40 protein-coding genes and 2 pseudogenes (1 of these 42 running past the window's edge) are annotated in these 57671 nt (G+C 75.6%); 24 read left to right on the forward strand and 18 right to left on the reverse strand.

The features are described 5' to 3' along the window. Window positions 1–6: 6 nt before the first annotated feature. The 4 genes and pseudogenes from ACLWS4_RS09275 to gndA all read left to right on the forward strand — a co-directional run. A pseudogene (locus ACLWS4_RS09275) lies at window positions 7–111 on the forward strand (phosphopantetheine-binding protein); the annotation flags it as partial. A gap of 69 nt (window positions 112–180) precedes the next feature. After that, window positions 181–9132: an amino acid adenylation domain-containing protein gene (locus ACLWS4_RS09280; RefSeq protein ID WP_416873959.1), complete on the forward strand. Its 8952-nt coding sequence runs from the start codon at window positions 181–183 to the stop codon at window positions 9130–9132. A 156-nt stretch (window positions 9133–9288) separates the two neighbouring features. Next, the gene (locus tag ACLWS4_RS09285; RefSeq protein ID WP_074004955.1) at window positions 9289–10590 is read left to right on the forward strand and encodes an MFS transporter; all 1302 of its coding nucleotides are present in this window, start codon (window positions 9289–9291) and stop codon (window positions 10588–10590) included. A 219-nt stretch (window positions 10591–10809) separates the two neighbouring features. After that, window positions 10810–12264 (forward strand): NADP-dependent phosphogluconate dehydrogenase, encoded by a 1455-nt coding sequence (gndA, locus tag ACLWS4_RS09290; protein WP_388046416.1) that lies wholly within the window; start codon window positions 10810–10812, stop codon window positions 12262–12264. Between the two features lie 55 nt (window positions 12265–12319). On the opposite strand, the gene ACLWS4_RS09295 is transcribed toward gndA, so the two are convergent. From ACLWS4_RS09295 to ACLWS4_RS09320, 6 genes are all read right to left on the reverse strand, one after another. Then, a complete protein-coding gene (locus ACLWS4_RS09295; RefSeq protein WP_416873758.1) occupies window positions 12320–13675 on the reverse strand; it encodes an MFS transporter in 1356 nt (451 codons plus the stop codon). A gap of 3 nt (window positions 13676–13678) precedes the next feature. Continuing rightward, window positions 13679–14029, reverse strand: a complete 351-nt coding sequence (locus ACLWS4_RS09300; protein WP_416873759.1) for a DUF5825 family protein — start codon at window positions 14027–14029, stop codon at window positions 13679–13681. A gap of 148 nt (window positions 14030–14177) precedes the next feature. Beyond that, a complete protein-coding gene (locus ACLWS4_RS09305) occupies window positions 14178–14915 on the reverse strand; it encodes a class I SAM-dependent methyltransferase (protein ID WP_416873760.1) in 738 nt (245 codons plus the stop codon). 164 nt (window positions 14916–15079) lie between these two features. Continuing rightward, window positions 15080–16282: an MFS transporter gene (locus tag ACLWS4_RS09310; RefSeq protein ID WP_416873761.1), complete on the reverse strand. Its 1203-nt coding sequence runs from the start codon at window positions 16280–16282 to the stop codon at window positions 15080–15082. 110 nt (window positions 16283–16392) lie between these two features. Next, entirely contained in the window at window positions 16393–16638 is a 246-nt protein-coding gene (locus ACLWS4_RS09315; RefSeq protein WP_416873762.1) for a hypothetical protein, read from the reverse strand. Window positions 16639–16848: 210 nt separating this feature from the next. After that, window positions 16849–17532: a DUF6308 family protein gene (locus ACLWS4_RS09320; RefSeq protein WP_049657380.1), complete on the reverse strand. Its 684-nt coding sequence runs from the start codon at window positions 17530–17532 to the stop codon at window positions 16849–16851. Window positions 17533–17706: 174 nt separating this feature from the next. On the opposite strand from ACLWS4_RS09320, the gene ACLWS4_RS09325 reads away from it, so the two are divergent. From ACLWS4_RS09325 to ACLWS4_RS09350, 6 genes are all read left to right on the forward strand, one after another. Continuing rightward, a complete protein-coding gene (locus tag ACLWS4_RS09325) occupies window positions 17707–17856 on the forward strand; it encodes a hypothetical protein (protein WP_158077761.1) in 150 nt (49 codons plus the stop codon). Continuing rightward, window positions 17856–20384 carry a hypothetical protein gene (locus ACLWS4_RS09330; RefSeq protein WP_416873763.1) on the forward strand — a complete coding sequence of 843 codons (2529 nt, stop codon included), beginning with the start codon at window positions 17856–17858 and terminating at the stop codon, window positions 20382–20384. Before ACLWS4_RS09325 ends, ACLWS4_RS09330 begins: the two co-directional genes overlap by 1 nt. A 53-nt stretch (window positions 20385–20437) precedes the next feature. Further along, entirely contained in the window at window positions 20438–21055 is a 618-nt protein-coding gene (locus tag ACLWS4_RS09335) for a hypothetical protein (RefSeq protein WP_198959472.1), read from the forward strand. Window positions 21056–22166: 1111 nt separating this feature from the next. Continuing rightward, window positions 22167–23216, forward strand: a complete 1050-nt coding sequence (locus ACLWS4_RS09340) for a hypothetical protein (protein ID WP_416873764.1) — start codon at window positions 22167–22169, stop codon at window positions 23214–23216. Window positions 23217–23322: 106 nt separating this feature from the next. Beyond that, window positions 23323–26655 (forward strand): right-handed parallel beta-helix repeat-containing protein, encoded by a 3333-nt coding sequence (locus tag ACLWS4_RS09345; protein ID WP_416873765.1) that lies wholly within the window; start codon window positions 23323–23325, stop codon window positions 26653–26655. Further along, a complete protein-coding gene (locus ACLWS4_RS09350) occupies window positions 26652–27053 on the forward strand; it encodes a hypothetical protein (RefSeq protein WP_416873766.1) in 402 nt (133 codons plus the stop codon). Before ACLWS4_RS09345 ends, ACLWS4_RS09350 begins: the two co-directional genes overlap by 4 nt. 254 nt (window positions 27054–27307) lie before the next feature. Here the strand turns inward: ACLWS4_RS09350 and ACLWS4_RS09355 are convergent, their stop codons facing one another. Beyond that, window positions 27308–28258 carry a hypothetical protein gene (locus ACLWS4_RS09355; protein WP_416873767.1) on the reverse strand — a complete coding sequence of 317 codons (951 nt, stop codon included), beginning with the start codon at window positions 28256–28258 and terminating at the stop codon, window positions 27308–27310. A 283-nt stretch (window positions 28259–28541) separates the two neighbouring features. On the opposite strand from ACLWS4_RS09355, the gene ACLWS4_RS09360 reads away from it, so the two are divergent. Together ACLWS4_RS09360 and ACLWS4_RS09365 are read left to right on the forward strand one after the other, a co-directional pair. Further along, window positions 28542–28913, forward strand: coding sequence for a hypothetical protein (locus ACLWS4_RS09360; RefSeq protein WP_074004943.1), 372 nt, complete (start codon window positions 28542–28544; stop codon window positions 28911–28913). Between the two features lie 304 nt (window positions 28914–29217). Further along, entirely contained in the window at window positions 29218–29856 is a 639-nt protein-coding gene (locus tag ACLWS4_RS09365; protein WP_074004942.1) for a sigma-70 family RNA polymerase sigma factor, read from the forward strand. A 72-nt stretch (window positions 29857–29928) separates the two neighbouring features. Here ACLWS4_RS09365 and ACLWS4_RS09370 read toward each other — a convergent pair whose 3' ends face one another. Next, entirely contained in the window at window positions 29929–32757 is a 2829-nt protein-coding gene (locus ACLWS4_RS09370; protein WP_416873768.1) for a BTAD domain-containing putative transcriptional regulator, read from the reverse strand. Between the two features lie 428 nt (window positions 32758–33185). On the opposite strand from ACLWS4_RS09370, the gene ACLWS4_RS09375 reads away from it, so the two are divergent. Together ACLWS4_RS09375 and ACLWS4_RS09380 are read left to right on the forward strand one after the other, a co-directional pair. Continuing rightward, a complete protein-coding gene (locus tag ACLWS4_RS09375; RefSeq protein ID WP_416873769.1) occupies window positions 33186–35864 on the forward strand; it encodes a BTAD domain-containing putative transcriptional regulator in 2679 nt (892 codons plus the stop codon). Between the two features lie 328 nt (window positions 35865–36192). Beyond that, window positions 36193–38574 carry an ATP-binding protein gene (locus ACLWS4_RS09380; protein WP_416873770.1) on the forward strand — a complete coding sequence of 794 codons (2382 nt, stop codon included), beginning with the start codon at window positions 36193–36195 and terminating at the stop codon, window positions 38572–38574. Window positions 38575–38711: 137 nt separating this feature from the next. Here the strand turns inward: ACLWS4_RS09380 and ACLWS4_RS09385 are convergent, their stop codons facing one another. Further along, a complete protein-coding gene (locus ACLWS4_RS09385) occupies window positions 38712–39989 on the reverse strand; it encodes a serine hydrolase domain-containing protein (RefSeq protein WP_049658957.1) in 1278 nt (425 codons plus the stop codon). Window positions 39990–40359: 370 nt separating this feature from the next. Between ACLWS4_RS09385 and ACLWS4_RS09390 the strand changes: the two genes are divergently transcribed. Continuing rightward, window positions 40360–41256 carry an alkaline phosphatase family protein gene (locus ACLWS4_RS09390; protein WP_416873771.1) on the forward strand — a complete coding sequence of 299 codons (897 nt, stop codon included), beginning with the start codon at window positions 40360–40362 and terminating at the stop codon, window positions 41254–41256. Window positions 41257–41266: 10 nt separating this feature from the next. Here the strand turns inward: ACLWS4_RS09390 and ACLWS4_RS09395 are convergent, their stop codons facing one another. Continuing rightward, window positions 41267–42616, reverse strand: coding sequence for an MFS transporter (locus ACLWS4_RS09395; RefSeq protein ID WP_416873772.1), 1350 nt, complete (start codon window positions 42614–42616; stop codon window positions 41267–41269). Window positions 42617–42701: 85 nt separating this feature from the next. Here ACLWS4_RS09395 and ACLWS4_RS09400 point away from each other — a divergent pair, with 85 nt between their 5' ends. Beyond that, a complete protein-coding gene (locus ACLWS4_RS09400) occupies window positions 42702–43265 on the forward strand; it encodes a MarR family winged helix-turn-helix transcriptional regulator (RefSeq protein ID WP_079272614.1) in 564 nt (187 codons plus the stop codon). Between the two features lie 185 nt (window positions 43266–43450). Here the strand turns inward: ACLWS4_RS09400 and ACLWS4_RS09405 are convergent, their stop codons facing one another. From ACLWS4_RS09405 to ACLWS4_RS09415, 3 genes are all read right to left on the reverse strand, one after another. Next, window positions 43451–43654: a hypothetical protein gene (locus ACLWS4_RS09405; RefSeq protein WP_416873773.1), complete on the reverse strand. Its 204-nt coding sequence runs from the start codon at window positions 43652–43654 to the stop codon at window positions 43451–43453. A 372-nt stretch (window positions 43655–44026) separates the two neighbouring features. Continuing rightward, window positions 44027–45094, reverse strand: coding sequence for a trypsin-like serine peptidase (locus ACLWS4_RS09410; RefSeq protein ID WP_416873774.1), 1068 nt, complete (start codon window positions 45092–45094; stop codon window positions 44027–44029). 397 nt (window positions 45095–45491) lie between these two features. Next, a complete protein-coding gene (locus tag ACLWS4_RS09415; RefSeq protein ID WP_387967942.1) occupies window positions 45492–45974 on the reverse strand; it encodes a DUF1348 family protein in 483 nt (160 codons plus the stop codon). A 100-nt stretch (window positions 45975–46074) separates the two neighbouring features. On the opposite strand from ACLWS4_RS09415, the gene ACLWS4_RS09420 reads away from it, so the two are divergent. Both ACLWS4_RS09420 and ACLWS4_RS09425 read left to right on the forward strand, forming a co-directional pair. Beyond that, a complete protein-coding gene (locus ACLWS4_RS09420; RefSeq protein ID WP_416873775.1) occupies window positions 46075–46638 on the forward strand; it encodes a TetR/AcrR family transcriptional regulator in 564 nt (187 codons plus the stop codon). Window positions 46639–46847: 209 nt separating this feature from the next. Beyond that, window positions 46848–46991 carry a hypothetical protein gene (locus ACLWS4_RS09425; protein WP_158077759.1) on the forward strand — a complete coding sequence of 48 codons (144 nt, stop codon included), beginning with the start codon at window positions 46848–46850 and terminating at the stop codon, window positions 46989–46991. 245 nt (window positions 46992–47236) lie between these two features. Here the strand turns inward: ACLWS4_RS09425 and ACLWS4_RS09430 are convergent, their stop codons facing one another. Continuing rightward, complete coding sequence (locus ACLWS4_RS09430) at window positions 47237–48508, reverse strand: DUF5685 family protein (protein WP_416873776.1); 1272 nt, start codon at window positions 48506–48508, stop codon at window positions 47237–47239. Between the two features lie 294 nt (window positions 48509–48802). On the opposite strand from ACLWS4_RS09430, the gene ACLWS4_RS09435 reads away from it, so the two are divergent. The 3 genes from ACLWS4_RS09435 to ACLWS4_RS09445 are packed head-to-tail and all read left to right on the forward strand — an operon-like array spanning window position 48803 to window position 51622. Further along, the gene (locus ACLWS4_RS09435; RefSeq protein WP_375873719.1) at window positions 48803–49366 is read left to right on the forward strand and encodes a helix-turn-helix domain-containing protein; all 564 of its coding nucleotides are present in this window, start codon (window positions 48803–48805) and stop codon (window positions 49364–49366) included. After that, window positions 49363–50901, forward strand: a complete 1539-nt coding sequence (locus ACLWS4_RS09440) for an MFS transporter (RefSeq protein ID WP_416873777.1) — start codon at window positions 49363–49365, stop codon at window positions 50899–50901. The genes ACLWS4_RS09435 and ACLWS4_RS09440 overlap by 4 nt, the downstream gene beginning before the upstream one ends. Window positions 50902–50929: 28 nt before the next feature. Further along, on the forward strand, window positions 50930–51622 hold the full coding sequence (locus ACLWS4_RS09445; RefSeq protein ID WP_416873778.1) for an alpha/beta fold hydrolase: 693 nt from the start codon (window positions 50930–50932) through the stop codon (window positions 51620–51622). A gap of 62 nt (window positions 51623–51684) precedes the next feature. Here the strand turns inward: ACLWS4_RS09445 and ACLWS4_RS09450 are convergent. After that, window positions 51685–53115, reverse strand: a pseudogene (locus tag ACLWS4_RS09450) (DUF2252 domain-containing protein); the annotation flags it as partial. Between the two features lie 213 nt (window positions 53116–53328). Between ACLWS4_RS09450 and ACLWS4_RS09455 the strand changes: the two are divergent. Further along, window positions 53329–53757: a DUF2809 domain-containing protein gene (locus ACLWS4_RS09455; protein WP_416873779.1), complete on the forward strand. Its 429-nt coding sequence runs from the start codon at window positions 53329–53331 to the stop codon at window positions 53755–53757. Window positions 53758–53796: 39 nt separating this feature from the next. On the opposite strand, the gene ACLWS4_RS09460 is transcribed toward ACLWS4_RS09455, so the two are convergent. Continuing rightward, window positions 53797–54579 carry an SGNH/GDSL hydrolase family protein gene (locus tag ACLWS4_RS09460; protein ID WP_074004931.1) on the reverse strand — a complete coding sequence of 261 codons (783 nt, stop codon included), beginning with the start codon at window positions 54577–54579 and terminating at the stop codon, window positions 53797–53799. A 217-nt stretch (window positions 54580–54796) separates the two neighbouring features. Here ACLWS4_RS09460 and ACLWS4_RS09465 point away from each other — a divergent pair, with 217 nt between their 5' ends. Together ACLWS4_RS09465 and ddaH are read left to right on the forward strand one after the other, a co-directional pair. Further along, window positions 54797–55690 (forward strand): 4Fe-4S domain-containing protein, encoded by an 894-nt coding sequence (locus tag ACLWS4_RS09465; RefSeq protein ID WP_416873780.1) that lies wholly within the window; start codon window positions 54797–54799, stop codon window positions 55688–55690. Between the two features lie 249 nt (window positions 55691–55939). Next, window positions 55940–56767: a dimethylargininase gene (gene ddaH, locus ACLWS4_RS09470; RefSeq protein ID WP_416873781.1), complete on the forward strand. Its 828-nt coding sequence runs from the start codon at window positions 55940–55942 to the stop codon at window positions 56765–56767. Here the strand turns inward: ddaH and ACLWS4_RS09475 are convergent. Together ACLWS4_RS09475 and ACLWS4_RS09480 are read right to left on the reverse strand one after the other, a co-directional pair. After that, complete coding sequence (locus ACLWS4_RS09475) at window positions 56754–57488, reverse strand: LutC/YkgG family protein (RefSeq protein ID WP_416873782.1); 735 nt, start codon at window positions 57486–57488, stop codon at window positions 56754–56756. The genes ddaH and ACLWS4_RS09475 overlap by 14 nt on opposite strands. Then, window positions 57485–57671: the 3' portion of a lactate utilization protein B gene (locus ACLWS4_RS09480; protein ID WP_416873783.1), read on the reverse strand. 1229 nt of this gene lie beyond the right edge of the window; only the last 187 of its 1416 coding nucleotides appear in the window; its start codon lies beyond the right edge, outside the window; the stop codon is at window positions 57485–57487. Before ACLWS4_RS09480 ends, ACLWS4_RS09475 begins: the two co-directional genes overlap by 4 nt.

Consider the following 57671-nt stretch of genomic DNA (forward strand, 5'->3'; position numbering starts at 1 on the left):
TTCGCGCTGGGCGGGCACTCGCTCCTCGCGGCCCGGCTGATCAGCCGGATCCGCAGTACCTTCGGCGCCGAACTCGGGATCCGCGATCTGTTTGACGCCTCCACGGTCGTCGGCGTCGCCGAGAAGCTGAAGGAGGGGCGTCCGGCGCGTCCGGCGTTGGTGGCGGGTGAGCGTCCGGAGGTGCTGCCGCTGTCGTTCGCCCAGCAGCGGCTGTGGTTCCTGGACCAGCTCGAAGGTGCTTCCGCCACGTACAACAGCCCGTTCGCGTTCCGGCTGCACGGATCGGTGGACGTGGAGGCGCTGCGTGGGGCGATCGGCGATGTGGTCGGGCGGCATGAGGCGCTGCGGACGGTCTATCCGGCGGTCGACGGCCAGCCCCGTCAGCTGGTGCTGCCGGCCGGTGAGGTCGAGGTGCCGTTCAGGGTCGAGCCGTGCGCGGCTTCGGAGGTGGCGGGGCGGATCGAGGCCGAGGCCTTCGCCGTCTTCGACCTCTCCGTCGAACTTCCCTTGCGGGTCGTGCTGTTCGCGCTTGGCGAGGACGAGTCGGTCCTGGTGCTGACCCTGCACCACATCGCCAGCGACGGTTGGTCCTCCGGTCCGCTCTGGCAGGGGGTCACGTCGGCCTACCGGGCCCGGCTGGCCGGAGCCGCCCCGGAGTGGGAGCCGCTGGCCGTCCAGTACGCGGACTACACCCTCTGGCAGCACAACCAGCTCGGGGAGGCTCTCGACCAGCAACTCGCCTACTGGTCCGAGGCGTTGAGGGATGCGCCGCAGGAGGTGGCCCTGCCCTTCGACCGGCCCCGTCCTGCCGCCGCGTCGCATGAGGGTGAGCTGTTGGAGTTCCATGTCGGCCCCGAGCTGCACGCGGAGTTGGACGCGTTGGCGCGTCGGCACGGTGTGACGCTGTTCATGGTTCTGCACGCGGGCTTGGCGGCTCTGCTGTCGCGGATGGGTGCGGGGACGGACCTCCCGATCGGCACGGTCGTCGCCGGGCGTTCGGATGAGGCCTTGGACGAGCTGGTCGGGTTCTTCGTGAACACCCTGGTCCTGCGGACGGATGTGTCGGGTGAGCCGACCTTCGGTGAGCTGTTGGGCCGGGTCCGGGATGCGGACCTGGCGGCGTTCACGCACCAGGACCTGCCGTTCGAGCGCCTGGTGGAGGAGTTGAACCCGGTGCGTTCGCTGGGCCGGCACCCGCTGTTCCAGGTGATGCTGGTCCTGCAGAACAACGAGGAGGGCAGCCTCCAGCTCCCGGATGTCGTGGTGAGTACGGAGCCGTTCGGGACACCGCCCGCGAAGTTCGACCTCAACCTGACGTGCGTCGAGAACCGTGACGTCGCCAATGCGCCTGCCGGTATCACGGTGGTCCTGCAGTATGCGACCGATCTGTTCGACCAGGGGACCGCGGGTCTGGTGGCGGAGCGGTTGGTGCGGTTGCTCGGGGTGGCGGTCGGGGATCCGGAGGTTCCGGTGTCCGGCTGGGAGGTGTTCGACTCGCCGGAGCAGGAGCGGTACTTCCTCAGTCGGGCGGAGCGGGCCCGGGCCGGCGCGGTCGAGGCTGTGGAGGTGCAGGGGCATCGTGGTCCGAGGACGGCGCAGGAGGAGATCCTGTGCGCGTTCTTCGCCGAGGTCCTCGGGGTTCCGTCGGTGGGTATCGATGACAACTTCTTCGCTCTGGGCGGCCATTCGCTCCTGGCGACGCGCCTGATCAGCCGCATCCGTACCACGTTGAACGCAGAGCTGGGCATCCGCGACCTGTTCCGTAACCCGACCGTGGTCGGGGTGATGGAGAAGCTGAAGGAGGGCCGTCCGGCGCGTCCGGCGTTGGTGGCGGGTGAGCGTCCGGAGGTGCTGCCGCTGTCGTTCGCCCAGCAGCGGCTGTGGTTCCTCGACCAGCTGGAAGGCGCCTCCGCGACCTACAACAGCCCGTTCGCGTTCCGCCTGCGCGGCGCGGTGGACGTTGAGGCCCTGCGCGGGGCGATCGGCGACGTGGTCGGCCGCCACGAGGCGCTGCGGACGATCTACCCGGCGGTCGACGGCCAGCCCCGTCAGCTGGTGCTGCCGGCTAGTGAGGTCGAGGTGCCGTTCAGGGTCGAGCCGTGCACGGCCGACGAGGCCGCAGGGCGGATCGAGGCCGAGGCCTTCGCCACTTTCAGCCTCTCCGCTGAACTTCCGCTGCGGGTAGCCCTGTTCACCCTCGGCACGACCGAGTCCGTCCTCGTCCTGACCCTGCACCACATCGCCAGTGACGGGTGGTCCTCGGGCCCGCTCTGGTCGGGCATCGCCTCGGCTTACCGTGCCCGTCTGGCCGGCCTGGTCCCGCAGTGGGAGCCGCTGGCCGTCCAGTACGCGGACTACACCCTCTGGCAGCACAACCAGCTGGGCGAGATCCTAGACGAGCAGTTGAAGTACTGGCGTAACGCGCTGGGAGAGCTGCCGCAGGAGATGGCCCTGCCCTTCGACCGATCCCGTCCTGCCGCCGCGTCGCATGAGGGTGAGCTGCTGGAGTTCCATGTCGGCCCCGAGCTGCACGCGGAGTTGGACGCGTTGGCGCGTCGGCACGGCGTGACGCTGTTCATGGTCCTGCACGCGGGCCTGGCGGCTCTGCTGTCGCGCCTCGGTGCGGGGACGGACCTCCCGATCGGCACGGTGGTGGCCGGGCGTTCGGATGAGGCCTTGGACGAGCTGGTCGGGTTCTTCGTGAACACCCTGGTCCTGCGGACGGATGTGTCGGGTGAGCCGACCTTCGGTGAGCTGTTGGGCCGGGTCCGGGATGCGGACCTGGCGGCGTTCACGCACCAGGACCTGCCGTTCGAGCGCCTGGTGGAGGAGTTGAACCCGGTGCGTTCGCTGGGCCGGCACCCGCTGTTCCAGGTGATGCTGGTCCTGCAGAACAACGACGAGGGCACGCTCCAACTCCCGGGCCTCACCGCTCAGCCCGAGTCCTTCGGGACGCCGCCCGCGAAGTTCGACCTCAACCTCACCTGCGTCGAGAACCGTGACGCCGCCAACGCGCCTGCCGGTATCACTGCCGTTCTGCAGTACGCGACCGATCTGTTCGACCAGGAGACCGCGGGTCTGGTGGCGGAGCGGTTGGTGCGGTTGCTCGGGGTGGCGGTCGGGGATCCGGAGGTTCCGGTGTCCGGCTGGGAGGTGTTCGACTCGCCTGAGCAGGAGCGGTACTTCCTCAGTCGGGCGGAGCGTGCGCGGGCCGGCGCGGTCGAGGCTGTGGAGGTGCAGGGGCATCGTGGTCCGAGGACGGCGCAGGAGGAGATCCTGTGCGCGTTCTTCGCCGAGGTCCTCGGGGTTCCGTCGGTGGGTATCGATGACAACTTCTTCGCTCTGGGCGGCCATTCGCTTCTCGCGACACGCCTGATCAGCCGGATCCGCACGACCCTCAACGCTGAGCTCGGCATCCGCGACCTCTTCCGGAACCCGACGGTGGTCGGGGTGATGGAGAAGCTGAAGGAGGGCCGTCCGGCGCGTCCGGCGTTGGTGGCGGGTGAGCGGCCGGAGGTGCTGCCGCTGTCGTTCGCCCAGCAGCGGCTGTGGTTCCTCGACCAGCTCGAAGGCGCCACTGCCACCTACAACAGCCCGTTCGCGTTCCGGCTGCACGGGGCGGTGGACGTCGAGGCCCTGCGCGGGGCGATCGGCGACGTGGTCGGCCGGCACGAGGCGCTGCGGACGGTCTACCCGGCGGTCGACGGCCAGCCCCGCCAGCTGGTGCTGCCCGCCCAGGACGTCCAGGTGCCCTTCAGGGTCGAGCCGTGCACGGCCGACGAGCTGGCCGAGCGGATCGAGGCCGAGGCCTTCACCACCTTCAAGCTCTCGACCGAACTTCCCTTGCGGGTAGTGCTGTTCACTACCACTGAAGGGGAATCCGTCCTCGTCCTGACCCTGCACCACATCGCCAGTGACGGGTGGTCCTCGGGCCCGCTCTGGTCGGGCATCGCCTCGGCCTACCGTGCCCGTCTGGCCGGTCTCGTCCCGCAGTGGGAGCCGTTGGCCGTCCAGTACGCGGACTACACGCTGTGGCAGCACAACGAGCTCGGCGACACCATGGACCAGCAACTCGCCTACTGGTCCGAAGCACTGAGGGATTCGCCGCAGGAGGTCGCTCTGCCCTTCGACCGGCCCCGCCCCGCCACCGCGTCGCACGAGGGTGAGCTGCTGGAGTTCCACGTCGACCCCGGCCTGCACGCCGAACTGGACGCTTTGGCGCGTCGGCACGGCGTGACGCTGTTCATGGTCCTGCACGCGGCTCTGGCGGCTCTGCTGTCCCGCTTGGGCGCCGGCACGGACATCCCCATCGGTACGGTCGTCGCCGGACGTTCGGACGAGGCCCTGGACGACCTGGTCGGGTTCTTCGTGAACACCCTGGTGCTGCGGACCGATGTTTCGGCGGAGCCGACCTTCGGCGAACTGCTGGACCGGGTCCGGGATGCGGACCTGGCGGCGTTCACCCACCAGGACCTGCCGTTCGAGCGCCTGGTGGAGGAGTTGAACCCGGTGCGTTCGCTGGGCCGGCACCCGCTGTTCCAGGTGCTCCTGGTCCTGCAGAACAACGACGAGGGCACCCTCCAACTCCCGGGCCTCACCGCCCAGCCCGAGTCCTTCGGGACGCCACCCGCCAAGTTCGACCTCAACCTCACCTGCGTCGAGAACCGCGACGCCGCCAACGCGCCCTCCGGCATCCTCGCTGTTCTTCACTACGGCACCGACCTCTTCGACCGCGACACCATGACCCTGCTGGCGGACCGCCTGATCCGGCTGCTCGGGGTGGCGGTTGGGGATCCGGAGGTTCCGGTGTCCGGCTGGGAGGTCTTCGACTCTCCCGAGCAGGAGCGGTACTTCCTCAGCCGGGCGGAGCGGGCCCGGGCCGGCGCGGTCGAGGCTGTGGAGGTGCAGGCGCATCGTGGTCCGAGGACGGCGCAGGAGGAGATCCTGTGCGCGTTCTTCGCCGAGGTCCTCGGCGTACCGTCGGTGGGTATCGACGACAACTTCTTCGCTCTGGGCGGCCATTCGCTCCTGGCGACGCGCCTGATCAGCCGCATCCGCACCACGTTGAACGCCGAGCTCGGCATCCGCGACCTCTTCCGCAACCCGACCGTCGTCGGGGTGATGGAGAAGCTGAAGGAGGGCCGTCCGGCCCGTCCGGCGTTGGTGGCGGGGGAGCGTCCGGAGGTGCTGCCGCTGTCGTTCGCCCAGCAGCGGCTGTGGTTCCTCGACCAGCTCGAAGGCGCCTCTGCCACCTACAACAGCCCGTTCGCGTTCCGCCTGCACGGCACGGTGGACGTCGAGGCCCTGCGCGGGGCGATCGGCGACGTGGTCGGCCGCCACGAGGCCCTGCGGACGATCTACCCCGCGATCGACGGCCAGCCCCGCCAGCTGGTCCTGCCCGCCCAGGACGTCCAGGTGCCCTTCAGGGTCGAGCCGTGCACGGCGGACGAGGCCGCGGGGCGGATCGAGGCCGAGGCCTTCACCGCCTTCGACCTCTCCGCCGAACTCCCTCTGCGGGTGGCCCTGTTCACCCTCGGCGCGACCGAGTCCGTCCTCGTCCTGACCCTGCACCACATCGCCAGTGACGGCTGGTCCTCCGGTCCGCTCTGGCAGGGCATCGCCTCGGCCTACCGGGCCCGCCTGGCCGGCCTCGTCCCCGACTGGGAGCCGCTGGCCGTCCAGTACGCGGACTACACCCTCTGGCAGCACAACGAGCTCGGCGACACCATGGACCAGCAACTCGCCTACTGGTCCGAAGCACTGAGGGGTTCGCCGCAGGAAGTGGCTCTGCCCTTCGACCGGCCCCGCCCCGCCACCGCCTCGCACGAGGGTGAGCTGCTGCAGTTCCACGTCGGCCCCGAGCTGCACGCCGAACTGGACGCCTTGGCGCGTCGGCACGGCGTGACGCTCTTCATGGTCCTGCACGCGGCCCTGGCAGCCCTGCTGTCCCGCCTCGGAGCCGGCACGGACATCCCCATCGGCACCGTCGTCGCCGGACGTTCGGACCAGGCGCTGGACGACCTGGTCGGGTTCTTCGTGAACACCCTGGTCCTGCGGACGGACCTCTCGGACGCCCCCAGCTTCGGCGACCTGCTGGGCCGGGTCCGGGACACCGACCTGGCGGCCTTCACCCACCAGGACCTGCCGTTCGAGCGGCTCGTCGAGGAGCTGAACCCCGTTCGCTCCAGCTCCGTGCATCCGCTGTTCCAGGTGATGCTGGTCCTGCAGAACAACGACGAGGGCACCCTCCGACTCCCGGGCCTCACCGCCCAGCCGGAGTCCTTCGGGATGCCGCCCGTCAAGTTCGACCTCAACCTCACCTGCGTCGAGAGCCGCGACGCCGCCGGCGCCCCCTCCGGCATCCTCGCCGTTCTCCACTACGCCACCGAGCTCTTCGACCGCGACACCATGGCCCTGCTGGCGGACCGCCTGCTCCGGCTGCTGACCGCCCTGGTCGCGGACCCGGACCAGTCGATCGAGGCGGTCGACATCCTGAGCCCGGCCGAGCGCCGGCGGATCCTCGTCGAGTGGAACGACACCACGCGCGTCCCGGCGGACACCGGGCTGGTCCCGGAGATCTTCGAGGGGCACGCCCGGCGGACGCCGGACGCGACCGCGCTCGTCTTCCAGGGCGAGATTCTGACGTTCCGTCAGCTCAACGCTCGGGCGAACCGTCTGGCGCGGCTGCTGATCGACCGCGGGGTGGGGCCGGAGCAGTCCGTGGCCGTCCTGCTCCCGCGGGGCACGGACCTGGTCGTCTCGCTGCTGGCGATCCTGAAGGCCGGGGCCTGCTACGTCCCGGTCGACCCGGAGTACCCGGTCGAGCGGGTCGGGTACATGCTCGACAACTGCCGCCCCGGCCTGGTGATCACCGGCGGGGACACCGCCGAGCGGTTCGCCGATCTGGCCGGGCGGGTGCCGCACCTGCTGGACCTGGCGGAGCCGTCGCTGGGCGCCGAGCTGGCCCACCGGTCCGAGGCCGACGTGTCGGACGCCGACCGGCTCGCGCCCCTGCGTCCCGGGCACGCCGCGTACGCCATCTTCACCTCCGGGTCGACGGGGACGCCGAAGGGCGTGCTCGTCGAGCACCGCTCCCTCGCCAACCTCGTCCACAGCCACCGGGAGGACGTCTACCGGGCCGACATCGCCTCGGCCGGCCGCCCCCTGCGGGCCGCCATGATCGGGGCGACGACCTTCGACGCCAGCTGGCTGCTGCTCTTCTGGCTGCTGGACGGCCACGAGCTGCACCTGGTGGACGACGAGACGCGCCGGACGCCGGAGCTCCTGGTCGACTACATCGACGGCGAGCGGATCGACTACCTGGAGACGACCCCGACCTACTGCCGGCAGCTGGTCGAGCTGGGGATGCTCTCCGAGCAGCGCGCCTCCCGCCCGCGGATCGTGGACGTCGGCGGTGAGGCCGTCGACGAGGCGCTCTGGGATGTTCTGCGGCGGGCCGGGGTCACCGCCAACAACCAGTACGGTCCCACCGAGTGCACCGTGTACAGCACGAACGCCGTGATCGGCGAGTACGAGCGGCCGGTCATCGGCCGGCCGATCCGCAACACCCGGCTCTACGTCCTGGACGACCGACTGCGGGTGGTCCCGCCGGGCGTTCCCGGCGAGCTGTACATCGCCGGGGAGAGCCTGGCCCGCGGCTACCTGGGCCGGCCGGGCCTGACGGCCGAGCGCTTCGTGGCGGATCCGTTCGGTGCGGCGGGCGAGCGGATGTACCGCACCGGCGACCTCGTGCGGTGGCGCGCCGACGGTGCCCTGGAGTACGTGGGCCGCGCGGACGACCAGGTGAAGATCCGGGGCTTCCGGATCGAGCCGGGCGAGGTCGCCGCGGTGCTGATGGCGCACGAGGCGGTGGCGCAGGCCGCCGTGGTGGTGCGCGAGGACCAGCCGGGGGAGAAGCGCCTGGTGGGCTACGTGGTGCCGGTCGCCGACCGGGCGGCCGACCCGGAGGAGCTTCAGCGCTTCGCCGCGGGCCGTCTGCCGCGGCACATGCTGCCGTCGGCGGTCGTGGTGCTGGCGGACCTGCCGATGACCTCGCACGGCAAGCTGGACCAGCGGGCGCTGCCCGCGCCGGTCGCCGGTGCGGGAGGCGGCGGACGGGCCGCGCGCTCGGCGCAGGAGGAGATCCTGTGCGCGGTCTTCGCCGAGGTCCTCGGGGTGCCGTCGGTGGGCATCGACGACGACTTCTTCCTCCTGGGCGGGCACTCGCTGCTCGCGGCCCGGCTGATCGGCCGGATCCGCACCGCCCTCGGCGCCGAGATCGGCATCCGGGACGTCTTCGACGCCCCCACCGTCGCCGCGCTCGCCGGCCGCTTGGACGACGCGGGGGACGGGGACGGCGCGCTCGCCACCCTGCTGCCGTTGCGCAGGAGCAGCGGCCCGGCGGCCCGGCCGCTGTTCTGCGTGCACCCCGCGGCCGGCGTCAGCTGGGTCTACTCGGGCCTGCTCCGCCACCTCGACGGCGGCCGTGCCCTGTACGGTCTCCAGGCCCGCGGCCTGCTGGCCCCCGAGGCCGTTCCGGCCGGCCTCGACGCCATGGTCGACGACTACCTGGCGCTGATCCGCTCCGTCCAGCCGCAGGGCCCGTACGCGCTGCTGGGGTGGTCGTTCGGCGGGGTCGTGGCGCACGAACTCGCCGTCCGGTTGCAGGAGGAGGGCGAGGAGGTCGAGGCGCTCACCCTGATGGACAGCTTCCCGAGCGGGGGCGGCGGCGGATCGGCCGAACCGGCCCGGGAGTTGACCGGTGCGGAGGCCGTCCGGGCGCTCCTGGAGTCGCTCGGCCACGACCCGGAGTCCGCGCGGGCCGCGGACGGTCCGTTCGCCCTGCTCGGCGACGCCGCGCTGGAGGCGATGGCCAGGGTCTTCCTCGCGAACATCGCGGTGCTGGACTCCTTCAAGTCCCGTACGTTCAGGGGCGATGTGCTGTTCTTCGAAGCGACCAGGGAGGAGCCGCGCCCCCCGGTGCGGCCGGAGGACTGGCGGGCCCACGTCACCGGTCGGATCGAGGTGCACCGGGTGAGCGGGCGGCATGGTGAAATGACGAGGCCCGATCAGCTCGCCCAGATCGGCCCCGTTCTCGCCGCCTGGCTGGCCGGCGGGCGCGACCGGTCCTAGCCGGCGGGGCCGGCGGCCCGTGCGCCGACCGGCGTACGGGCCGCGCGGCGGTCCTGCTCCCCGCGCCGGCGTCGGCCGCGGGGTGCCGGAGGGGACGCAACCAGTGGGCGGCTCCGGGCAGTTCGGATTTCCTACCGCGACAGATCGGAGCGTTCAATGGGCAACGGCACACGTGGCGGCTTGCTCCGCCGCCACCGGGACTTCCGGCTCCTCTGGTTAGGCGAGACGGCGGGGCGCTTCGGCCAGTCGGTCACGGTCCTCGCCGTTCCGCTGATCGCCGTGTCGACCCTGCACGCCGACACCTTCGAGGTCAGCCTGCTGAGCGCGGCGCCCTGGGTGCCGTGGCTGGTCATCGGCCTTCCGGTGGGCGTCTGGGTGGACCGGCTGCGGCGCAGGCAGGTGATGTTCTGGGCCAACGTCATCTGCTTCGCGCTCTTCGCCAGCGTTCCGGTCGCGGCGTGGGCCGGAGTGCTGGGGGTGACCCAACTGCTGCTCGTGGCCCTGCTCGCGGGCGCCGCCACGGTGTTCTTCCAGACCGCGTACACCGCCTACCTGCCGGACCTGGTGAAACCGGAGGACCAGGCCGAGGGCAACGCCAAGCTCCAGGGCAGCGCCTCCGCGGCGCAGATCGCCGGGCTCGGCTGCGGCGGCCTGCTCATCCAACTCGCGGGCGCCGCCAACGGGATGCTCGTCAACACGACGACCTTCCTGCTGGCGACCCTCTGCCTGGTCGCCATCCGGCACCGGGAGTCCGCGCCCGAGCGGGTCCAACGGCCGCGCGGCGCCATGGCCAAGGAGATCAGGGAGGGGCTGGGACTGCTCTTCGGCGACCCCTTCCTGCGGAGCCTGGCGCTCTTCGGAGCGGCGTCCAACCTCGCCCTGACCGGGTACCAGTCGCTCATGGTCGTCTTCCTGGTCCGTGAGGTCGGCCTGTCCTCCGGCGAGATCGGCAGCCTCGCGATGGTCAGCGGAATCGGCGGTGTGCTGGGGGCGTTCGTCGTGCGCCGGGTCAGCGCCAGGCTGGGCAGCGGACGCGCCCTGCTGGTGTTCGAGCTGGTGCTGCCGGCGCTGGCCCTGCTCATCCCGCTGGCCGGCCCCGGGTGGGGCCTGCTGATGATCGTCCTCGCCTACAGCGGGGTGGCGATCGGCATCGTGGCGGGCAACGTCATCAAGTCCGGGTTCGTCCAGAGCTACGTCCCGAGCGCCGTGCTCGGCCGGCTCGTGGCGAGCTCCGCGTTCCTCAACTACGGCACGATGCCGCTGGGCGCCCTGCTCGGGGGCGCGCTCGGCACCTGGCTCGGCCTGCGCCCGGCCCTGTGGATCCTGACCGCGGGCGTACCGGCGGCGGCCCTCTTCCTCTACTGCTCCCCGATCCGCCGCCACCGGGACCTGCCGACCGGGCAGCTGCCCGGGCACCGGCCGCAGGCCGAGCCGGAAGCGGTCGAGGCGGTGCGATAGAGCTTGTCGCGGAAGGTTCGGGCGCCGGGTCGGGGCACCTGAACGGGGGAGTCCCCCGCGCGGCGGGCGGGTGCGGCCGGTGAGCATATAGTCCGACCGCCCGTGGCGCCGGGCCGGGTCCGCGGCGCGCGTCGGCGGGCGGACACGGCCGCCCCGGGAACCCGCGGCGCAGGCCCGCGAGCCCCGCCGGGGGACTCCCCGAGGAAGGACGTACCCGCCATGGAGGCATCGGCACAGATCGGCGTGACGGGGCTCGCGGTGATGGGCCGCAACCTGGCGCGGAACTTCGCCCGCAACGGCTACACGGTCGCGGTGCACAACCGGAGCGAGGGCCGGACCAAGTCCCTGGTCGAGGAGTTCGGCCACGAGGGCGCGTTCGTCCCGGCGTGGTCGCCGCAGGAGCTGGTGGCCGCGCTGGAGCGCCCCCGCCGGCTGCTGATCATGGTGAAGGCCGGCCGGGCCACCGACGAGGTCATCGAGGAGTTCGCCCCGCTGCTGGAGGCGGGCGACCTGCTCATCGACGGTGGCAACGCCCACTTCGCCGACACCCGCCGCCGGGAGCGGGCGCTGCGCGAGCGCGGCATCCACTTCGTCGGGACCGGCGTCTCCGGCGGGGAGGAGGGCGCGCTGCACGGCCCCTCGGTGATGCCCGGCGGCTCCGCCGAGTCCTACGCCGTCCTCGGCCCGATGCTGGAGCGGATCAGCGCCCACGTGGACGGCGACCCGTGCTGCACCCACATCGGCACCGACGGGGCCGGGCACTTCGTGAAAATGGTGCACAACGGCATCGAGTACGCCGACATGCAGCTCATCGCCGAGGCCTACCACCTGCTGCGGGAGGTCGGCGGGTACGCCCCCGCCGAGATCGCCGAGACCTTCCGGCGCTGGAACGAGGGGCGGCTCGACTCCTACCTGATCGAGATCACCGCCGAGGTGCTCGCCCACACCGACGCCGCCACCGGCGAGCCCTTCGTCGACGTCGTCCAGGACGCCGCGGAGCAGAAGGGCACCGGGCGCTGGACCGTCCAGACCGCCCTCGACCTCGGCTCCCCGGTCACCGCCATCGCCCAGGCCACCTTCGCCCGGGTCGCCTCCGCCCGGGCCGAGCTGCGGGCGGCCTACCGGCCGCTGCCCGGGGGCGGCCGGCAGGAGCTGCGCCCGCACGAGGCCGAGCGCTTCACCCGGGACGTCGAGCAGGCCCTCTACGCGTCCAAGGTCATCGCCTACGACCAGGGCTGGACGATGATCCGCGACGCCGCGGCCGAGTACGGCTGGGACATCGACCTGGGGGCGGTGGCGAGGATCTGGCGCGGCGGGTGCATCATCCGCGCCGCGTTCCTCGACCGGATCCGTGCCGCCCACGCGGCCAACCCCGACCTGGTCAGCCTGCTCGCCGAGGAGGAGTTCGCGGCCGAGGTCTCCGACGCCCAGGCGGCCTGGCGCACGGTGGTGGCCGGCGCGGCCCAGCACGGCATCCCGGTGCCGGCCTTCTCCGCCGCGCTCGCCTCCTACGACACCCTGCGCAGCCCGCACCTGCCCGCCGCGCTGATCCAGGGGCAGCGCGACTTCTTCGGCGCCCACACCTACCGCCGCACCGACCGCCCGGGCAGCTTCCACACCCTCTGGGCCGAGCCCGGCCGCCCCGAGGTACGGACGGACGGCGGGACGGCGTAGCCGGATGGCCCCGGCGCCCCGGGGGGCGGGCGTCAGGGCTTCTCCGGGACGGGCCTCAGGGCGTCTCCGGGACGGTCTTCCGCTCCGCCGCCCGCTCGATCTCCGCGAGCATGTCGCGCGGGAACCAGAGGCTGCTCGCGCCCGCGAGGGCGACGGCCGCCGCGCCGACCAGTACCGGCACGATGCCGACCCGGGAGGCGAGCCACCCGCCGAGGAAGGCGCCGACGGGCAGGGTGGCGGTCAGCACGGCCTGGAGGAAGGCGTTGACGCGGCCCAGCAGGTGGGCGGGGGTGACGAGTTGGCGCCCGGTGGTCATGGCGATCGACCAGATGGTGGCCATCAGTCCGAACAGCAGCTGGTACAGGACCAGCACGGCGAAGGACAGCCCCAGGGAGGCCGCCGGGATGAGGAAGAGGGCGGCGCCCGCGCCCACGGCGCACAGCCGGATGGCCCGGGCCATGCCCAGCGCCCGGGTCACCGAGGTCGCGACCAGCACGCCGGTGCCCATGCCGACGGCGTACGCGGCGTAGACCGTGCCGAGCTGCCACGGGGACAGCTGCAGGTCCCGGTCGGCGTACAGGACGAACAGGCCGCCGCCGGCCCCGCCGCCGAGGTTGAGCCCGGCCGCGGCCAGCGCCTGGCGGCGCAGCAGGGTCTCGCGCCGGATGACCGCGAGGCCCTCCCGCAGGGCGTCGAGGCGGGAGCGCGCGCCGCTGCCCGCCTCCTGCGCGGACCGGTTCAGCGCGGCCGGCAGCGCGAGGAACAGGGCCCCGCCGACGAGGTAGGCGGCGCACTCGACCAGCAGCGCCGGGGCCGGGTCGATCAGGCCGATCAGGATGCCGCCGAGCGCCGGCCCGCCGATCAGGCCGATGGTCCGGGCCCCGGTGAGCGAGGAGTTGGCCGGCAGCAGGCGGTCCGGGGGCAGCACCCGGGGCAGACAGGACTGAAGGGCGACGCCCTGCGCGGAGTTCAGCGCCCCGGAGGCGGCGGCCGCGGCGAACAGGTGTGGCCAGGTCAGGCCGTCCAGCGCGGCGGCGAGCGGCACGCTGCCGATGGCGGGGACCTGCAGCCAGGACACCGCTACCAGCATCCGCCGCAGCCGGGCCCGGTCGACGGCCACGCCGATCAGCGGGCTGAGCAGGACGCCGGGCAGGTAGGTCATCGCCATCAGCGCCGAGGCGCCGAGCGGGCCGGCGTGCAGGTGGGCGATGGCCAGCAGCGGCAGCGCCAGCGCGGTGACCTGACGCCCTACCGAGCTGGTCGTCTGCTCCGTGACCAGCAGCAGCAGCGGCCGGTGTCGGCGCAGCGGTACGGATTCCGGGGCCTTGGCCGGGGCCGGGGTGGCGGCCGGGGTCGTGGCCGGGCCGGACTTCGGGGGTATGGACGACTCCTCGGCCGTGGAGGATCCCATGTATCAAACTCCTGTGTCGGGCACGGTCCAGTGGCGGATGCGGGGCGGGAGCGTCACCGCCCAGCCCCGGGTGACGAGTACGAGGCCCTCGGACGCCGGCACGGACACCGCCTCACGGCCCGTACTGCTGAGGTCGTCCAGGGCGGTGGGGGTCAGGCAGGCTCGGAAGGTGGCCACCAGGTCGGGGTGGTCCAGGGCGAAGCGGGCCGAGGCGTCCGGGGCGCGGCGGTCGCGGACCTGGAGGACGTCCGGTCCCCGGATGCGCAGGCCCCACGTGCTCTCGGCAGCCCGTGGCGGGGAGTCACGGAAGTAGTCCATGCCGATGATGTTGTCGACCGTGATGACGTCGAGCAACTTGTGCTGGTGGACGAGCTGTTCGGTCTCGGACTACGCCCGGCTCGCGGCCGTGGAGAAGGCGTACGACCCGGCGAACGTCCTGCGCGGCAACCTGAACATCCGGCCCGAGGACGAGATAGGGGCAGGCGGCGTCGGCGGTCCGGGCCTAGTCCGGCGCGGAACCGCCCGGCCCGGCCACCAGCCAGTGCGCGGGCAGCTCGATCCGGGTGCCGTCGGCGGCGGACTCCGTGGTGGCCAGCGGCAGTTCGCCGGTGGCGAGGACGTCGAGGCCGGCCGTGCGGAACAGCTCCGGGAAGACCGCGTCGGCGACCTCGGCGGGGGCGAGCCCGTGCGAGAACACCGGGCGCAGCTTCGGCGGCGGACCGTCCGGGGCGTGGACGAGCTCGCCCAGGACGCCCTTGGCCGCCTCGGCGAGCTCGAACACGAAGGCCCGGCCGCGGTCCCCGAGCAGGATGCGAATGGCCTCGACCACCCGTGGGCGGTCGGCCGGCTCGCTCTGGTGGATCACCCCGCGCACGTACACGTTGGCGTCGCCGAGGCGCTGGTGGAGCGCCCGGACGGCCTCGGGGTCGGTGGCGTCCAACCGGGTGAACTCGGCCCGCCCGGCCGGGTCGCAGCGCCGGGCGAGGTCCAGCGCGGCGGCGGACAGGTCGACCCCGAGGGCGAGCGGGAAGCGCTCGGCGAGGAAGCGGGTCTGGGTGCCGTTGCCGCAGCCCAGGTCGACGATGGGCAGCGCGGGGTCCGCCAGGTGCGGGCGGAGCAGCGTGAGGTGGCGTTCGGCGCTGCGGGCCGGTTCCGCGTCCCAGATCACCCCGCCCGGTTCCTCGGGCGCGTCGCGCCAGAAGCCCTCCCAGGCGTCCAGGTACCGACTCGTCACGCTCATGGCGGAGGCCTCCGGGTGGTGCGCGGGGTGTCTGGCTCGTGTCTATCGGTACCCGGCCGGGGCGGCAAGCGGGTACCGGCGGGCGGCGGCGGGCGCGCGCGGTCGGCGTGCGGGGGGCGCGTACGGCGGCGCGCGGGATCGGCGCGCGAGGTCGGCCCGCAGGGTCAGCCCGCGGCGCGCGCCTGGCGCAGCAGGTAGAGGCCGGAGGCGGCGGCGAGCACCGCCATGCAGGCGGCGAAGACCAGGCCCGCGTGGGTCAGGCCGAGCGGCCCGGTCAGCAGGCCCACCCCGATGACCGGGATCGAGATGCCGAAGTAGGCGACCACGAACAGCGCCGAGAGGGCGCCGCCGCGGTGCTCGGGGGGAGCGGCCGCGGCCACCTCGCCCACCGCCCCGCGCAGGCCCATGCCCTGCCCGGCGCCGCCCGCCAGGGCGCTGAGCACCAGCGGCGGCAGGCTCTCCCAGGCGAGCGAGGCGGCCAGCAGGGCCATCCCGGCGATCAGCACCAGGCAGCCCAGCGGCACCGCCCGGGCGGTGCCCAGCCGGGGCACCAGGAGCTGGCCGAGGGTGGAGGCGAAGAAGGCCGTGAAGACGACCAGGCCGACCACCGCGCGGTTGTGGACGCCCAGACCGGTGGCGAGGAAGGCGGGACTGACCGAGGTGAACAGGCCCAGCAGGGAGAAGCCGGCGAACGCGGCGATCCCGGCCGGCACGAACACCCGGCGGACCTCCGGCGGCAGCGCCGGCCGGTCGGGCCGGGCCGTGCGCAGCGGACGGGCCCCGGCGACCGTCTCCGGGAGCATCCAGGTGAGGGCGAAGGAGACCGCGAGCAGCCCCAGGTGCACGACGAACGGCAGCACCAGCGGGTACGGGGCGTACTGCGAGAGCAGGCCCGACAGCAGCGGCCCGCAGCCGAGCCCGCCCATGTTGGCGGCGGTCGCGACGAAGCCCGCGCGGGCCTGGTGCCCGGGCGGGGTGAGCTCCAGCACGTACGCCGTCCCGGTGCCGGTGAACAGGCCCGCCGAGAACCCGGACAGCAGTCGGCCCAGGCAGAGCAGGGCGACGCTGTCCGCGGTCAGGAAGACCACGGCGCTGGCGGCCGAGCAGACCAGCCCGCAGAGCAGCACGGGCCGGCGCCCGACGGAGTCCGAGACGTTGCCGATCAGCAGCAGGACGCCGATGACACCGAAGGCGTACACCGCGAACACGACCGTCACCGTCAGCTCGGAGAAGCCGAGCTTCTCCTGGTACAGGCCGTAGAGCGGGGTGGGCAGCGTGGTGCCCGCCATGCAGACGGCGAACGCGGCGGCGGCGACGAGGTGGCCCACCCGGGCCGTACCAGGCCCGGCGGTCCGACGATCGGTCATTCGCCCACGATAGGCGCGCACCCGGGAGGGGGGCCGTGCCGTGCGGGGGAGCGCTGCGCCGAATGGCCGTCCGGCCGTGCCCGGTGGCTATAGGGCGCGGGAGGGCGGGGTCAGCGGTCCGGGTGCCAGGTGGATTCGAGGGCGGTGGTGCCGTCCGGCCGGGCCACGGGGTGCCAGCGGGCGCGCAGACCGGCCGGACGGGCGGCTGGCCGGGGCGCGCCCAGGGCACCGAGCACGGTGCTGTCGAGCGGGCTGGCGGCCAGCCGGTCCAGCACCCGCGCGCAGGCGCCGCGCAGGCCGTGGCCGTGGCGGCGCGCGTCGGGGACGTCGGAATGGAAGGCAGCGAGGACGGACATGCGGCTCACCTCCGGAGCTACCTGCGGGTCGTGCAGGCGTGGTCCGTCCAGCTTCGGGCCGTCCGGGGGCACCGGGCTCCGGATTGACGGGCTATTGACGGCTGCCGACACTCCGCTGACGAACTGCTGACGCGGAGGCGGTCTCCGCGCCCGCCGCCGTTGGTCCCCGCGCCCGCTCGGCGGAGGTCCGCCCGGTGGCGGGACGCGGGGTCAGCCCGTCGCCTGCCCGGCCTCGCCCTGGTGCATCCAGGCGATGACGTCCAGCACCCGCAGCACGCCGATGTCCTCGCCGATCCCGGCCTCCGTGCGGAGCTCCGCCAACCGGGCGCGGAACGCCCCGCCGTCCGCGCGCAGGGCGTCGGCCAGCGCGGACCAGAAGGTGGTGTCGACCTTCGGCCGCCGGAAGAGCGCCTTCACCCGGATGTCGTAGACGGGTATCAGGTGCGGCCGCTTGCGGGCCAGCAGCTTGCCCGCGACGACGGGGCCGACCCCGTCCGGCTTGCCCGGGTACGCGGCGCGGGGGTTCGCCAGCCGGTCCCACAGCTCGGCGGCCGGTCCGCCGGGGGCGATCAGCGGGGCACTGGCCGGGTCCTCCAGCCGGGCGTCACGGGGGATCGCGGACAGCAGCCGGCCCCAGTGCCCGTCGGGGTCGGTGAGCAGCTCGACAGCTCCGTGCGGCTCGACCGAGACGCTCAGCATGGTGATCGCGAGCAGGTCGTCGGCGGTGAAGGCGTCCGCCGTCTCCGGGCGGTCGCCGCCGCCGGCGAGCCGCTCGAAGTGGGCGCCCGTGTAGTAGTGGTCGCCCTTCGCCCGCAGCCGGGTGAAGTAGGCACGCAGCAGCCGGACGGAGGCCCCGGTGTCCCCGTACACCGGGGGAATCCACAGCGCCGTCATGAGGGACCCCCTTCGAATCCGTGCGTCCGGGGGCAGTGTGGCAGAGGGGGCCGACAATCCGGTCCGGAGGCCGCTGAACCGGGCCGGTGCCGGGGGCCGTAGGACCGTAGTGGGCGCGCAGCGGTGCGTCCGCGAAGCGGCGGGCGCGTCCGCGAGGAACCCGGGAGGAAGTGGATGCAGTCCCGACGCGACCAGGTGCGGGCGCACCCGGTCGTGCTGAACAGGCCGGTCCCGGATGCGTTGCGGGCGGAGCCCGACGCACCGGACACCCCCACCCGGCGCACCACCCGGGGCGCCACGACGGGCCCGGCGGAGGAGGAGTGATGGGCGCTGTGGAGGCCCCGGAGGCGGTCGGCGCCTCGACGCTGCGGGCGCTCGGCGCGCACTACGTGATCGCACCGCCCGGGGCGGAGGCCGACGGACTGGCCGAGGCGCTGACACCCGTACGCGCCCAGCCGGGGGCGCTGCTGCTGCTCGCCGCCGCCGAGGACGCGGCACCCGTCCTGCTCGCCTCGCTGGACGAACTCGCCCGGGCCGCGCGCGGGCGCGACGCCGACGTGCTGGTGCTGGCCGCCTCCGGACTGGCCGCGGTCGGCCCCGACGGCCGGCGGCCCGCCGAACTGCTCGCCCGGCGCAGCGGGTTGACCGTCGTCGCACCGGACACGGTGGTCAGCGTCGAGCCGGACGGCACCCTGCCGGCCGTGGACGGGACGTGGTGGCGCTGCCGGCCCGGCGGGGGAGCGGAGCCGCTCGGCGGCCGCTGGCCCGCCGACGCGACCATCACCCCGCTGGCCGGCGGGGCGTACTGGATCACCGACGCGGCGGTGGGACCGGTCCGCCCCGCCGTGCTGGACCGGGCCTTCGCACCGCGTGACCGGCTGCTGATGATCATCGGCGCGCCCGCCCGGTCACTGCCCAGCGGTGCCCAACTGGCCAGTGCGGCGACCCTGTTGAAGGAGCAGGCGCCCCATCGGGAGTACCTCGCACTGAGCGCGCCGTGGGCCGCGCCGCTCGAACTCATCGAGACGGCCGCCGTGCTGGCCGCCTCGCTCGGGCAGGAGGTGCGGGCGGCGATCGGCGTGCCGGTGGCCAGGTCGGGCGTGCCGGGGGCGCCCGGGTGCGGCGTGCGGCACGTCCACGTGGCGCCGGACGGGGGCGAGGGCTGGGAACCGTACCTCATCGAGTTGTCCGCCCGCCCGCGCGAACGCACCGTCACCGCCGTCGGCTGGCGCGTCGGGCCCGGCCCGGGTGTGGGGTCTGGGGCGGAGCGCTTTCCGGTTCTCCCCGGCCCGGGTGCGGGGCCCGGTCCGGGCCGCTTCCCGGCCTTTCCCGGCCCGCCTCCGGTGCCCGGCGCGGGGCGCTACCCGGTCTTCCCGGGCCCGGCTGTGGGGCCTGGGGCGGGGCGTTTCCCGGCTCTCCCCGGCCCGCCCGCGGCCCCTGGAGCGGGCCGTTTTCCGGCTCTCCCCGCGCCGCCTTCGGTGCTCGGGGCGGCGCGCTACCCGGCCTTCCCCGGCTGGGAGGTGGAGGCGGTGGCGGCCGGACTGTGGCTGCGCCCGGCCGCGACCCCGGAGCGGGGCCCCCGGCTGCGTCGACCGGACCCGGCCCAGCCCGTGCTGGTCGTGGGCACGCCGGGCCGCCCGGTTCCGGACGCGGTCTGGGACCACCTCGGTACGGTGCTGGGCTCGCTCCCGGCCGGGCCGGTACGCCTCGCGCTCGTGGTGGCGGGGGTGTTGGACGTGCAGTCGGCCGCGGTGGGTCGGTTCTGCGCGCGGCAGTACGGGCTGGACTGGGTCGGCGAGGAGACGGTCGAGGCCGCGGAGGGGCGGGTGGCCGTGCTCGGTTCCGAGCCGGTGCCGACTTCGGCAGGGGCGTTGGCGGCGGAGGCTCCAGGGGAGGCCCATGAGGGAACAATATTGGCCCCTGAGGTCGTCGCGGAGGAGCCTGAGGCGGAGGAGTCGGTTGCCGAAGTCCCGCTAGCAGAGCCCGAGTTGCTGTCCGAGCCTGAGGTGGAGGAGCCGGTCGCCGAGGCCCCGGAAGTCGATCCCGAGCCCGAGCCCGAGGTGCCCGCTGCGACGCCCCCGGCCCCGGAACCGTCCCCGGCCCCGGAGCCGTCGGAGCCCGCCACCCCCGCCGGGGACGGCGAGGCCCTGGTCGCCCAACTCGGCTCCGCCTACGAGCCCTTGGCCCGACGAGCCGAGGACGTCGCCGCCCGGCTGCCCGCCCTGCGCGCCCAGGCGGAGGACGGCGACCAGGGGCCCGAGCTGGTCGCCCTCCTGCTGCACGCCGGCGACTCCGGCCCCCTGGCCCCGCGCGCCGAACTCCTCGCGGCGGCCCGCTCCGGCGAGCCCGGCCGCTACGGCCCGTACCTGCGCTGCCTGGCCGCCGGCCTGCGGCGGCTGCCCGGGTACTACGGCGGTGTGCTGGTCGCCGGTCCGGCGCGGGCCTGCGACCTCGCCGCGTACACCCCGGGCACGGTGCTGACCGAGCGGGCCCCGGTGACCGCCCTGGCGGTGCCCGAGGCGGACCTGGGGGAGGACGTCGGGATCGAGTTCGCCATCTGGTCCGTCGGCGGCCGCCGCAGCTCGGCCTTCGGCGAGCAGGGCGACCCGCCCATGGTGGTCTTCGTCCCGGGCGCGGAGTTCGAGGTGGTCGAGGTCCAGCCGGCGGACCCGGAGGAGGGCCGCCCGGCCCGGGTCCTGCTCCACGAGATCGGCGGCGTCCGCCCGAGCCCCGAGCGGCTGCGGACCTGGCTCGCCCGCCGCGACGCCGTCGCCCCCGCCGACCGGGTCCGCCCCGCCGACCCCTCCCGCTACGCCCTCGCCCTGGGCGTCGGCTCCGGCCCCGCCGACTGACTGTCGGTGGGGCCGGATACGGTGCGTCCCGGAGCCGGACCACAGGAGGGGTCATGGAAGCAGGGGAAGCATCCGTCGCCGCGCTGAAGGCCGTCATGTCGCCGCACGACGGCGCCGACGAGCAGGTGGACTGGGCCGCGGTGGGCCAGGCCTGGGGCGTCCGGTTCCCCGCCGACTACGTGGCGTTCATGGCCACGTACGGGGCCGGTGGAATCGACGAGGCGTTCGGTGTCCTGGCCCCCGAGGCGAGCACGGCGCCGCCCGAGGGCCCGGGCTTCGGCAGCGCGGCCGGGGAGACCGCCATCCTGCGGAGCCTCTGGTCGACCGAGGGCGGGCCGGCCGGCGTCGAGGCCGGGCCGGACTCGGTGATCGCGTGGGGGGTGAGCTGCGGAGCGGACATCCTCGGCTGGCTCACGGTCGACGACGACCCCGACAAGTGGCCGGTCCTGGTGTGGGAGCGCCACGGGTCGCCGAACTGGCAGCTCTACGACTGCGGGATGGCTGAGTTCCTGCGCCGCCTGTTCACCGAGGGCTTCGACCGCTGTCCGCTCAGCGACGCCTCCCTCTGGGGCGATCCGTCCCCGCACTTCGTCCACTGGCGTGAGGAGCGGCGCCGCATCGAGGAGCGATTGGACCCGTACACCGGAGAGCCGCTCTCCTGGTCCTTCTGAACCACCCGGTGAACCCCGCACGGGCGGCCGGCCGTCGGACGGAACACAGGGACGTGATCGGCGGGAGGGGCGCGGGGTGGGACCCGGCCGGTGACCGGCGCGGAGCCGGTCTGGACGGTCGGGTCTGAGGCGCGCCGATTTCGGCTGAACCGGTTCGGCCATGCGGGCCGTAGCTCCCCACAGGAGTGTCATCGAGCACAGGGGATGCATGGTGGGCGAGGAGCAGCGCGGCGGGCCGGAGCGGAGGCCGGGCGGCTTCCGGCTCCCGGCGGTGAACTGGGCGTTGGCGGCCGAGGCGGACCAGGGGAAGCCGCCGGAGGCGCCCGTGAGCGCGGAGACGGCGGCGCCGCCCGTGCAGCCGGGCGCCGGTGGCGGTACCAGTACCGGTACCGGTGTCAGCGCCGGGGCCACGGGCGCTGCGACGAGCGGGGCGCGGACCGGTCCGAAGCCCGAGGCCGGGTCCAAGCCCGCGAGCCCCGCGCCGACGGTCCCGCCCGCGCGGCTGGGTGCCGGTCCCGAGGCCGGCGCCGGGCCCAAGCCCGCGAGCCCTGCGGCGCCGGTGCCGCCCGCGAGGTCGGGCGCCGAGGCCGGTGTCAGCGCCGGGTCCAAGCCCGCGAGTTCCGTGCCGGTGGTGCCGCCCGCGACGTCGGGTGCCGAGGCCGGGTCCAAGCCCGCGAGCCCCGCGCCGACCGTGAGGCCTGCGCAGCCGGGCGCCGGCGCCAATGGCGGTGCCAGTACCGGTGTCAGTGCCGGGGTCACCGGCGCTGCGACGAACGGGGCACGGCCCGGGCCGAAGTCCGAGGCCGGGCCCAGGTCCGCGAGCGCCGAGACGGCGGTGCTGCCCGTGCAGCCGGGCGCCGGTGTCGGCGCCGGAGTCGGTGTCAGTTCCAGGGCCACGGGCGCCGCGACGAACGGGGCGCGAACCGGACCGAAGCCCGCGTCCGGGCCCAAGCCCACGGTCGGAGCCAGGCCCCCGGCAGGGACCGGTATCGGGCCGGCGCCCCTGCCGTCCCCCGCCAAGGGCCCGACGGCGCCCGTCGGCCCGGCGGCCCCCGCGGGGCCCGTGGGTCCGGGGGACCCTGGGCCGCGCACCGGCCGGGTCTCCCGTCCGATGATCGCCGCGGCCGTCGCCGTCGGCCTGGTGCTGGTCGGCACCTCCGTGATGGTGACCCAGCGCAGCGGCAGCGACCCGCACGGACCGGCCCAGGCCGACGCCCCGCCCGCCAACGTCCCCGGCTTCGACGAGCACGGTGGCACCGCCGGCGGCGTCGCGCCCGACGGGCAGTCGGGCTCGGCGGCACCGCAGCCGGACGGTTCGGCCGCACCGGCGTCGGGCGACCAGGCGGCCTCGGCCCCGAACGGCACCGGCGGCGGCGCTGGTGGCGGGGCCGGCGGTGGCGGTGCCGGTGCGGCCGCTCCTCCCGGCGGCGGGGCCAACCCCGCTGGGGGCGGCGCGAGTTCGGGCGGTGGGGGCGATCGCGCGCAGGGCGGCGCGGCCGCCGCCTCGGGTGGTTCGGGCGGCGGTGGCCCGGCCGCCGGTGGCACGGGCGGCGGCGGTGCGGCCAACCCGGCGCCGAACCAGCCGGCCCCCAACCAGCCGGCTCCGAACAAGCCGGCTCCGAACCCGTCGGCGCCCCAGCAGCCCGCGCCCCCGGCCGCCAAGCCGCCCGCACCGGTCACCGTGATCGCCGGCCCGTACTGCTCGGGCGGCGGCCAGTACAAGACCAACGGCTGGTTCGACCAGGGCAGCAGCGGTTGGCGCAACAACTCCGGCGGCTACAGCGGCGACGGCTGCAACGGCACCTACGCCTCGATGCCGATGTCCGGCAACGCCAACAAGGACGACAACGGCAACTCGGTCGTCTGGACCTTCACCGTGGACAAGGTCACCAGCTGCACCCTGTCGGTCTACATCCCGGCCAGCGGCGACGTGAAGCAGGTCGGCGGCAACCCGAGCACCTACACGGTGCAGAGCGGTGGCGGCCAGGTGGGCTCGTTCACCATCAACCAGACGGCGAGCCGGGGCAGTTGGGTGAACAACGGGCCGTTCGCCTACCGCGGCCCGATCTCCGTCACGCTGCACAGCCGCGGCGTGGACTGGGGCGGCTCCAGCGGCGCCCACCACGCCGCCAGCGCCGTCCGCGCCACCTGCACGGCCTGACCCCGGCGCGCACCGGGGCCCGGACCCGCCGAGCCGCCGAGCCGCTGAGTCACCAAACCACCGAGCGACCGAACCACAACGCCCCACGACGAAGGGAACCCCAGGCATGTCGCGCCCGGTGCTGACGGTCTGCGCGGAGCAGCGGGAACCCGGCTCCTACCGGACGATCGGCGAGGCCCTCCGGGCGGCCGGCGGCGGCGCGGTGATCTCGGTCCGGCCCGGCCGGTACGACGAGAACCTGGTGCTCACCAAGGCCGTGAGCATCACCGCCGCCGACGTCCGGGGCAGCGTGCGGATCAGCCCCCGGCGCGGTTCGGTGGTCCAGGTGCTCACCGAGGCCGTCCGGTTGACCGGTCTGGTGCTCCAGGGGCAGGACGACGAACTGCCCGCCGTCGACGTCCCGCGCGGCCGCCTCACCGTGCGGGACTGCGAGGTGATCGGCAACGCCTGGACCGCCGTGCTCACCCGCGGGCCGGGCGAACTCGCCATGTGCGGCAGCCGGGTCACCAACCCGGCCGGCGCCGGGCTGGTGGAGACCTCCACCGGCTCCAGCGTGATCGAGGACAGCGTCGTCGAGCACCTGGGCACCTCGGCCGTGGTCATCGGCGAGCGGGCCGACCCGACCGTCCGGCGCTGCGTGCTGCGCGACGCGCGCGGCAACGGCCTGTGCGCCAACGGCGAGGCGCGCGGCGTCGTCGAGGACTGCGAGATCTCCGGCACCGACAAGCCCGCCGTCGCCCTGGAGGAGCGGAGCAGCACGCGCCTGCTGCGCACCGCGATCCGGGACAGCGCGCTCGGCGTCTTCGTCGGCTCCGCCGCCCGGGTCGTGCTGGAGGACTGCACCGTCACCGCCGTGCGCGGCCACGGCTACGTCCTCACCGACGGCACCGACCCGCTGCTGCGCCGCTGCCGCGCCGTCCGCCCCCAGGGGTACGGTCTGCACATCGCGGGCCGGGCCCGGGGCACCCTGGAGGACTGCGAGGTCACCGCCCCCGCCGGGGTCGGCATCCACGTCGGCGGGTCGGCCGGGCCCAGCCTGCTGCGGACGGTGGTGCGCGACGCCGGGACCGACGGCGTCGAGCTCACCGGCGGGAGCGCCGCCGAGTTCGACCGCCTGGAGGTCCGCCGCGCGGCCGGCGTCGGCATCGTGGTGCGCGACGGCGCCGACCCGCTGCTGCGCCGCGGCACCGTCACCGCCGCCGGCCGCCACGGGATCGAGGTGCTGGGCGACGGGCGCGGCCGACTGGAGGACGTCACCGTCGTGGACGCCGGACGGCACGGGGTGCGGATCGCCGACGGCGCCCACACCCACCTCGGCGGCGGCCTGGTGCGCGGCAGCGGGTCCTGCGGGATCTCGGTCGGCGCCGGGGGCGTCGCCATCCTGCGCGACGTCGAGTGCACCGGCAACGCCCTGGACGGCGTGAGCGTCGAACGCGGCGGCGAACTGGCCGCCACCCGCGCCCGGTTGGGGAGCAACCGGCGGCACGGGCTGCACCTGCTGCCCGGCTCCCGGGCCACCCTGACCTCCTGTCGGCTCGGCGACAACACCGTGGACGGGCTGCGCTCCGAGTCCGCGGAGCCCGTCCGGCTCACCGACTGCACGGCCGCCGGGAACCAGGGCGCCGGGCTGTGGCAGACCGCGCCGACCGACCGCCTCGTGGTGGAGAACCTCGACAGCCGGGACAACCGCTCGCCGGACGCCCACGGCACGGCGGCCGCCACCGCCGCCGTCGCTGCGGACGCCGCCGGCGACGGTACGGAAGCCCCCGCGGAGGAGGCCGTCGGCCCGCAGGCCGTCCTCCGGGCCCTGGTCGGGCTGGAGGGCGTCAAGGAGCAGGTCGCCACCCTGGTCAACCTCGGCAAGCTGACCCGCCGCCGCGAGCAGGCCGGGCTGCCCGCCCTGCCGATGAGCCGGCACCTCGTCTTCGCCGGTCCGCCCGGCACCGGCAAGACCACCGTCGCCCGGCTCTACGGGGCGATCCTCGCCGAACTCGGCGTGCTGCGCAGCGGTCACCTGGTCGAGGTCGCCCGGGCCGACCTGGTCGCCCCCGTCGTCGGCGGGACGGCCCTGAAGACCACCGAGGTGGTCAGGGAGGCCCTCGGCGGGGTGCTGTTCGTCGACGAGGCCTACACCCTGTCGGCGGGCTCAGGCGCGGCCGGCCCGGACTTCGGCCGGGAGGCCGTCGACACCCTGGTGAAGCTGATGGAGGACCACCGCGACGACCTGGTGGTGATCGTCGCCGGGTACGAGGCCGGGATCCGCGGGTTCCTGGCCTCCAACCCCGGCCTGGCCTCCCGGTTCAGCCGCACCGTCGAGTTCCGGAACTACCGCGCCGACGAGCTCGCCACGATCGTCGAGCAGGCCGCCGGCGGACACGGCTACGAGCTCGCCGAGGGCACCCGGGAGGCGCTCGCCGCGCACTTCGACCGGATGCCCAAGGGCGCGGAGTTCGGCAACGGCCGGGCCGCCCGCAAGGTGTTCGAGGAGATGGTCGACCGGCAGGCCTCCCGGCTCGCCGAACTGGAGCACTTCGACAACGCGGCGCTCACCCGGCTGCTGCCCGCCGACGTCGGCGAGGAGTTCGCCCCGGCCCCCGTCGGCGAGGGGCGGGCCGGGGAGCCCGGCCTGCTCGACCGGCTGCGCGCCATGGTCGGCCTCGCCGCCGCCAAGGAGCAGGTCGAGGACCTGGTCAACCTGACCCGCCAGTCCCGGCGCCGGGTCGAGGCCGGGCTGCCCGCCGCCCCCCTCGGCCACCACCTGGTGTTCTCGGGCCCGCCCGGCACCGGCAAGACCACCGTCGCCCGGCTCTACGGGGCGATCCTCGCCGAACTCGGCGTGCTGCCCTCCGGCCGGCTGGTCGAGACCGCCCGCGCCGACCTGGTCGGCCGCTACCTCGGCCACACCGCCCACCTCACCCGGGACGCCTTCGAACGCGCCCGGGGCGGCGTGCTGTTCATCGACGAGGCGTACACCCTGACGCCCCGCGACGGCAGCGGCGGGGACTTCGGGCAGGAGGCGGTGGACACCCTGGTGAAGCTGATGGAGGACCACCGCGACGAGGTCGTGGTGATCGTGGCCGGCTACCGGGAGGAGATGCGCGGCTTCCTCGCCTCCAACCCCGGCCTGGCCTCCCGGTTCTCCCGGGAGATCACCTTCGAGCACTACGCGGACGAGGAACTCGTCGCCATCGTCCGGGCGCGGGCCGAGACCGCCGGCTACACCTGCACCCCGGAGACCCTGGCCGCACTCGGCACCCTGTTCGGCGCCGTCCCGCGCGACCGCTCCTTCGGCAACGGCCGGTTCGCCCGGCAGGTGCTCGAAGCGATGGTCACCCGGCAGGCGGGCCGGCTGTCCCGGGTCGACGTGGTGGACCTGGACGAACTCAGCCTGCTGCTGCCGCAGGACATCCCGGCCGAACGGTTCGGCACTCTCGCGTGACCACGCCGCCGCCCCGCCCCCGGGCGGCGGCCGACCCGGGCTCGGCCGCCGCCGCCCTCGTCCTCGGCCACCGCCCGGACCTGACCGTCGACCAGCCGGCCGAAGACCGGGAAGCCGCCGCCTCCCGCGGCCCTGGCCATCAGTACGGCCACGGCACCGTCGGCCCCGTCGCCGCTGTCACCCCGGCGGTCGTCCTCACCACGCGCCCCGCCCCACCCGACAGCGGCGCCGGCATCGAGGCGGGCCTCCTCGCCCTCACCGTCCTCGCGGCCGTCGCCCTGGCGGCGGTGGCCGCCGCCTTGGCCCCGCGTGCCAGGGGCCGGCGCCCGAGCTGTGCGGAGGCGAGCCGACGGGGCGCCGCTTCCGAGCCGGTCGTCCGGTCGGGGCCGAGGGCCTGACGGGAGGAATCCGCTCGTCGTGGTGATCGGCGCCGTGGGACCATCGGGGCCCGTCGGGGACCGGATGCGCCCGGCGGGTGAGGAGCGGCACGGCACGGGAACGGAGGCCCTGACGACGGAGCGGCAGTCGCCGACGGCGAGAGAGCTGGTGCTCGGCTTCGTCGCCGCGCTCGACCGGGCGGAGGCGGCGTTGTGCGAGGCGGTTCCCCCGCTGGAGCGGGCGGACATCCTGGCGGCGGCGCGCTCGAGGCGGATCAGCGGTGCTCGGCCATGCCGTCGCCGATGAGGGCGGCGAGTTCCAGGTAGTCGAGGCGGGCCCGGGCACGGAGGGCGGCGGGGGCGGCCGGGAGGGTGAGGGCGGCGCGGCAGCGGGCGCGGAAGTGGGGGAGGAGGTCGCGGTCGGCGACCGGGCGGTCGGTGGGCGGGGCGGGGGTGAAGGCGGCGACCGCCCCGCGGGCCAGGCCGTGGTGGCCGAGGGCGGCGAGGTGGTCGAGGAGGGCGTCGGCGGTGCGGGCTCCGGTGGCGGAGGCCGGGGCGCAGAGGAGCAGCCGGTCGGCGTGTTCGACGGCGGCGCGCCGGACCTCGGCCGGGGCGCCGGTGGTGTCCGCGAGGATCACCGGGTAGTGGCCGTCGGCCTCGCCGAGGGCCTCCCGCAGGGCGGCCGGGTCCGGCCGTACGGACCGCAGCACCCGGCCGCCCGTGCGGCATTCGCTCCCGGCGGGCCCTGCGGTGGTGAGGACGAGCACCGGGTGGGCCCGGTGTTCCGCGAGCAGGGCGCCGAGGAGGGCGGCGGCCCCCTCGGCGGGGCCGCCCAGGACGGCGATCCGGTGGTGGGACCGCAGCGGCGCCCGGACGCGGTCGAGCAGGCGCCGCCGTCGTGCCTCCCCGCCGCCGGGGAGGGCGAGCCGCAGGGTGCGCGGGCGGTCGGAGTCGAGGCGCGGTACGGGCGGTGCGGGCAGCGGTGCGGGGGCAGGCGGGCTCGGGGGCAGGAACGGGAGCGGCGCCGCCGAGGACGGTCCGACGGCCGGCTCCCGGGTGGACGGCCGCCGTTCGGCGGGCGGGATGAGCACGGTGCCGAGCGGGTCCAGCGGGCGCGGGGGCAGTGGGGGCAGCAGAGCGACGGGCTCGGGCCAGACGGCCGGCGAGTAGTCGGGTGCGGCCTGGGCGGTGCCGCCCGCGCCCGCGGTGCCGTCGGAGTAAGCCATCGGACGACCTCCCGGTCCCTGGTGCGCCGGACGGGTGCCTCCGGTCCGGCCGTACGGTCGGACCGTACAGCCGGGAGTACGGCTGAAGGCTACCCTCCGGTTCAGCTGAACCGCTGGTGGTGGAGGGCCCGTTGAGCGGAACAGGGCGCACGGCGCGCCCCCTGTCGCTTCGGGAGGCCCGTAACGAGAAAACCCTCCGCCCGACCGGCTACCGATCGGTACCGTCATCGGGTGGCACCCGGCGTCCGCCGAGTGTCACCGAGTCGGAAGGAGCGTGAGTCCCGTGAACGGGACGGGGGAGGGCCGCGGCATGGCCGCGGACGGGCCGGAGGCGCGGGAGTTCGTCGCGGCCCTGGTGCGGGCCGGGGCGCCGAGCGCGGCCGGGCCGGCCGGGCTGGCGGTGCCCGAGGCGGCGGCGGAGCGGGTGATCGCGGTCGCCCGGCGGCTGGCGCTGCGTGCGGCGCCGGAGGAGCGGCCGCGGCCGGAGTCGGGGCTGCTGGGCGTGGCGACGGCGCTGGTGGTGGACGAGCACCCGTCGGCACCGGTGTGGTCGGCGGCGGAGCGGCAGCTGTTGGCGGGCTGGGTCGCGGTGCTGATCGAGCACCGGGGCGAGGACGGGGTGCGGGAGCTGCTCGGGGCGCTCGCCGAGGGCTGACACCGCGGCCCGGTGCGGCGCTCGGCGGGGGGCCGGGCGCCGAACCGGGCGGTGGCGGAAGAAGCCGCAGCTCACGGCCGCTAACGACCGGCCAACAGTCGTCGGCGCCCGCCAACGGTGGCACTCGGGGGCGGCCCGAGTGCCCCGGGCGGGGGCGTTGGCGGATCCTTGGTGCGGACTTGGCGGGCTCCGGCAGTGTGCTGGTGCAGCCACCGCCGGGGATCTCCGGCGGTGCCCAGCACGCCCTGCCCGTGCTGCGTCCCCTGCCCGTGCTGCGCCCCCTGCCCGACCTGAGAGGTAGCGCGTGTCGAAGCCGTCCGTCGCCCAGCCCACGTCCGTCACCCCGCCGTCCGAGGGTCCGGCCGCCGCGCCGGAGGGCGCCACCGCCCCGGCCCGCCCGACCCTCGACCCCGACGTGCTCGCCGAGATCCACCGGCTGCACGGCGGCTACCTGCTGCGCGCGCTGCTGCGGGCCACCGGCGGGGACCGCGGCAAGGCCGAGGACATCCTCCAGGAGACCCTGCTGCGCGCCTGGCAGCACCCGGAGGCGCTGGCCGCCGGCGCGGAGGCGGCCCGGCCCTGGCTGTTCACGGTCGCCCGGCGGATCGCGATCGACCACTACCGGATGGCCGCCGCCCGCGCCAAGGAGGTGATCGGCGAGACGGTCGAGGACCGGCCGGTCGCCGACGACCCGTACGAGCAGGTGGTGGTGGCCCGGGACCTCGCGCTGGCGCTGCGCCGGGTGCAGAAGCACCACCGCGAGGTGCTGGTCGAACTCCACCTCAAGGACCGCTCGGTGCTGGAGGCCTCGGCCCGGCTGGGGGTTCCGCCGGGGACGGTCAAGTCCCGCAACTTCTACGCGATCCGGGCGCTGCGCCCGGTGCTGGCGACGGAGCACGGGTACGCCCCGACGGTGCGCGGGGCGGCCTCGGCGGCCGGCTGACGGGGCCGTCCGGCTCCGGCTGACCGGGGCACCGGCCGACCGGGGCGCGGCCCCTCGCGCCGACCGTCCGGTTCAGTCGTCCGTCGCCCGCCGGCCGGTGCGGAGGTTGAGCGACTCCTCCAGGCTGGTGGTGAACTCGCTGCAGTGGCCCGCCTGCCGGTCGTGCGAGCGGAAGCGGTCCAGCGCCGTGCGCAGCCGGCCGCGTACCTCCGGTTCCCGTCCCCGGGCCAACAGGTAGGCGGCGTAGGACTGTTCGGCCACCGCGTGCAGGTACAGCAGGCCGGCCTCCTCGCAGGCGGCGAGCAGCCGGTGCCAGGCGAGGTCGGCGGCGTCGTCGCGGACGGTCGGCGCGAGGGCCTGCGCCTCGGTCAGCAGCGACCAGAGGTGGACCTGGGTGACGGGCGTGGCCGGCAGCAGCTCGCGGGCCTCCCGGGACCGGCGCTGGGCGCCCTCCCGGTCCCCGGCGGCCAGGCTCACCCAGCCCTGGTGCACCTTGGCGTCGACCAGCCGGCGGCGGTCGCCGGACTCCAGGGCGAGCGCCGTGGCGGCGGCGGCCAGCCGCTCGGCCTCGGCGGCGTGGCCGAGCATCGCGGTGACCAGCGCCAGCGTGGCGAGCGCCCGGACGTGCGCGGACGCGGCGGCGGGCCCGGTGGCGGACTCGGCCGCGGCGACCGCCTTCCGGGCCGCCTCCGCGGACTCCTGCCGGCGTTCCAGCGCGACCAGGGCCTGCGCCCGGCAGTTGAGCAGCAGCGCGACCGCGACCGGGTCGCCGCACCGTTCGGCCGCGGCCTGCCCCAGCCGGGCGCTGGCGAGCCAGTCGGTGAAGCGGCTGGCGCCGTAGTAGAGCGAGCCGCAGGTCAGCGCGAGCCGCCAGGCCCGGGCCGGGTCGGTGTCGGGGGACGCGACCAGCGCGGAGACCGCCGGCTCCTCGGCGTCGAACCAGTCGAGCGCGGTGCGGATGTCGCCGACGGCCGGGAGGGCCTGCGCCGGACCGGCGGGCGGGGCGGTGTCCTCCTGGCCGGGGTCGAGGAAGGACCCGCAGTGCCCGAGGGCCGTGAGGTAGTGGTCGGCCAGGCGGTCGCGCAGCAGCCGCCGGTGCTGTTCGGGCCGTTCGGCGAGCAGCCCGGCGCCGTACAGCCGGACCAGGTCGGTCCGGGCGTGGCGGCCGGGGGCGGTGCCGGTGAGCAGGTGCTGGGAGGCCAGCTCGCCGAGCACCCGGTGGGCGGTCGCGGTGTCGCTGCCGAGCAGCGCGGCGCCCGCCGGGGTGTCCACCTCGCGGCCGGGGTGGGCGGCCAGGGCGGTGAGCAGTTCGGCCGCGGGTGCGGAGAGCCGGCGGTGGGTCAGCCCGAGCCGGCCCGCGACGGAGAGCGTGCCGTCGGCGTCCAGGACGGCCAGCCTGGTCCGTTCGTCGGCGAGTTCGGCGACCAGCCCGGCGATCGTCCGGTCCGGCCGGTCGGCCAGGCGGGCGGCGGCGATCCGCAGGGCGAGCGGCAGGTGGTCGCAGAGCCCGGCGAGGCGGGCGGCGGCCTCCGGCTCGGCGCGCAGCCGCTCGGGCGTCAGGGCGCGCTCCAGCAGGTGCAGGGCGTCGTCCTCGGGCAGCGCGGCCAGGCGCAGCAGGGTGGCCCCCTCGACGGCGACCAGGCCCTCCAGCGAGCCCCGGCCGGTGACCACGGCGGTGCCGGCCGGGCCGGCAGGCAGCAGGTCGGCGACCTGGTCGGCGTCGGCGGCGTCGTCCAGCAGCACCAGCAACCGCCGGCCCCGGGTGCGCTCACGGTAGAGCGCGGCCCGGGCGGCGCGCCCCTCGGGGATGCCGTCCTCCGGTACGCCGAGCGCGCGCAGGAAGCCGGCCAGGACGGCCTCGGGCCGGGCGGGGCCGTCCGGGGCGAGGCCGTGCAGTTCGGCGTGGAGCAGTCCGTCCGGGAAGCGGTCGGCGGCCCGGTGCGCCCAGGCGGTGACCAGCGCGCTCTTGCCGACCCCGGCCGGGCCGACCACCAGCACCGGGCCGTCCCCGGCGCGGCCGGTCCCGCAGGCCAGGTCGAGGCGGGCCAGGTCGGTGGTGCGGCCGACGAAGTCCGGGTGGCGGCGGGGGAGTCGGCGCGGCACCGGCGCGGGCTGCGGCGCCGCTCCGGGGGCCGGCGCAGCGGCGGGCGGCGGCTCCGCCGTACGGTCGTCGGCCAGCACCTCGGCGAGCGCCGCGCGCAGCGCCGGGCCGGGGTTGATGCCCAGTTCGTCGTCCAGCCGGACCCGGGCCTGGTGGTAGGCGGTCAGCGCCTCCGCGGACCGGCCCGCCTGGTGCAGGCAGCGCATCAGCATGGCCACCAGCTCCTCGCGCAGCCCGTCCAGCCGCACCCCGTGCTTCAGCAGCGGCACGGCCGAGGCCCCGGCGCCCTGGCCCAGCCGCAGCCCGGCCCAGCAGAGCAGGGCGGCGGTGCGGGACTGCCTCAGCCGGTCCACCGCGGCGTCCCGCAGGGGGGTTTCGGGCAGGTCGGCCAGCGCCTCGCCGCGCCACAGCCGCAGCGCCTCCTCCAGCAGCGCGACCGCCGTGGCGCAGTCGCCGAGCCCGGCCTGCCCCTCGGCCTCGCCGGCGAGCTCCTCGAAGCGCAGCGCGTCCACGGCGTCGGCCGGCCCGGTCAGCAGGTAGCCGGAGTCCCGGGTGTGCAGCTCGAACGGGGTGTCGGCGAGCACCTTCCGCAGCGCGGCGACGTGCCCCTGCACGGCCGCCCGGGCGGTGGGCGGCGGCTGCTCGTCCCAGAGCAGCTCGCACAGCTGGTCCATGGTGACCACGAGCCCCAACCGCAGCGCCAGCATCGCCAGGACGGCCCGCCGCTGGGCACCCGCCACGCTCGCGAAGCCGTCCGCCCCGACCCGCAGCTCCACCGGCCCGAGCAGCCGAATCCGCACCGGTACCCCCCACCTCGCCCCAAAACCGCACATCACACCCGAAGCGGCCATCGGCCCTCGGGGTGGAGCAGTGTAGTGCGAGAACCTGTCCGGTCCACGCCGGACGGCTGCTCCCGCCCTCGGACGCCCGCCCGCGCGGGGCGCCCACCCCCGGTCCGACCGGGCTCCACGGGGCACCCCTGAGAGGGATGCCGATGGGGCCGGTGACGGTTGCACCGGACGGCCGACGCGGGGCCGTGCCGCGGTGCCCGGCCCGTCCGGAGCGGCGGACGCGGGGCCGTGCCGCGGTGGCCGCTCGGCCGGGAGCCGCGGACGCGACGCCGGTGTCGTACCGGCCCGGTACCGTACGGCCGACGTCAAGGGCCCGGTCGGCCCTATCCTCGAACCAGCCGGGGAGTCGACGGATGGTGGGGGAGGGGAACGGGCGCGTGCACATCGATCTGCTCGGGCCGGTGGTGGTGCGGCGGGAGGACGGGACGGCGGTGACGCCCTCGGCCCCCAAGCGCCGGGCGCTGCTGAGCGCGCTCGCCGTACGGCTGAACCGGACGGTGGCCACCGAGGAGCTGATCGAGCTGGTCTGGGAGGGCTGCGCGCCGCCCACCGCGCGGGCCGCCCTGCAGGGCCACGTCGCCGCGGTGCGCCAACTGCTGGACGGCTCCGGGCTGGAGCTGGGCACCCGGGGGGCCGGCTACCTGCTGGCCGGTGAGCCCGACCGGGTCGACGTGCTGCGCTTCGGCCGGCTCTGCGAACAGGCCGGTGTGCTGCTCCCCGAGCCCGCCGCCCCGCTGGACGGTGCCCCGCCGGGGACCGCCCCGCCGGAGCCCGCCCCGATGGAGGCCACACCGGTGGAGACCGCGCCGGCGGACGGCGCCCCGCCCCTGCTGCGCGCCGCGCTGGACCTGTGGCGCGGCCCGGCGCTCGCCGACTGCGGCTCCGCCCTGCTGCGCGAGCGGACCCTCCCGTACCTGACCGACCTGCGGCTGCGCGCCCTGGAACGGCTGGCCGACGGCCTGCTCCGGGCCGGCCGGGGCGGCGAACTGGCCGCCGAACTCGCCGAGGCCGCCGACGGCCACCCCGCCCGGCAGACGCTGGCCGCCCGGCTGGTGCGCTGCCTGGAGCAGGACGGGCGGAGCGCCGAGGCGCGGGAGCGCTACGAGCGCGCGGTGGCCCGGCTCCCCCGGCCGCCCGGCCCGGAGCTGCGCCTGGCCGGCGAGCAGTCCGGCGCCCGGCCCGCCGCCGACCGCCGGTTCGTCGGCCGGACGGACGAACTCGCCCGGCTGGACCAGGTCGTGCCCGCCGCCCGGGACGGCCGCCCGATCCTGGTCACCGGCCCCGCCGGGGTCGGCAAGACCAGCCTGGTCCGGCAGTGGACGGCCCGGCGCGGCGACGCCTACTTCCCGGACGGCGTCCTCCACGCCGAGCTGCGCGGCTTCGACCCGGACGGGCCGCGCGAACCCGCCGAGGTGCTCGGCGAGTTCCTCACCGCGCTCGGTACGGCCCCGGACGCCCTGCCCCGCGACCCCGAGGACCGCGCCCGCCGCTACCGCGAACTGGTCGGCGGCCGGCGGATGCTGGTCGTGCTGGACGACGCCGCCTCCTACGAGCAGCTCGCCCCGCTGCTGCCCGACCCGCCGGCCACCGACAGCGAGCCCGCCCCGGTCGCGATCGTCACCAGCCGCAGCCGGCTGCGCCACCTGGTGGTCCGCACCGGCGGCATCCCGCTGCCGCTGGGCGTGCTCGGCCCCGAGGAGGCCGCCGCCCTGCTCGCCCGCATCCTCGGCGAGGACCGTACGGCCGGTGAGCCGGAGGCGGTCGCGGAACTCGCCGAGCGCTGCGACCGCCTGCCGCTCGCGCTGCGCCTGGCCGCCGCCCGGCTGGCCGCCCGGCCCGACTGGTCCGTGGCCGACCTCGCCGCCGAACTCGCCGACGAGCAGACCGGTCCGGCCGCCCTCTCCGGCACCGGCACCGCCGGCGGCCCGCTCGGCCTCACCGCCGCGCTGGACCGGACGTACCGCACACTGGCGCCCGACGCCGCCCGGCTGTTCACCCTGCTCGGCCTGCACCCCGGCGCGGAGCTCGACACCGCCACCGCCGCCGCCCTCGCCGACCTCCCGCCCGCCGCCACCCGCACCCTGCTGACCCGGCTGGACGCCGTCCACCTGCTGGAGGAGAGCGGCCCCGGCCGGTACGCCCGGCGCGAGCTGGTCCGCCGCCACGCCGCCGCGCAGGCCGCCGAACTCACCTGCGACGAACGGTTCCTCGCCCTCGACCGGCTGATCGCCCACTACCTCGACGTCACCGCCGGCTGGACGGCCGGCGGCGCGGCGACCGTGGGCGCGGGGGCCTGGTTCCGCCGCGAGGAGAGCGCTCTGCGCGCGGTGGTGGTCTGCGCCGAGCAGCAGGGACGGCCCGCCGCGGCCTGGCAACTCGCCCACCGGGCCTGCCGGTTGTACGAGACCACCGGCCACGACCGGACGCACTGGCGGGCCGTGGTCGAGGCCGGACTGCGCGCCGCCCACACCGACCGGGACGAGGCGGCGGTGGCCCGGCTCGCCACCGACCTCGCCGTCCTGCACGTCGACCGCGCGGCCCACCGCACCGCCGCCGACACCCTGGAGCGGGCCGTCGCGGCCGCCGACCGGTCCGGCGACGCGGCGCTGCGCCACCACTGCCGCAGCCGGGTGGCCGCCGCCCTGCTGCGGGCCGGCCGGTACGAGCGGGCGGTGCCCATGCTCGGCGACCTGGTCGCCGCCGCCCGCACCCCGGCCACCGACCACCTGCTGGTCCGCGCGCTCACCGACCTCGCCGACGCGCTGGTCCTGGCCGACGACCCCGGGCCCGCCCTGCGCCACGCCGACGAGGCGGTACGCGCCGCCACCGCCCGCTCCGGCGGCGCCGAGGCCGTCCTCGCCACCCACAGCCGGGCCCGCGCTCTGCACGCGCTCGGCCGCCGGGACGCCGCGCTCTCCTCGGCCCGGCTCGCCGTCGCCCTCGGCCGCACCGTCGGCGACCCGGCCCTCGAAGCCCGCTCCCACAACCTGCTCGCCGACCTGCTGGACGCCCTCGGGCGCACGGTCGAGGGCGCGGAGGCGAGGCGGCCGGCGTAGCGGCCCGGCGCAGGGGTCTGGGGCGGAGGTCCGGAGTGGCGGTCCGGCATGGACCGGGGCCGGCCGCCGGTGGCGGGAATCCGCTGTTCGACCAGCGGAACCACAGGCGGAACTACCGGCGTCCCGCCCCTCGCGGAACCGCCCCCGCCCCGCCGCCCCGCCCGTACCCGTCCCTCCTGACCTGGGCGGATGCCCCGGGAGAGGGCGGAATAGGTGGAACCTGTCCGCCGGGGCATACTTCTGCCTGGAGCGCACCGCGGCGAACCGCCGGAGGCGACTCCAGGCAGAAGTGCGGAACTGCGCAGGACCGAGCGAGTGGGGGCGGGGCATGGCGGCCGGGGGCGGCACGGACACGGACGCGAACGAGTTCAGCCGCCTGCTGGCCGGGCACCGGGTGGCGGCGGGCCTGACCCAGGAGGAGCTCGCCGCGGCGGCCGGGGTCAGCCTGCGCGCCCTCGGGGACATGGAACGCGGCCGCACCCGCGGACCGCAGCGGCGCACCGTACGGGCCCTGGCCGAGGCGCTCGGGCTGGACGGTGCGCAGGCGGACCTGCTGGACCGGGCCGCGCAGTCCGGACGCCCGCGCGGGGCGCGGCCGGCCCCGACGCCCGCCGGAGGCCGGGCCCGGCCCGGCCGGCCCGCCCCGCGCGAAGCCTCCGCCGACTCCACCGTCCGCGCAGCCGGCGCCCGCGACGACGCCCCGCCCGCGATCCCCGCCGAGCTGGGCCAGAGCGCCCTCGCGCTGCCCCGCGACATCGCCGACTTCACCGCCCGCGAGGACGCCCTCGCCCTGCTCGCCCGCCTGGCCGAGGACGAGCGCCCGGCCCACCCGCGCGTGGTGCTGGTCAGCGGTCAGCCCGGCCTCGGCAAGACCTCCTTCGCGCTGCACGCCGCCCACGCCCTGGCCGGGCGCTTCCCGGACGGCCAGCTCTCCCTCGACCTCGGCGGCATGTCCCCGCAGCCGCTGCCCGCCCGGGACGCGCTCGGCCAGGTGCTGCGGGCCCTGGGCGTCGCCGACGCCGCGGTGCCCGCCGGGACGGAGGAGCGGGCCGGCCTCTACCGGGCGCTGGTCCGCGAGCGGCGGCTCGTGCTGGTGCTGGACAACGCCGCCGACGAGAGCCAGGTGCGCCCGCTGCTGCCCGGCTCCGGCCCGGCCGTGACCATCGTGACCAGCCGCAACGTGCTGCCCGGACTGGAGTCGGTGCACCGGCTGAGCCTGGACGTGCTGGCCCCGGCCGAGGCGGCCGGGCTGCTGGCCCGGATCGCCGGCCGCGAGCGGATCGAGGCCGCCCCCGACGCCACCGCCGAGCTGGCCAGGCTCTGCGGCTACCTGCCGCTCGCGCTGCGGATCGCCGGGCAGCGCCTGGTCGCCCGCCCGCAGCAGCCGGTCGCCCACCTGGTGCGCCAGCTCGCCGCCGAGGAGAACCGGCTGGACCTGCTGGAGACCGGCGACCTGGCCGTCCGCCCGGCCTTCGAGCTGTCCTACCGGCGGCTGCCTGCCGAGTCCCAACTCGTCCTCCGCCGCTGCGCGTTGACCGCCGGCCAGGACTTCACCGCGGAGATCGCCGCGGCCTACGCGGGCCGGTCGGCGGCCCGCACCGAACTGGTGCTGGAACAGCTCGTCGACGCCGGACTGATGCAGGCCGCCACCCCGGACCGCTACCGCCTGCACGACCTGGTGCGGCTCTACGCCGGCGAGCGGCTGGCCGCCGACGAGACGGGCCAGGAGCTGGCCGAGGCCCGCACCCGGGCCGGCCGCTGGATCCTCGGCCGGGCGGCCGAGTACGGCCTGCGGTTCGACCCCGACCACGCCACGGACGCGACCGGCACCGGCGGCACCGCCCCCGCGCACCTCACCGAGGCGGCCGCCTGGTTGGAGTACGAGCACCCGGAGTGGCTGGCCGCCCTGCAGCAGGCGCAGCGGGCCGGCCGCCACCGGGAGGTGGTGGACACCGCCGAGGCGATGCACTGGTTCTCCGACCGGCTGCTGAGCTGGGGCATCTGGGCCGAGGTGTTCCAGCTCTCGGCGGACGCCGCCCGCGCGATCGGGGACGAGCGGGTCGAGGCGGTGCACGTCAACTACCTGGCCTGGACGTACGTCACCTGCCTGCACCGCTACCAGCGCGGCATCGAACTGGCCACCGAGGGGCTGGAGCTGGCCCGCGCGGTGGGCGACCGGGAGCAGCAGGGCTGGGCGCTGACCTACCTGGCCTCGGGCCTGCGCTACCTCCAGCGGCACCGCGAGGCGACCGACGCCTTCCACCGGGCGGCGGACGCCTTCGCCGAGGTGGCCAACCGCTCCGCGATGATCGGCCGGCTGGTCACCCTGCGGGGTGCCGCCAACTGCCTGCGGGAGTCCGGCCGGGCGGAGGAGGCGGTGGAGTCGCGTCGGCGGGCCCTGGCCGGGGCGCTGGAGCTGGTGGAGCGCTGGTCCTCGCCGCTGATCCACCTGCTGGCGGCCATGACCGCGCACGAACTGGGCCTGGACCGCGCGGCACTGAAGCGCTGGCCGGCCGCCGAGAAGGCCTACCGGCAGGCCCTGGTGCACTTCGAGGCGGTGGGCCGCCCGGACAGCATGACCAAGACGCTGACCGAGCTGGGCACCGCGCTGATCGAGCAGGGCCGCGCCGAGGAGGCCCGCGAGCTGCTCACCGAGGCGCTCACCGACCTGAGCGCGGAGGGCCCCCGCGCGGCGGGCGCCCGGCACTGACCGGTGCCCTCCGGGGGCCGTGTCCGGCACTGACCGGGTGCCCCCCGGAGGCCGCGTCCAAGTCACGCCGATCGCCCGCCCCCGGCCGGACCGGAGCGGGCCGGAGGCGGGAGCGGGCGCGGGCCGTACGGCCGGTGTCAGATCCGGGTGTCCTCCACCACCGGCAGCGTGTCGACCGGGGCCGAGCCGACCGGGGCCGAGGCCGGCGCGAAGGCCGTCCGCGGGGCGACGGTGGGCTGCTTGCCGCAGAAGGCCGGCTCCAGGGTGTTCATCAGGCCCTGCGTCACCGCGCCGTTGTTGGAGGCGTTGGCGAAGACCACCACGCTGCGCCGCCCGTCCGGGGTCGTGAAGGACTGGGTGTTGAAGCCCTGCACGATGCCGCCGTGGCCGTACACGTCCCCGCAGGAGAGCGAGATGCGGCGCAGGCCCAGACCGTAGGCGATCTTCGCGGTGGGCGTGGGCAGGGCGGCGGTCATCTGCTGGAGCGAGGCGTCCGAGACGAGCCCGCCCTTGCCGCCGGCCATCAGCGCGGTGAGGAAGCGGTCGAGGTCCCCGGCGTCGGAGATGACGGCCCCGGCGGCCCACACCCAGGAGCCGGTCTGCGCGGTGGAGTCCAGCAGCGGCTTGGTGCGGTCGTCGTTGGTGAGGTAGCCGGTGACGTGGGTGCCGGTGATGCCCTGGTCGGGCACCACGAAGGAGGTCTTGTGCAGGCCGAGCGGCTGGATGATCCGCTCGTTCAGCACCTCCGGGAAGGTCTGGCCGGTGAGGTGCTCGACGGCCAGGCCCATCAGCACGTAGTCGGTGTTGGAGTAGGAGTAGCGGCTGCCGGGGGTCGACTGCAGGCCGTGCCTGACCGACATCGCGACCAGCGCGCGCGGGTCGTACACGGTGCTGCGGATGCGCGCCTCGAACGCGCTGGTGGTCTCCTCGCCGGCCTGCTCCAGCAGGTCGTTGGTGTGGTCGTAGACGCCGGCCCGGTGCTCCATCACCTGGCGGCCCGTCATGGTCCAGCTCTCCGGCAGGGTGTCCGCGGGCAGGTACTCGCGCAGCGGCCGGTCGAGGTCGATCCGGCCCTCCTGCGCCAGCTGCATCACGAGAACGGCGGCGAACATCTTGCTGTTGCTGCCGACCCGGAACCTCCACGAGGAGTTCATCGGGGTCCCGTCCAGGTCGGCCAGGCCGACGTTCACCGAGCGGGTCCGGTCGACGGCGCCGTGGTCGCTGATCACCGCGAAGGCGCCCGGGGCGCCGGCCGCGGTGGTGGCCTGGAGGGCGGTGCGCACACCGGCGAGGTCGGGGGCGGTCGGGTCGGTGGTGTCCTGGCCGGCTGCCGCGGCGGGCAGGGCACCGGTCGCCACCAGGACGGCGCCGGCGGCGGCCACCGCGAGCGGACGCAGAAGGCTGGTCTTCGCCATGTTCCTCGGTTCTCTCGTGAGCTGACGCGGCGTCGGACCGCGCCGTTCGAAGATCACTATCACCGGACGGGGCGGTTGCTGGCAATGTGAACCGGTTCGCCCGCATTTCGCGTTGTCAGTGGCGGTTTCGGCGCGTCGGGGCGGTGGCACCGTTCGTTTCCCGCTCCGGGGCCAAGGTTTCACCTGCCGTCGTCTGCCCGCGTCACCCCGAGGGCCCCATGCTGTTCGGGCGCTTCCGCGCACTCCGGTGCGCCCGCCGCGCCGGCCCTCCCCTCACCGACCACGGAGCTTCCCCATGCCCCGGCCGGGCCGGCGGGGCCGGGGCGGCGTCCTGCTGCCCGCCGGGCCGTCTCCTAGCCGAGGAATTGTCATGACTTCGTCCACAAAGCCCCTGAACCCCCGCTCCCGCCGCACCGCGACCGCGATCGGCTCCGCCGTCGCCCTGCTCGCCGCCTCCGCCGGCCTCTGGGCGGCCACCGCCCCCACCGCCCAGGCCGCCGCGCTGCCCACGCCCGACCACATCGTCGTCGTGGTGATGGAGAACCACGCCTACACCCAGGTCATCGGCAGCAGCAGCGCCCCGTACCTCAACAACACCCTGAAGGCGGGCGGCGCCAACCTCACCCAGTCCTTCGGCATCACCCACCCGAGTGAGCCGAACTACTACGCGCTGTTCTCCGGCTCCACCCAGGGCACCGTCGACGACAGCTGTGTGACGGTCGGCGGCTTCCAGGCGGCCAACCTGGCCTCCGAGGTCATCGCCGCCGGCAAGACCTGGGCCAGCTACAACGAGTCCCTGCCCAGCCAGGGCAGCACCGTCTGCAGCAGCGGCAGCTACGCCCAGAAGCACAACCCGTGGTTCGGCTTCGGCAACGTCCCGGTCAGCTCGGCGAAGACCTTCGCCCAGTTCCCGACCGACTACAGCACCCTGCCGAACGTCTCCTTCGTGGTGCCGAACCTCTGCAGCGACATGCACGACTGCTCGGTCGGCACCGGCGACACCTGGATCAAGAACAACCTGGGCGCCTACGCCACCTGGGCGCAGACCCACAACAGCCTGCTGGTCGTCACCTTCGACGAGGACAACAAGCTGTCCGGCAACCGCATCCCGACCCTGGTCTACGGCGCCCACGTGACGCCCGGCAGCAGCAGCGCCACCACCTACAACCACTACAACGTGCTGCGCACCCTGGAGGACCTGGCCGGCGTCACCGGCCACGCGGGCAACGCGGCCTCCGCCGCCGACATCACCGGCATCTGGAACTGACCGGCGGCGATCAGCCCTTGACCCCGGTTCGGGTTCGCGCCCGCGCCTGATCCCGAGCCCGGGCCGGTGGCCGTTCGGTCGGCGGCCCGGGCTCGGGCACGGTCGTCCGCCGGGCGCCGTACCGCCGGACGCCGGGCACCGCCGCCGTGCCCGCGCAGACCGCCGTCACCAGCCCCGCCGCCGCCAGCAGCGGCACCCGGTCGCCCCAGGCCCCGGCGGCCAGCGGGGCCAGGACGTAGCCGAGCGGGGCGGCGGCCAGCGAGAGCAGCCAGTCGTACGAGGTGACCCGGGCCAGCGTCCCCGGCGGGAAGTCCTGCTGGACCACCGTCTCCCAGAGCGGGTTGAGGAAGCCCAGCCCGGCCATCGCCACCGCCTGCGCGGCCACCGCGACCGGCGCCGGGGCGGGGAGGGCGAGCGCGAGCAGCGGCAGCCCGTACAGCGCGAGGGCGAGGTTGCCGGCCAGCACCGGGCGGCGGGGCCGCAGCCGGCCGGCGACCAGCGAGCCGACCAGCAGGCCCACCGCGCCCGCCTGGGTCAGCGCCACCCAGGCGCCGTCCCCGCCGAGCCGGGTGGCGGCGATCAGCGGGCCGAGGGTGAGCAGCACGGCGCTCGCGCCGTTCCACACCCCGTGGGCGATCAGGCTGGTCCAGTACCAGTCCCGGGAGCGCACCTCGCTCCAGCCCTCGGCGAGGTCCCGGCGCAGCGAGTGCGGGGCGTCGGGCACGGTGTCGTCGGGTGCGGGGTCGTCGGGTGCGGGGTCGCCGGGTGCGGGGTCGCCGGTCGCGCGGTCGACGCGGAGCCGGGCGAGCAGGGCGGCGCTCAGGACGAAGGAGGCGCCGTCCAGGACGAACGCCCAGCCCGGTCCGGTGGTGTACACCAGCAGTCCGGCGAGCGCCGGGCCGCCGAGCCGGGCGGCGCCGGTCGCGGTGCCGAGCAGGGCGTTGGCCCGCAGCCGCAGCTCGCCCCGGACGGTGGCCGCGACCAGCGGCGAGGCGGTGGGCATGGCGAAGGCGGAGGCGATGCCGCCGACGGCCGAGGCGGCCGCGACGTGCGACAGCCGGGGGTGTCCGTCGAGCAGTTCCAGGCCGACGAGCAGCTGGGCGAGGGCCCGGACGAGGTCGGTGCCGAGGGCGACCAGCCGGGGATCGAAGCGGTCCCCGACCACTCCGCCGACCGGTAGGAGGAGCAGCTTCGGCACCATCGCGCAGCCCAGGACCAGGGCGAGCGCGGCGGCCGAGCCGGTGGCGCGGGTGATGGCGATGGCGAGCGCGGCCGGGACGACGGCGTCGCCGAGCGTGGAGACCGTCCGGCCGATGAAGAGCAGGCGGAAGCCGCTCAGGCTCAAGGGGTGTGCTGTCACGCGCCGCACTGTATTTCGGCGCCGAAATTTCGGCAACGAATATTTTGACGCCGTCGTTTCTGTGGCGGTTTGTAGACTCCTTCCCATGGCCGAGCACCCTTCCGAACAGCACACTCCGCCCCGCGGCCGGACGGGGCCCCACGACCGGACGGAGCCCCGCGACTGGACGGACGGTCACGTCGACCGCTGGCAACCGGTGCTGCCCGACCTCGACCCGGTCATCGAGGCCTCCGTCACCCGGATGTGGCGGCTCACCCGCCACCTCGGCCGGGTCCGCGAACAGGGCGTCGCCGACTACGGCCTGCACAAGCACGAGTTCGACACCCTGCACGTGCTCGCCGGTCGCGGCGGCCACGCCGCCCCCTCCGACCTGCGGGCCGACCTCAACCTCGCCCCGGCCTCGGTCACCGGCCGGCTGGAGACCCTGGAGCGGCGCGGCTTCGTCCTGCGCACGCCGTCCACGGAGGACCGCCGGAAGGTCGACATCGTCCTGACCGAGGCCGGGCGCGCCGCCTGGCGCAAGGCCCTGGACGTGGTGGGCCGGGAGGAGCAGCGGCTGCTGGGCGTGCTGTCCGAGGAGGAGCGGCGCACACTGGCGGACCTGCTGCGGAAGGTGATGCTCGCTCAGGAGACGACACCGGAAGGCTAGACGTCCGCCACCGCTCCCGTACCGGGGCCGACCCGTGGCGCCCGCCCCTGCTATCGATGGGGGCGTGCGATTCGAACGAGTGCCGGTGCCGGACGGTGTGGGGGCGCGGCCCCGGGACGGGCGGGGCAACCCGTACCGGCGATCACGCCCTGGCAGGACGGCCTGCCGCAGTTCGCGCTGACCGACTACGGGCGCAGCGCCGAGTGCGCGCTGGAGCGCGCGTGCTCGGTGTGCGGGCGGTTCATGGAGCGCGGACCGGTCTGGCGGGTGGTCGGCGCCGCCGAGAGCGCGGCGATTGCCGGGGCGCTCGCGGCCGGGCAGCCGTACCGCAACCTCGCGCCCACCATGGAGGGCCCCGGCCACCGGGCCTGCATGCTGTACGCCGCCATGGTCTGCCCGTACCTGGCCCGCTCCAACGCCCGGCGGCGGGCGGGCGGGCGCGGCGGGTTCGGCGGGCTCGGGGGATCCGGCCGACGAGCTGACCTCGGCCGCCGTCCGGAGTGCGGTGCGCGGCGGCACGGGCGCGGTGGTCGGGTTCGGCGACTACGAGTACGCCGTCACCGGGACCCGGGTGCTGTTTCGCTTCCTCGACGTGGTCGAGTTCCTGCCGCACGAGTCGGCCGACGAGCACCTGGCCGAGCTGCGCGCCGAGTTGGCGAAGCCCTCGTGGCGCTGGTGGCCCTCCCCGCTTTCGTGGCCTTCGCGGCCCGGTGGCCCGGTCGGCGGGAGGTGCCGGCCGGGCCGGGGCGTGGGCCGGAGGGTCAGAGCGCCCGGCTCTGCGCCCAGTCGTAGAGGCGGTGGGCGCTGTCCCCGAGGCGGGTGGCGTACAGCGTGTTGACCGGGCCGCCCGCGAGCTCCTCGGAGGTGGTGGTGACGCCGACGAGGGTGCCGGTCCCGGTGGCCGGGTCGAACCGGGCGAAGTGGGGGCCGCCGCTGGCCCCGTGAGACATGTCGCAGGACTCGCCCCACAGGACCGGGGCCTGGGGGCCAGGGCGGGCCGGTCCGGCGCAGTGGATCATGCGCGAGCCGGAGTACGTGGCGGCGGGGTTGTTCAGCCGGTCCTTGGGATAGCCGAAGGTGTGGACGAACTCGCCCTCGGTGGGCGGGGTGAAGGCGATCCGCTGGGCACCGGTGACGTCGGCGATCCGCCGCCCCCCGGTCGAGGGGTTCGCCACCAGGACCCCGGTGTCGTAACCGGCCACGGCGACGTCGTTCGAGGTCGTCCCGCCACGATCGGCGTCCCAGCGGGAGGAGGTGGCCATGGTCCTGATGCTGAAGCCGCCGAGCGGCTTGGTCCCGTTGCGGTAGCCGGGCACGAAGTAGAGGTTGTGGTTCCAGGTGTCGGCGGTCGCGGGGGCCCCGACGCCCCGCAGGCAGTGCGCCGCCGTGAGGAGGGTGCTGCGGTTGGCGCTGTTGACGACGGTCGCGGTGCAACTGCCGTCGTAGCCGTCGGAGAAGGTGAAGAAGAGCCGGCCGACGCTCCGGTCCACCGCTCCGCCGTGGGTCCACACGGCCCCGGGGTCCGGGGTGTCCGCGGGCAGCGGCCGCGGGTCGTCCGGCGTGTTGTCGTCCTCGGGCAGGGGCGTGATCTCGGGGACCAGGGCGCCCGCCAGCTTCATCCGGTCGGGCGTCCAGTAGGCGTCGATCCGGCCGCGCTCCTGCGCGGTCGTGGCGCCGGCGTGCGTCGTGACGGTCTCCCGCTCCGCGGCGAGGGCCGTGTTCGGCGGCAGCACCGCCGCCGTGGTCGCACTCAGCAGGAGGGCGCCCACGGCGGCGAGCCTGCGGGGCATGGCGCGGTCGGTGGTCGGTGTTCCGGGTGTCTTCGGCATGCACGGCACCGTAGGCACGGGATGTCAGGCTCCCGTGTGGATCAGGTCTCGGCCGGCCGTCGAAACGATCAGGTTCCGGTAACGGCGCCCCGGTCCTGTACCGGTGGCTTCCGCTCGGCCTGAGCCGGCATCAGGGCCGGTAGGAGGGGAGGTCCTTGACGGTGGACACCTGGGTCGGCGCGGCCGAGCCGTCGGCGGGCAGGGTGCTGATGCCGTCCGGGGTGCGGACCGCGATGGTCCTGCCGTCGGGGGACCGGGCCAGGTCGCGGACGACGGTGCCGAAGTCGACGTCGACCTCGACGAGGAGCTTCGCGGGGCGGGGTCAGCGGCGGATGCGGGCCGTGTCACAGCCGTGGAACAGGACGGGCGCGCGCCGTGGCCCGCGCGGGGTGCCGGTTCAGAGGCCGAGGTCGGTGAGGCCCGGGTGGTCGTCGGGGCGGCGGCCGAGCGGCCAGTGGAACAGCCGCTCCGCGGCGGTGATCGGCAGGTCGTTGATCGAGGCATGCCGCTCGGCCATCAGGCCGTTCCGGTCGAACTCCCAGTTCTCGTTGCCGTAGGAGCGGTACCAGTGGCCGTCGCCGTCGTGCCATTCGTAGGCGAAGCGGACCGCGATGCGGTCCCCGCCGTACGCCCAGAGCTCCTTGATCAGGCGGTAGTCCAGCTCGCGCTGCCACTTGCGGGTGAGGAAGTCGGCGATCCGGTCGCGGCCGGTGAGGAACTCGGAGCGGTTGCGCCAGCGGCTGTCCGGTGTGTAGGCGAGGGCGATCCGCCGGGGGTCGCGGGTGTTCCAGGCGTCCTCGGCGGCCCGGACCTTCCGGTGGGCGGTCTCCTCGGTGAACGGGGGCAGGGGCGGGCGCTGCTCGGTGCCGGTCTCGGGCATGGATGCTCCTCGGAATGGGCGTTCCGTCGGTGAGAACGATCGTTCTCGCTGTAGTGGCTACAGTAGGAGAACCATCGTTCTCACGCAAAGGGCATGGCAGATGGAGCAGGAAGACCCACGGACCCGGATCCTCGACGCGGCCGAGGAGCTGTTCTACGGGCAGGGCGTCCAGTCGGTCGGCATGGACGCCGTCCGGGCCGCCTCCGGCGTGACCATGCGCCGCCTGTACCAGCACTTCCCGTCCAAGGGCGAGCTCGTCGAGGCCTACCTGCTGCGCCGCGACGGCCGCTGGCGGGCGAACCTCGCCGTGTACGTCTCACGCACCGGAGGCTCCCCGAGGGAGCAGCTGCTCGCGGTCTTCGACTGGCTCGGCCGGTGGTTCGCCGAACCCGGCTTCCGGGGCTGCGCCTTCGTCAACTCGCTCGGTGAACTCGGTGCCGTCAGCCCCGCGGTGGTGGCCGCCGCCCGGCACCACAAGGAGGAGTTCGGCGGCTACCTCGCGGGCCTGGTCGAGGCCGCCGGAGCCCCGCCCGCCACCGCCGTCCACCTGACCCTGCTGGCCGAGGGGGCGATCACCAGCGCGGCCGTCCACGGGGATCCGACGGCCGCCGCCGACGCCAGGGAGGCCGCCCGGCTGCTGCTGGACGCGCCGCCGGCCCGGTAGCCGGCGGCCCCGGCGCGGATGCCGACCGTCCGGCCCGCGGCCGTCACCAGGGCTGTGGAGCAGGTGAGTTGTGGCACCGGGTGGTACCGGGTGGTGCTGGTGGGGCGTCGTCGGATGCGAGCGTTCCGGGCCGAACCGCACCGGGCGAGTGCTTTTCGCTCGAACGCGCGTTTATCGCCCATTGATCGACACCGCCTAGCCTCGGGTGCATGGACGAGAGAACGGCCGAGCGGCCGGGGGCGTTGCCCGAGGGGCGGATGACGGAGCAGGACACCGAGCGGTTCCGGCAGCTGCTGGCGCGGCTGGAGGACTCGCTGGCGGTGGACCGGAAGACGGCGCGGCGCGATGCCTGAGTGCGCCGAGCCGGGCCCGGTGGCGGTGCTGCCGGTGGCGGTCCCGCCGGTCGAGGTCCTGCCGCTCTGGCGGCGGGGCGAGGCCGGGCAGGACCGGAACGCGGACCGGCCCGGGGTGCTGCGGGGGCACCCCGGGCCGGTGGCGGCCGGTCGGCCCGGTCGGTCCGCTCAGGACGGTCAGGACGGTCAGGCCGGTCGGTCCGGTCAGGACGGGAGGACCGGCGCGGAGCCGGCGGGCTGACCGGTCAGCTGCAGCCGCAGTCGCAGCAGCAGCCGTCGCAGCAGTCGCACCCGTCGCAGCAGTCCCCGTCACAGCAGTTGCAGCAGTCGCCGCAGCCGGGGTCGCCGCAGTCGCAGCAGTCGTGGCGCTGGCAGAAGCCCTCGCGGCGCTCGCGGCTGAACGGGTCCTCGTGGTCGCAGCAGAGCAGCTGGCAGGTGCAGGCCATCAGGGCCCACATCGCGCACCCGGCGAGCAGGTTGCGGGGGTTCGGCGGCTTCTGGCCGGGCGGGGTGAAGCCCGGGCCCTGCGGCACCCACGGCGGGATCGGAGTCTGGCCCGGGGGCGTCTGCTGTGGCGGCGCCTGGTGCGGGCGCTCGCCCGTGGTGGTGCCCGCAGTGGCGCCCGCGGTGTCCGGGCGGCGGCAGCTCGCCGTGTGCTGGGCGCGCCCGAAGACCCGTTCCACCGCGCGGTCGGTCTCGTGTCCGAGCAGGACGTGCACGAGGGTGCGGTCGGTCAGGTCGACCTCGCGCAGCGCGAGCCGGATGCCGTGGACGGCGTCGCGGCAGAGCCGTTCGGCCTCGGCGCGGTCGGTGCCGGTGGCGGTCAGCGGGTTCCAGGCGCCCGAGGCCGCGTCGGCGGCCTGGTCCTCGGCGGCGTCGAGGAGGTGGGCGAGCCGGCCGAACAGCCGCCCGGCCTCGGCGAGCGGGGCGGCGTTGCCGGGGCGCCCGGCGATCACGGCGGTGTGCGCGAAGGCGGCCGAGGTGGCGGTCTCGGTGGGCTCGGTGACCAGCAGGACGGAGCCGCCGGGGCGCAGCGAGCGCTCCAACTCGCCCTGCCGGGAGGCGGCGTCGAGCAGTACGGCGGTGTCGAAGCCGACGGCCGAGGCGCTGCCCGCGCTCTGCCGGTCCCAGCGCCGGGTGACGGCCCGGGCTCCGGCGGCGACCGGGCGGCGGGCGAAGACGCCGTCGCGGTCCTCGACGTGGTCGCGGATCTTGACCGAGGCGAGCGCCAGCGAGACGGCGGCGGCGAGCCGGGCGCCCTCGCCCTTGGCGACGGAGGCGGTGCGCATGCCGCGCAGCGGGCACGGTCCGGCGGTGCGGCGCCAGGAGGAGTCCTCCCGGGCGGCCTGGGCCTCGACCAGGACGGAGATGATCAGACCGTCGTAGTTGGTCGCCGTCCGGGCGAGCTGTCCGTGGTCGTCCCGCAGCGCGAGGCAGAGCCCGCACAGGTGGGCCATCCAGGAGGTCTGCAGGCGCTCGGACAATCGATGCCTACACGGTCTGATGATGCCGAACACGCTGGTCCCCCTCGCCTTACGGGCCGCCGACCGGCCACGATTCGCCGCACATCATATGATCAGCGCCCCTCCTGGAAGCCGAGGTCCCGTCAAGCCGCCGCCCGACGGCCGGGCGCGCACCCCGCCCGGCGTCCGCGCGCACGCCACGCCCCGCCCGGCGTCCGCGCGCACCTCGCCCCGGCTCGGGGCGCCGCGTGCGCCGGGGCGGGGCCGCCGCCCGAAGGCTTCCGACGACCCGGGGCCCCGGGTCCGACCCCGGTGAGTGGATCTCATATCCGGGATAGCATCGCGAATATGGGAATCGACGCGGCCGCCGACGAGCGGCTGGCACAACGACTCGCCGAGCTGAGGCTGGAACGCGGGTGGACCTTGGAGGAGTTGGCACGGCTGGCGGACGTCAGCCGGTCGACGCTGTCCCGGGTGGAGCGGGCGGAGGTCAGTCCGACGGCCGCGCTGCTCGGGCGGCTCTGCGCCGTGTACGGGCGGACCATGTCCCGGCTGCTCGCCGAGGTGGAGTCCGGTCCGGCCCGGCTGGTGCGGGCCGGGGAGCAGCAGGTGTGGCGGGACGGGACGACCGGGTTCGTCCGCCGGTCGGTCTCGCCGCCGCACGGCTCGCTGCGCGCGGAGATCATCGAGGGCCGGCTGCCGGCCGGCGCGGACATCGCCTACGACCGCGCCTGCACGCCCGGCCGGGAGCACCACCTCTGGCTGCTGGAGGGGCACCTGGAGCTGACCGTGGACGGTGAGCCGCAGCCGCTCGGCCCCGGCGACTGCCTGCGCTACGTCGGCAGCACCAGCCGCTTCCGCAGCCTCGGCCCGGGTGAGGCCCGGTACGCGCTGGTGGTGGTCGAGCCGTGAGCGCCGCCACCGGGCCGATAGCGAAGGAGCCCGAGGAGAGCCCCGGGAACGGCGGGGCGCCCCAGGAACCCGGGAAGCCCGGGGGACCCAAGGAGCGCTTCGACGCCGCCGGGCGCCGGGTCCTGCTGGTCTGCGTCGCGGGCGGCTTCACCACGCTGCTCGACCAGTCCGTCCTCAACACCTCCATCCCCGCCCTGCGCGAGACCCTGCACGCCGGGCCCGCCGACCTCCAGTGGATCGTGGCCGGCTACTCGCTCGCCTTCGGCCTCGCGCTGATCCCCGGCGGGCGGCTGGGCGACGTCAAGGGCCGCAAGTGGTTCTTCGTCACCGGCCTCGCCCTGTTCACCCTGGTCAGCCTGGTCTCCGCGACTGCCACCGAGCCCGGGGTGCTGATCGCCGCTCGGCTGCTCCAGGGCGTGGGCGCCGGCCTGGTCAACTCCCAGATGATCGGCACCCTCCAGGACGTCTTCGACGGCCAGCTGCGGGCCCGCGCCCTCGGCATGTACGCCGTCACCGGCGGCCTCGCCTTCACGCTCGGCCCGCCGATCGGCGGCGCGGTGCTGGCCCTGGCCGGCCCCGAGCACGGCTGGCGGCTGACCTTCCTGCTCAACGTCCCCTTCGGCCTGGCCACCGTCGCCCTGGCGGCCCGCCACCTGCCGAAGCCCCGCCCCAGCGCCCGGAACGCCGACCTCGACGTCCTCGGCCTGCTGCTGGTCGGGGCGCTCACCCTGGCCCTGATGCTGCCCTTCGTCCGGCCGCCCGGCTGGACCGGCTGGCTCGCCTTCGCGGCCGCCGCCCTGCTGCTGCTCGGCGCGCTCGCCTGGTGGCAGCGGCGCTACGCCCGGTCCGGCGGCCACCCGCTGATCCACCCGGCCCTCACCCGCTCCGCGCCGTACGCGCTCGGAACGGCCACCGCGATGGCCCAGTTCGGCTCCTCGCTCGCCGCCTCGCTGGTCCTGACCATGTTCCTCCAGGACGGCCTCGGCCTCTCCCCGATGGGCGCCGCGCTGGTCGCGCTGCCCTCCGCCGTGGCCATGGGCGTGGCCTCCGCGCTCGCCTGGCGGGTCGTCCAGCGCTACGGCCGACGCACCGTCACCGTCGGGATGGTCGGTTCCGCGCTCGCCATGCTGTTCAGCGGACTGCTCGCGCACTGGGCGCCCGCCGCCGTGCTGCCCTGGCTGCTGGCCCTGCTGCAACTGCTCGGCGGCGCCTCGGTCGGCCTGATGGGCTCCACCAACCAGGCGTACGTGCTGCGCCACGCGCCCGCCGAGGCGGCCGGGGTGAGCGGGGCGATCCTGCAGATGGCCCAGCGGATCGCGGCGGCCGTCGCGGTCTCGGCCCTGTCCGGGGTCTACCTGCGGGAGACCGTCGGCGGCGGCGGGCACCGCTCCGCCTACCTGACGGCGAGCGTGGTGTGCGCCGCGGTGGCCGGACTCGCCGTCCTGGCCTCGGTGTTCGCCGGCCGCGCCACGGCCCGCGAGCAGCGCGACGGCGGACCGGTCGCGATGAGCCGAGGGCGAACACCGGTCCGCTAGGCGGTGGTCGGCGCGTACCGTGGCGGGCATGACCGACGTACGGACCCGGACCGTGGACCTGCCCGAGGTGACGCTCGCCTACCGCGAGAGCGGACGGCCCGGCGGCCCGGCGCTGGTGCTGCTGCACGCCCTCGGCGAGCGGGCCGCCGACTGGGACACCGTCCTGCCGGAGCTCGCCCCCGGCCACCACGTGTACGCGCTCGACCTGCGCGGCCACGGCGACAGCGCCCGTACCGCCGCCTACGCGCTGGAGGCGATGCGGGACGACGTGCTGGCCTTCCTCGACGCCCTCGGACTCGCCCGCGTCGACCTGGTCGGCCACTCGATGGGCGGCGCCGTCGCCTACCTGCTCGCCCAGGCCGCGCCGGAGCGGATCGACCGGCTGGTCCTGGAGGAGATCCCCGCGCTGTACCCGCGCCCGGCGAGCGCGCCGCCCGAGGACCCGGACCCGGACGTGCACTTCGACTGGGCGGCGGTCCGGGCGGTCAAGGCCCAGCTCGACGACCCCGACCCGGCCTGGCGGGAGGGGCTGGCCGGGATCACCGCCCGCACCCTGGCCGTCGCCGGCGGCCCGGCCAGCCACGTCCCGCAGGAGCGGATCGCCGAACTCGCCGGGCTGATCCCGGACTGCCGCCTGGTCACCGTCGAGGCCGGGCACCTGGTGCACGGTGCCCGGCCCGCCGGGTTCGTCGCCGCGGTGGCGCCGTTCCTGGCTCGCTGAGCCGCCGGGCCGCTGCCGTCGAGTGAGGCGGACGCCGGGTGGGGCGGGCGGCGGAACGGTGAGACGCCGTGCTCGACGGGCAGCCGCCCGTTGCGCACCGCCGTCAGCAGGTCGGCGTGGTCGGCCTCGGTGCGGTCGGCGTAGGCCACCGCGAAGGCGGCGACGGCCTCGTCCAGCGCCTCGCTCTTGCCGCAGTACCCGGCCAGCAGGCCCGGGTCGGCGGTGTGCGAGTGCGCCCGGGCCAGCAGGGCGCCGGTGATCCGGGCGTAGTCGTCCAGTTGGCCCGGCAGCAGCGCCGCCGGGTCGACACTGCCCTTGCGGTTGCGGAACTGCCGCACCTGGTAGGGGAGTCCGTCGACCGTGGTCCAGCCCAGCAGGGTGTCGCTGACCACCTGCATGTGCTTCTGGCCGAGCACCACCCGGCGGCCCTCGTGCCCGTCCGCCGCGGGCCGCGGCCCGGCCGGCAGGTACGGCAGCAGCGCGGACGGGCGGGCCTCCTTCACCTGCAGCACCAGCGGCTGGTCCCGGTGGTCGGTGAGCAGCACCACGTACGAGCGGGTGCCCACGCTGCCGGTGCCCACCACCCGGAACGCCACGTCCTGCACCCGGTAGCGGGACAGCAGGGTGCGGACCTCGGCCGGAACCGTCTCGACGTACGGGCCGAGCGCGTGCGCGACGGCGCGGGCGGTCGCGTCGGTCACCTCGGTGAGCACCGGGGGAGCGGCCGTGAACCGCCAACCGCCGTCCGCGGTACGGGCGGTGCTGCGGGCGGCGAACCGGGCGCTGGTGTTGCCGAGCGCTTTCGCGCCGACCTTGCGCAGCACCTCGGCGAGGTCGTGCGCCTCGGCGAAGGAGACCAGCTGCTCGTCCGCGATCGCGTTCCAGGCGTCCAGCCCGGGCAGCTTGGCGAGCGTGCGCACCGTCCGGCGGTAGGAGCCCGCCACGTGCTGGGCGGCCTCGCGCGCGGTGGTCTCGCTCGCCCCGGCCTCCCGGGCCGCCAGCACCAGGCTGGCGGCGAGCCGCTTGAGGTCCCACTCCCAGGGGCCGGGGACGGTCTCGTCGAAGTCGTTGATGTCCAGCACGATCTGGCCGCGCGCGTCGCCGTACAGGCCGAAGTTCGCGGCGTGCGCGTCCCCGCAGAGCTGCGCGCCCACCCCGGTCACCGGGGTGCCCGCGAGGTCGGCGGCCATCAGCCCGGCCGAGCCGCGCAGGAACGCGAACGGGCCGGCGGCCATCCGGCCGACCCGGATCGGCACCAGCCGGGCTATTCGGCCGGCGTTGGAGGCCTCCAGCGCGGTCACGGCCGTCGGCCGGTCGGGTGCGGGCGCGAACTCCGCGTGCCGCTCCCGGGGCACCCGGGTCCGCAGCTCCTTGCCGCGCTCCCGCGCCCGCCCGTCCTGCGCCGGGGCGAACCCGGCCACCGCGAACCCGCGCCGGGTCCGCTCGTCCCGCCCCGCCGCCGACCCCGACCCGGCCGCCTCGGCCCCACCCACGTGCGCCACTGTCCCCGCCCGTCCCTTCCGGTCCTCGCCCCGCCCGCGACCTGCGCGGACGTTTCATCGGGGGGAGTGACGTACGGGGTGGCGCGGTGGTTCCGGGAGGGGAGGGTCCGCTTGCGGGTCGCGGGGGTGGTGCGGGGGCGGCGGGGCGTGCGTGGGGCGCGGGGCCGGGGCGGAGCCCGTGGGGTGCGGGGTAGCGTGGGGCGGGTGAACGATCTTGGGGGGAGCGGTTCCCGGGCGCTTCGGCGCACGCGCCTGGCGGCCGCGTCGGCGGCGGTGCTGACCGTGGCGGCCGGGCTGGGGGTGCGGGCCGTGTTCGGCGGGGACTTCGCCAAGTGCGCCGGGGACGCGCTCTACACCGTCCTCCTGTACGCCCTGCTCGTGCTGGCCGCGCCGAGGCTGCGCCCCGGCCGGGCCGCCGCCGTGGCCGCCGCGCTCAGCTGGGCCATGGAGCTGTTCCAGCTGACCGGACTGCCGGACGCCTGGGGGCGGCACAGCGCCCTGGCCCGGCTGGTGCTGGGCTCGACCTTCAACCCGCCGGACCTGCTCTGGTACCTGGTCGGCGCGGGCTGCGCCGGGGTGCTCCACCGGGTGCTGCGGACCTCCCGGGTCGCGGCACCCGGCGGAGCCGTCTGAACGCGGCCGCCCGGCCCGGGCGAGCGGCCTGACGGACCGTCAGAGCGGGAGCAGGTCCGGCCGCTTGGGCTCGACATGGTCACCCGAGGACTCGCCGCGCAGGCGCCGGCCGACCCAGGGCAGCAGGTACTCGCGGGCCCACTGGATGTTCTCCCGCCGCTGGTCGGCGGGGGTGAGCGCCTGGGCGTCCGGCCACGGGGCCTCCGGGTCCTGCGCGGTGCGCAGGCCCAGCGAGCGGGCGGCCAGCAGGGCGACCCGCTGGTGCCCCTCGGGGGACAGGTGCAGGCGGTCCTCGCTCCACGCGCGGCGGTCCTGCACCGCGCGCAGCGACCACAGGTCGGCCACCTTGCAGCCGTTGCGGTCGGCGACGGCGCGCATGTGCCCGTTGTAGGTGGCGATCTTGCCGCGCAGGTGCTTCAGCAGCGGCACGTCCTTGGTGTCGAAGCCGGTGCAGATCAGCACCGTCCCGGCGCTTTCGGTGAGTTGGACGACGGCGGCCTCGAAGCGCTCGGCCACCTCGTCCGGGTCGGCGCCCGGTCGGAGGATGTCGTTGCCGCCCGCGCAGAAGGTGACCAGGTCGGGCTGGAGGCGCTGGACCTGCGGCACCTGCTCGGCGGTGATCTGGTCCAGCAGCCGGCCGCGCACCGCGAGGTTGGCGTAGCGGAAGGCGCCCGGCGGGCGCCCGTCGGCGAGGATCCCGGCGAGGCGGTCGGCCCAGCCGGCGAACCTGCCGTCGACGCCGGGGTCGTTCAGACCCTCGGTGAAGCTGTCGCCGATGGCGGCATACGAATCGAGGTCAAGGGTCTCCTGGAGATTCGGCATGAAAGAGATAGTTCACCCAATCAAGTGACCTACGCCACCGTAGGTGACTCCGGCGGCACGTGAGATGGACCACGTGCCCCCGTGGGCCCCTCCCGCCCGCAGAGAGCCGGCCCCCGGAAAGCACAAGATCCGCGCCCCCTTCCGCTTTCCGGCCGGCCCGGCGGATGCTCGAAGGGAGCGGCCGGTCCGGCCGCCGTCCTCCCGGGGGAAGGCACCCATGACCACCGACCCGCGCCCCGACCCACCCGAGAACTGGTCCATCGACGACCGGTGCACCAACTGCGACGTCGCCCGGCAGCTCGCGCCCGACCTGGTCCGCGAGCGCGCGGGCCGCTCGGTGCTGGTCCGCCAGCCGCGCGACGCGGCCGAGCGCCGGCAGCTGCTCGCCGCCGCCCACGCCTGCCCGACCCGTTCCATCCGCCCGGGCGCCGGGCCGCTGGACCGGGCCGGGGACCCGTTCCCGCTGGCCCTCGCCGACGACCTGCTGCTGCTCGGCCACAACTCCCGGCAGACCGCGGGCGCCAACTCCTACCTCTGCCGCCGTCCCAGCGGCTGGGTGATGGTCGACACGCCGCGCTACGGCGAGGCCCTGGCCGCCCGGTACGCCGCGCTCGGCCCGGTCACCGACGTCCTGCTCACGCACCGCGACCACGCCGCGCACGGACGGGCGTACGCCGACCGGTTCGGCGCCCGGCTCTGGATCCACGAGGGCGATCTGGCGGCCGCCCCCGACGCCGACCGGGTGCTGCGCGGCACCGCGCCGACGGAGGTCTCGCCCGGCCTGGTCGCCCACCCGTTCCCCGGCCACACCCGGGGCAGCGTGCTCTTCCTCGCGGACGAGCGGTACTGCTTCAGCGGGGACAGCCTGTACTGGTCCCGCACCACCGGGGACATCGAGGTGGCGGAGTCGGTCACCTGGTACTCGATCGAGGAGCTCGCCGCCTCGCTGCGGCGCGGCCTCGGCGTGCTGCGCTTCGAGTGGCTGCTGCCCGGCCACGGCGACCGGCGCCGGATGCCCGCCGAGGAGGCGGACCGCCGGCTGCGGTCGCTGGCCGAGCGGTGCCGGGAGCTGCGGCCGAGGCCCGTGGACTTCGGCGCGGTCCGCTGGTAGCCGGCGGCCCGCCGGTACGGGACGGCCTGCCGCTGGCCGGTAGCCGGTAGCGCGGTGCGCCGGTCGGCGCCGGAGGGTCGGTGCGCCGGTGCCTGCGCCGGGTGCGCGGGGGCGTGCGACCGCCGGGAGCGCCCACCCGGGTGTGCGAACGGTTCCGTCGGGGCAGCCGCCTTGGGAACGAAGGTGTTCGGCCCCGTGAACCCCGAACTCCGTGCGACGAACTCCCCGCGATCCAAGGATGGTTGAGCCATGCTCACGCAGACCCCGGAGCGCCACGCCCGGCCTCGGCGCTACCTGATGTGCCGGCCGACGCACTTCACCGTGGACTACGCGATCAACCCGTGGATGGACCCCGCCCAGCCCACCGACACCGCGCTCGCCCTGCGCCAGTGGGAGCGGCTCTACTGGACGTACCGCCGGCTCGGCCACACCGTCGAGCTGATCGACCCGGTGCCCGGCCTGCCCGACATGGTGTACGCCGCCAACGGCGCCACCGTCCTGGACGGCCGTGCCCTGGTCGCCACCTTCCGCTACCCGGAGCGGGCCGCCGAGTCGGAGGCCTACCTGGCCTGGTTCCGGGAGCGCGGCTACCGCGAGGTGCGCCGGGCCGGGCATGTCAACGAGGGCGAGGGCGACCACCTGGTGGTGGGCCGCCGGGTGCTCGCCGGGACGGGCTTCCGCACCTCGCGCGCCGCGCACGCCGAGGCCGGGGAGCTGTTCGGCGTCCCGGTGGTCAGCCTGACCCTGGTCGACCCGCGCTTCTACCACCTGGACACCGCGCTGGCGGTGCTCGCCGACGACCACGTCATGTACTACCCGGAGGCCTTCGACGCCGACAGCCGTTCGGTGCTGCGCGCGCTCTACCCGGACGCGATCCTCGCCGACCGGGCCGACGCCGAGGTGTTCGGGCTCAACGCGGTCTCGGACGGCCTCCGGGTGCTGCTGCCGGAGGCCGCCAAGAACCTGGCCGGCCGGCTGACCGAGCACGGCTACCAGCCCGTCCCGGTGGACGTCTCGGAGCTGCTGAAGGGCGGCGGCGGGGCGAAGTGCTGCACCCTGGAGCTCAGGCCGGAGTGACGGTGTCGCCCCCGGAGCCGCCCCGGATGCCGTCCGGCTCCGGCGCCGCGGTGACCAGCAGCACCTCCAGGGTGCGCGGCCCGTGCACCCCCTCCACCCGGTCCAGCTCGATGTCGCTGGTGGCGGACGGCCCCGAGATCCAGGTCTGCGGCCGTACCGGATCGAGCCGGGGCAGCGCGAGCGGCACCGAGGCGACGACCTGCTCCGGGGCCCGCACCACGCAGACGTGGTGGTCGGGGACGAGCGAGAGCAGCCGTCGCCCCTGGCCCGGTCCGGCGTCCAGCACGATCGTCCCGGTCTCGGCGACGGCCAGCGCGCAGCCGGTCACCACGCTGTCCACGGCGTCGAGCCGGGCGGCGGTCAGCGTCCCGTCGTCCGGGAGGAGTTCGACCCCCTCGGCCTCGGCCGCGGTGAGCCAGTCGGCCGGCAGCCCGGCCGGCACCACGACCGTCCGGCTGCCCCGCTCCGCCAGCAACCCGGCGATCCGGCGCGGCAGTTCGCCCTCGTGGCAGCGGTGCACCAGGGCCCGGTAGTCGGCCAGGTTGCGGTGCAGCAGGTCGAGCACGGCCGCCGGGTCGTCCGTCGGCACGTGCGCGGTCAGGTAGTCGCGGGGCAGCGGCTGTTCGGCCACCCCGGCGGCGTCGCCGAGCGCGGCCCGGATCCGGCCGAGCACCAACTCCCGTGAGTTCGAAGGCCGTTCGTGCCGGTCGGATGCGGTCATGTGCGGTTCCTCCGCCACCAGTCGCGGAACGGTTCGGCCGGCACCTCCGGCAGGTCCCGGGTGTCGGTCCAGGCCCGCCCGGGCCCGGGCAGCCGGCGCGGGTGCAGCGACCGGGTGCGCCCGGCCAGCCGCTCGGCGGCGGCGAGCGCCGCCGGGTGGTCCAGCACGAACCCGGCGGCGGCC

This window comes from Kitasatospora sp. SC0581, from assembly GCF_048159585.1.
GTDB lineage: Bacteria > Actinomycetota > Actinomycetes > Streptomycetales > Streptomycetaceae > Kitasatospora.

Bases quoted from the DNA above. Each gene is read 5' to 3' on its own strand.
- ACLWS4_RS09320 (WP_049657380.1), bottom strand. From the start codon at position 17,532: ATGACGGCGCTGTGGATTCCCCCGGTGTACGGGGACACCGGGGCCTCC.
- ACLWS4_RS09460 (WP_074004931.1), bottom strand. From the start codon at position 54,579: ATGCCGAATCTCCAGGAGACCCTTGACCTCGATTCGTATGCCGCCATC.
- ACLWS4_RS09390 (WP_416873771.1), top strand. From the start codon at position 40,360: ATGACTTCGTCCACAAAGCCCCTGAACCCCCGCTCCCGCCGCACCGCG.
- ACLWS4_RS09325 (WP_158077761.1), top strand. From the start codon at position 17,707: ATGCAGTCCCGACGCGACCAGGTGCGGGCGCACCCGGTCGTGCTGAAC.
- ACLWS4_RS09285 (WP_074004955.1), top strand. From the start codon at position 9,289: ATGGGCAACGGCACACGTGGCGGCTTGCTCCGCCGCCACCGGGACTTC.
- ACLWS4_RS09380 (WP_416873770.1), top strand. From the start codon at position 36,193: ATGGCGGCCGGGGGCGGCACGGACACGGACGCGAACGAGTTCAGCCGC.
- ACLWS4_RS09425 (WP_158077759.1), top strand. From the start codon at position 46,848: ATGGACGAGAGAACGGCCGAGCGGCCGGGGGCGTTGCCCGAGGGGCGG.
- ACLWS4_RS09415 (WP_387967942.1), bottom strand. From the start codon at position 45,974: ATGCCCGAGACCGGCACCGAGCAGCGCCCGCCCCTGCCCCCGTTCACC.
- ACLWS4_RS09335 (WP_198959472.1), top strand. From the start codon at position 20,438: ATGGAAGCAGGGGAAGCATCCGTCGCCGCGCTGAAGGCCGTCATGTCG.
- ACLWS4_RS09475 (WP_416873782.1), bottom strand. From the start codon at position 57,488: ATGACCGCATCCGACCGGCACGAACGGCCTTCGAACTCACGGGAGTTG.
- ACLWS4_RS09405 (WP_416873773.1), bottom strand. From the start codon at position 43,654: ATGGCGGCGTACAGCATGCAGGCCCGGTGGCCGGGGCCCTCCATGGTG.
- ACLWS4_RS09435 (WP_375873719.1), top strand. From the start codon at position 48,803: ATGGGAATCGACGCGGCCGCCGACGAGCGGCTGGCACAACGACTCGCC.
- ACLWS4_RS09340 (WP_416873764.1), top strand. From the start codon at position 22,167: ATGATCGCCGCGGCCGTCGCCGTCGGCCTGGTGCTGGTCGGCACCTCC.
- ACLWS4_RS09315 (WP_416873762.1), bottom strand. From the start codon at position 16,638: ATGTCCGTCCTCGCTGCCTTCCATTCCGACGTCCCCGACGCGCGCCGC.
- ACLWS4_RS09310 (WP_416873761.1), bottom strand. From the start codon at position 16,282: ATGACCGATCGTCGGACCGCCGGGCCTGGTACGGCCCGGGTGGGCCAC.
- ACLWS4_RS09400 (WP_079272614.1), top strand. From the start codon at position 42,702: ATGGCCGAGCACCCTTCCGAACAGCACACTCCGCCCCGCGGCCGGACG.
- ddaH (WP_416873781.1), top strand. From the start codon at position 55,940: ATGCTCACGCAGACCCCGGAGCGCCACGCCCGGCCTCGGCGCTACCTG.
- ACLWS4_RS09465 (WP_416873780.1), top strand. From the start codon at position 54,797: ATGACCACCGACCCGCGCCCCGACCCACCCGAGAACTGGTCCATCGAC.
- ACLWS4_RS09445 (WP_416873778.1), top strand. From the start codon at position 50,930: ATGACCGACGTACGGACCCGGACCGTGGACCTGCCCGAGGTGACGCTC.
- ACLWS4_RS09305 (WP_416873760.1), bottom strand. From the start codon at position 14,915: ATGAGCGTGACGAGTCGGTACCTGGACGCCTGGGAGGGCTTCTGGCGC.
- ACLWS4_RS09345 (WP_416873765.1), top strand. From the start codon at position 23,323: ATGTCGCGCCCGGTGCTGACGGTCTGCGCGGAGCAGCGGGAACCCGGC.
- ACLWS4_RS09385 (WP_049658957.1), bottom strand. From the start codon at position 39,989: ATGGCGAAGACCAGCCTTCTGCGTCCGCTCGCGGTGGCCGCCGCCGGC.
- ACLWS4_RS09295 (WP_416873758.1), bottom strand. From the start codon at position 13,675: ATGGGATCCTCCACGGCCGAGGAGTCGTCCATACCCCCGAAGTCCGGC.
- ACLWS4_RS09410 (WP_416873774.1), bottom strand. From the start codon at position 45,094: ATGCCGAAGACACCCGGAACACCGACCACCGACCGCGCCATGCCCCGC.
- ACLWS4_RS09330 (WP_416873763.1), top strand. From the start codon at position 17,856: ATGGGCGCTGTGGAGGCCCCGGAGGCGGTCGGCGCCTCGACGCTGCGG.
- ACLWS4_RS09420 (WP_416873775.1), top strand. From the start codon at position 46,075: ATGGAGCAGGAAGACCCACGGACCCGGATCCTCGACGCGGCCGAGGAG.
- gndA (WP_388046416.1), top strand. From the start codon at position 10,810: ATGGAGGCATCGGCACAGATCGGCGTGACGGGGCTCGCGGTGATGGGC.
- ACLWS4_RS09355 (WP_416873767.1), bottom strand. From the start codon at position 28,258: ATGGCTTACTCCGACGGCACCGCGGGCGCGGGCGGCACCGCCCAGGCC.